The sequence below is a fragment of the Pseudomonas sp. 102515 genome (assembly GCF_031085165.1).
Taxonomy (GTDB): domain Bacteria; phylum Pseudomonadota; class Gammaproteobacteria; order Pseudomonadales; family Pseudomonadaceae; genus Chryseomonas.
This window is the reverse complement of record NZ_JAVHTY010000006.1, coordinates 1-56,554: the sequence shown is the minus strand read 5'-3', so window position 1 is coordinate 56,554 and position 56,554 is coordinate 1. Positions and strand designations below refer to the sequence as shown.

51 protein-coding genes, 1 tRNA gene and 1 other RNA gene (1 of these 53 cut by a window edge) are annotated in these 56,554 nt (G+C 63.3%); 17 read left to right on the top strand and 36 right to left on the bottom strand.

Annotated features, from left to right (window positions below):
- The 9 genes from sfnG to RCF34_RS20795 all read right to left on the bottom strand — a co-directional run.
- Positions 1-472, bottom strand: the beginning of a protein-coding gene (gene sfnG, locus RCF34_RS20835; protein WP_308709892.1) for a dimethylsulfone monooxygenase SfnG. The gene continues 620 nt to the left of window position 1, outside the view; 472 of the gene's 1,092 nt are visible here — the first part of the coding sequence; its start codon is at positions 470-472; the stop codon falls past the left edge of the window.
- A 226-nt stretch (positions 473-698) separates the two neighbouring features.
- Positions 699-1,883, bottom strand: a complete 1,185-nt coding sequence (locus tag RCF34_RS20830; RefSeq protein WP_308709891.1) for a signal peptide prediction — start codon at positions 1,881-1,883, stop codon at positions 699-701.
- The gene (locus tag RCF34_RS20825) at positions 1,880-2,869 is read right to left on the bottom strand and encodes a GTP-binding protein (protein ID WP_308709890.1); all 990 of its coding nucleotides are present in this window, start codon (positions 2,867-2,869) and stop codon (positions 1,880-1,882) included. Before RCF34_RS20825 ends, RCF34_RS20830 begins: the two co-directional genes overlap by 4 nt.
- Positions 2,866-3,165: a hypothetical protein gene (locus RCF34_RS20820; RefSeq protein ID WP_308709889.1), complete on the bottom strand. Its 300-nt coding sequence runs from the start codon at positions 3,163-3,165 to the stop codon at positions 2,866-2,868. Before RCF34_RS20820 ends, RCF34_RS20825 begins: the two co-directional genes overlap by 4 nt.
- A gap of 9 nt (positions 3,166-3,174) precedes the next feature.
- Positions 3,175-3,924, bottom strand: coding sequence for an SDR family NAD(P)-dependent oxidoreductase (locus tag RCF34_RS20815; RefSeq protein ID WP_308709887.1), 750 nt, complete (start codon positions 3,922-3,924; stop codon positions 3,175-3,177).
- Between the two features lie 10 nt (positions 3,925-3,934).
- The gene (locus tag RCF34_RS20810; protein ID WP_308709886.1) at positions 3,935-4,705 is read right to left on the bottom strand and encodes an SDR family NAD(P)-dependent oxidoreductase; all 771 of its coding nucleotides are present in this window, start codon (positions 4,703-4,705) and stop codon (positions 3,935-3,937) included.
- Between the two features lie 11 nt (positions 4,706-4,716).
- Entirely contained in the window at positions 4,717-6,075 is a 1,359-nt protein-coding gene (locus tag RCF34_RS20805; RefSeq protein ID WP_308709885.1) for an MFS transporter, read from the bottom strand.
- A 25-nt stretch (positions 6,076-6,100) separates the two neighbouring features.
- Positions 6,101-6,982, bottom strand: coding sequence for a polysaccharide deacetylase (locus RCF34_RS20800; RefSeq protein WP_308709884.1), 882 nt, complete (start codon positions 6,980-6,982; stop codon positions 6,101-6,103).
- 73 nt (positions 6,983-7,055) lie between these two features.
- The gene (locus RCF34_RS20795) at positions 7,056-8,411 is read right to left on the bottom strand and encodes an amidase (protein ID WP_308709882.1); all 1,356 of its coding nucleotides are present in this window, start codon (positions 8,409-8,411) and stop codon (positions 7,056-7,058) included.
- A gap of 284 nt (positions 8,412-8,695) precedes the next feature.
- On the opposite strand from RCF34_RS20795, the gene RCF34_RS20790 reads away from it, so the two are divergent.
- Positions 8,696-9,709, top strand: coding sequence for a GntR family transcriptional regulator (locus tag RCF34_RS20790; RefSeq protein ID WP_308709881.1), 1,014 nt, complete (start codon positions 8,696-8,698; stop codon positions 9,707-9,709).
- Positions 9,710-9,884: 175 nt separating this feature from the next.
- On the opposite strand, the gene RCF34_RS20785 is transcribed toward RCF34_RS20790, so the two are convergent.
- The 7 genes from RCF34_RS20785 to RCF34_RS20755 form a co-directional block, all read right to left on the bottom strand.
- Entirely contained in the window at positions 9,885-10,538 is a 654-nt protein-coding gene (locus RCF34_RS20785) for a methionine ABC transporter permease (protein ID WP_308709880.1), read from the bottom strand.
- The gene (locus tag RCF34_RS20780; protein ID WP_308709879.1) at positions 10,531-11,625 is read right to left on the bottom strand and encodes an ATP-binding cassette domain-containing protein; all 1,095 of its coding nucleotides are present in this window, start codon (positions 11,623-11,625) and stop codon (positions 10,531-10,533) included. The genes RCF34_RS20785 and RCF34_RS20780 overlap by 8 nt, the downstream gene beginning before the upstream one ends.
- Positions 11,622-12,464, bottom strand: coding sequence for a MetQ/NlpA family ABC transporter substrate-binding protein (locus RCF34_RS20775; RefSeq protein ID WP_308709878.1), 843 nt, complete (start codon positions 12,462-12,464; stop codon positions 11,622-11,624). The genes RCF34_RS20780 and RCF34_RS20775 overlap by 4 nt, the downstream gene beginning before the upstream one ends.
- Before the next feature lie 63 nt (positions 12,465-12,527).
- A complete protein-coding gene (locus RCF34_RS20770) occupies positions 12,528-13,556 on the bottom strand; it encodes an ABC transporter substrate-binding protein (protein ID WP_308709877.1) in 1,029 nt (342 codons plus the stop codon).
- 204 nt (positions 13,557-13,760) lie between these two features.
- Positions 13,761-14,735, bottom strand: coding sequence for an ABC transporter substrate-binding protein (locus tag RCF34_RS20765; protein WP_308709876.1), 975 nt, complete (start codon positions 14,733-14,735; stop codon positions 13,761-13,763).
- Positions 14,732-15,685: an ABC transporter substrate-binding protein gene (locus RCF34_RS20760; RefSeq protein WP_308709875.1), complete on the bottom strand. Its 954-nt coding sequence runs from the start codon at positions 15,683-15,685 to the stop codon at positions 14,732-14,734. The genes RCF34_RS20765 and RCF34_RS20760 overlap by 4 nt, the downstream gene beginning before the upstream one ends.
- Positions 15,682-16,461 (bottom strand): class II aldolase/adducin family protein, encoded by a 780-nt coding sequence (locus RCF34_RS20755; RefSeq protein WP_308709874.1) that lies wholly within the window; start codon positions 16,459-16,461, stop codon positions 15,682-15,684. The genes RCF34_RS20760 and RCF34_RS20755 overlap by 4 nt, the downstream gene beginning before the upstream one ends.
- Before the next feature lie 252 nt (positions 16,462-16,713).
- Between RCF34_RS20755 and RCF34_RS20750 the strand changes: the two genes are divergently transcribed.
- Both RCF34_RS20750 and RCF34_RS20745 read left to right on the top strand, forming a co-directional pair.
- Positions 16,714-17,316 (top strand): cysteine dioxygenase, encoded by a 603-nt coding sequence (locus RCF34_RS20750; protein WP_308709873.1) that lies wholly within the window; start codon positions 16,714-16,716, stop codon positions 17,314-17,316.
- The gene (locus RCF34_RS20745; protein ID WP_308709872.1) at positions 17,313-18,881 is read left to right on the top strand and encodes a rhodanese-related sulfurtransferase; all 1,569 of its coding nucleotides are present in this window, start codon (positions 17,313-17,315) and stop codon (positions 18,879-18,881) included. The genes RCF34_RS20750 and RCF34_RS20745 overlap by 4 nt, the downstream gene beginning before the upstream one ends.
- On the opposite strand, the gene RCF34_RS20740 is transcribed toward RCF34_RS20745, so the two are convergent.
- Positions 18,878-19,525 (bottom strand): alpha/beta family hydrolase, encoded by a 648-nt coding sequence (locus RCF34_RS20740; protein ID WP_308709870.1) that lies wholly within the window; start codon positions 19,523-19,525, stop codon positions 18,878-18,880. The genes RCF34_RS20745 and RCF34_RS20740 overlap by 4 nt on opposite strands.
- A gap of 112 nt (positions 19,526-19,637) precedes the next feature.
- Between RCF34_RS20740 and hemN the strand changes: the two genes are divergently transcribed.
- Both hemN and fnr read left to right on the top strand, forming a co-directional pair.
- Positions 19,638-21,020, top strand: coding sequence for an oxygen-independent coproporphyrinogen III oxidase (hemN, locus tag RCF34_RS20735; protein WP_308709869.1), 1,383 nt, complete (start codon positions 19,638-19,640; stop codon positions 21,018-21,020).
- Between the two features lie 63 nt (positions 21,021-21,083).
- The gene (gene fnr, locus RCF34_RS20730) at positions 21,084-21,815 is read left to right on the top strand and encodes a fumarate/nitrate reduction transcriptional regulator Fnr (RefSeq protein WP_007162251.1); all 732 of its coding nucleotides are present in this window, start codon (positions 21,084-21,086) and stop codon (positions 21,813-21,815) included.
- Positions 21,816-21,853: 38 nt separating this feature from the next.
- Here the strand turns inward: fnr and RCF34_RS20725 are convergent, their stop codons facing one another.
- The 7 genes from RCF34_RS20725 to RCF34_RS20695 form a co-directional block, all read right to left on the bottom strand.
- Positions 21,854-24,271: a TonB-dependent siderophore receptor gene (locus tag RCF34_RS20725; RefSeq protein ID WP_308709868.1), complete on the bottom strand. Its 2,418-nt coding sequence runs from the start codon at positions 24,269-24,271 to the stop codon at positions 21,854-21,856.
- Between the two features lie 77 nt (positions 24,272-24,348).
- On the bottom strand, positions 24,349-25,281 hold the full coding sequence (locus RCF34_RS20720; RefSeq protein ID WP_308709867.1) for a DUF4880 domain-containing protein: 933 nt from the start codon (positions 25,279-25,281) through the stop codon (positions 24,349-24,351).
- Positions 25,278-25,787 (bottom strand): sigma-70 family RNA polymerase sigma factor, encoded by a 510-nt coding sequence (locus RCF34_RS20715; protein WP_374941219.1) that lies wholly within the window; start codon positions 25,785-25,787, stop codon positions 25,278-25,280. Before RCF34_RS20715 ends, RCF34_RS20720 begins: the two co-directional genes overlap by 4 nt.
- 104 nt (positions 25,788-25,891) lie before the next feature.
- Complete coding sequence (recR, locus tag RCF34_RS20710; protein WP_308709865.1) at positions 25,892-26,491, bottom strand: recombination mediator RecR; 600 nt, start codon at positions 26,489-26,491, stop codon at positions 25,892-25,894.
- Between the two features lie 62 nt (positions 26,492-26,553).
- Positions 26,554-26,880: a YbaB/EbfC family nucleoid-associated protein gene (locus RCF34_RS20705; RefSeq protein ID WP_007162246.1), complete on the bottom strand. Its 327-nt coding sequence runs from the start codon at positions 26,878-26,880 to the stop codon at positions 26,554-26,556.
- Between the two features lie 33 nt (positions 26,881-26,913).
- The gene (gene dnaX, locus RCF34_RS20700) at positions 26,914-28,905 is read right to left on the bottom strand and encodes a DNA polymerase III subunit gamma/tau (protein WP_308709864.1); all 1,992 of its coding nucleotides are present in this window, start codon (positions 28,903-28,905) and stop codon (positions 26,914-26,916) included.
- Between the two features lie 176 nt (positions 28,906-29,081).
- A complete protein-coding gene (locus RCF34_RS20695; protein WP_308709863.1) occupies positions 29,082-29,363 on the bottom strand; it encodes a hypothetical protein in 282 nt (93 codons plus the stop codon).
- A gap of 400 nt (positions 29,364-29,763) precedes the next feature.
- Between RCF34_RS20695 and RCF34_RS20690 the strand changes: the two genes are divergently transcribed.
- The 6 genes from RCF34_RS20690 to RCF34_RS20665 all read left to right on the top strand — a co-directional run bounded on the left by RCF34_RS20690 (position 29,764) and on the right by RCF34_RS20665 (position 36,062).
- A complete protein-coding gene (locus tag RCF34_RS20690) occupies positions 29,764-31,050 on the top strand; it encodes a site-specific integrase (protein WP_308709862.1) in 1,287 nt (428 codons plus the stop codon).
- Positions 31,051-31,318: 268 nt separating this feature from the next.
- Positions 31,319-31,510, top strand: coding sequence for a hypothetical protein (locus RCF34_RS20685; RefSeq protein WP_068383901.1), 192 nt, complete (start codon positions 31,319-31,321; stop codon positions 31,508-31,510).
- 127 nt (positions 31,511-31,637) lie between these two features.
- Complete coding sequence (locus RCF34_RS20680) at positions 31,638-32,207, top strand: recombinase family protein (protein ID WP_308709861.1); 570 nt, start codon at positions 31,638-31,640, stop codon at positions 32,205-32,207.
- 1,805 nt (positions 32,208-34,012) lie between these two features.
- Entirely contained in the window at positions 34,013-35,074 is a 1,062-nt protein-coding gene (locus RCF34_RS20675) for a hypothetical protein (protein WP_308709860.1), read from the top strand.
- A 98-nt stretch (positions 35,075-35,172) separates the two neighbouring features.
- A complete protein-coding gene (locus RCF34_RS20670) occupies positions 35,173-35,673 on the top strand; it encodes a hypothetical protein (RefSeq protein WP_308709859.1) in 501 nt (166 codons plus the stop codon).
- Complete coding sequence (locus RCF34_RS20665; protein ID WP_308709858.1) at positions 35,670-36,062, top strand: hypothetical protein; 393 nt, start codon at positions 35,670-35,672, stop codon at positions 36,060-36,062. The genes RCF34_RS20670 and RCF34_RS20665 overlap by 4 nt, the downstream gene beginning before the upstream one ends.
- Before the next feature lie 28 nt (positions 36,063-36,090).
- Here the strand turns inward: RCF34_RS20665 and RCF34_RS20660 are convergent, their stop codons facing one another.
- Positions 36,091-36,498: a hypothetical protein gene (locus RCF34_RS20660; protein WP_308709857.1), complete on the bottom strand. Its 408-nt coding sequence runs from the start codon at positions 36,496-36,498 to the stop codon at positions 36,091-36,093.
- A 26-nt stretch (positions 36,499-36,524) separates the two neighbouring features.
- Here RCF34_RS20660 and RCF34_RS20655 point away from each other — a divergent pair, with 26 nt between their 5' ends.
- From RCF34_RS20655 to RCF34_RS20640, 4 genes are all read left to right on the top strand, one after another.
- Entirely contained in the window at positions 36,525-38,372 is a 1,848-nt protein-coding gene (locus RCF34_RS20655; protein WP_308709856.1) for a tape measure protein, read from the top strand.
- A 77-nt stretch (positions 38,373-38,449) separates the two neighbouring features.
- Positions 38,450-38,749 carry a hypothetical protein gene (locus RCF34_RS20650; protein WP_308709855.1) on the top strand — a complete coding sequence of 100 codons (300 nt, stop codon included), beginning with the start codon at positions 38,450-38,452 and terminating at the stop codon, positions 38,747-38,749.
- A 326-nt stretch (positions 38,750-39,075) separates the two neighbouring features.
- The gene (locus RCF34_RS20645; protein ID WP_308709854.1) at positions 39,076-39,420 is read left to right on the top strand and encodes a hypothetical protein; all 345 of its coding nucleotides are present in this window, start codon (positions 39,076-39,078) and stop codon (positions 39,418-39,420) included.
- Positions 39,421-39,432: 12 nt separating this feature from the next.
- Positions 39,433-39,636, top strand: coding sequence for a hypothetical protein (locus RCF34_RS20640; protein WP_308709853.1), 204 nt, complete (start codon positions 39,433-39,435; stop codon positions 39,634-39,636).
- 32 nt (positions 39,637-39,668) lie between these two features.
- On the opposite strand, the gene RCF34_RS20635 is transcribed toward RCF34_RS20640, so the two are convergent.
- The 7 genes from RCF34_RS20635 to RCF34_RS20605 form a co-directional block, all read right to left on the bottom strand.
- The gene (locus RCF34_RS20635; protein ID WP_308709852.1) at positions 39,669-40,160 is read right to left on the bottom strand and encodes a hypothetical protein; all 492 of its coding nucleotides are present in this window, start codon (positions 40,158-40,160) and stop codon (positions 39,669-39,671) included.
- Between the two features lie 5 nt (positions 40,161-40,165).
- Positions 40,166-40,762 carry a hypothetical protein gene (locus tag RCF34_RS20630; protein WP_308709851.1) on the bottom strand — a complete coding sequence of 199 codons (597 nt, stop codon included), beginning with the start codon at positions 40,760-40,762 and terminating at the stop codon, positions 40,166-40,168.
- A gap of 249 nt (positions 40,763-41,011) precedes the next feature.
- An RNA gene (gene ffs / locus RCF34_RS20625) (signal recognition particle sRNA small type) lies at positions 41,012-41,108 on the bottom strand.
- An 88-nt stretch (positions 41,109-41,196) separates the two neighbouring features.
- Complete coding sequence (locus RCF34_RS20620) at positions 41,197-42,963, bottom strand: ABC transporter ATP-binding protein (protein ID WP_308709850.1); 1,767 nt, start codon at positions 42,961-42,963, stop codon at positions 41,197-41,199.
- Complete coding sequence (locus tag RCF34_RS20615) at positions 42,960-44,081, bottom strand: beta-glucosidase (RefSeq protein ID WP_308709849.1); 1,122 nt, start codon at positions 44,079-44,081, stop codon at positions 42,960-42,962. The genes RCF34_RS20620 and RCF34_RS20615 overlap by 4 nt, the downstream gene beginning before the upstream one ends.
- 8 nt (positions 44,082-44,089) lie before the next feature.
- Positions 44,090-45,268, bottom strand: coding sequence for a UDP-galactopyranose mutase (gene glf / locus RCF34_RS20610; RefSeq protein WP_308709847.1), 1,179 nt, complete (start codon positions 45,266-45,268; stop codon positions 44,090-44,092).
- On the bottom strand, positions 45,259-46,437 hold the full coding sequence (locus RCF34_RS20605; RefSeq protein ID WP_308709846.1) for a glycosyltransferase family 1 protein: 1,179 nt from the start codon (positions 46,435-46,437) through the stop codon (positions 45,259-45,261). Before RCF34_RS20605 ends, glf begins: the two co-directional genes overlap by 10 nt.
- Before the next feature lie 359 nt (positions 46,438-46,796).
- Here RCF34_RS20605 and galE point away from each other — a divergent pair, with 359 nt between their 5' ends.
- Positions 46,797-47,885 (top strand): UDP-glucose 4-epimerase GalE, encoded by a 1,089-nt coding sequence (gene galE, locus RCF34_RS20600; RefSeq protein ID WP_308709845.1) that lies wholly within the window; start codon positions 46,797-46,799, stop codon positions 47,883-47,885.
- A 217-nt stretch (positions 47,886-48,102) separates the two neighbouring features.
- Here galE and ligA read toward each other — a convergent pair whose 3' ends face one another.
- The 3 genes from ligA to smc form a co-directional block, all read right to left on the bottom strand.
- Positions 48,103-50,487, bottom strand: a complete 2,385-nt coding sequence (gene ligA / locus RCF34_RS20595; protein WP_308709844.1) for an NAD-dependent DNA ligase LigA — start codon at positions 50,485-50,487, stop codon at positions 48,103-48,105.
- 114 nt (positions 50,488-50,601) lie between these two features.
- Complete coding sequence (zipA, locus tag RCF34_RS20590; RefSeq protein ID WP_308709843.1) at positions 50,602-51,501, bottom strand: cell division protein ZipA; 900 nt, start codon at positions 51,499-51,501, stop codon at positions 50,602-50,604.
- 204 nt (positions 51,502-51,705) lie between these two features.
- Positions 51,706-55,191, bottom strand: a complete 3,486-nt coding sequence (gene smc / locus RCF34_RS20585; protein ID WP_308709842.1) for a chromosome segregation protein SMC — start codon at positions 55,189-55,191, stop codon at positions 51,706-51,708.
- Between the two features lie 169 nt (positions 55,192-55,360).
- Between smc and RCF34_RS20580 the strand changes: the two genes are divergently transcribed.
- On the top strand, positions 55,361-56,356 hold the full coding sequence (locus tag RCF34_RS20580; RefSeq protein WP_308709841.1) for a sulfate ABC transporter substrate-binding protein: 996 nt from the start codon (positions 55,361-55,363) through the stop codon (positions 56,354-56,356).
- Between the two features lie 91 nt (positions 56,357-56,447).
- Here RCF34_RS20580 and RCF34_RS20575 read toward each other — a convergent pair.
- Positions 56,448-56,523 (bottom strand) — tRNA-Gly (locus tag RCF34_RS20575).
- Between the last annotated feature and the right edge of the window lie 31 nt (positions 56,524-56,554).

Below are 56,554 nucleotides of genomic sequence, written 5' to 3'. Positions count from 1 at the left end.
TGTCCTGGGTCCAGATGCCCTTGAGGGCGCGGATGAATTCCTCGGAACGCCGATAGCGTTCGTCGTGCTCCAGCCAGGGCTCACCGATGCCGTGGAATTCACCCTTGAACCAGCCGGAGACCAGGTTGATGGCGACCCGGCCGTTGGTGAGCTGGTCGATGGTCGCCAGCTGCTTGGCCGCCAGCGCCGGATTCCAGGGGCCGGGCAGGATGGCGGCGATCACCTTGAGCCGCTCGGTGGCGGCCAGCAGCGCATGGCTGAAGGCCACCGATTCATGCTGGTATTCGGCGCCGTAGCCGGCGGTGAAACGGATCTGCGTCAGGGCGTAGTCGAAGCCGGCCCGCTCGGCGAGCTGGGCCAGCGTGCGGTTGTAGTCGATGCCCCAGTGGGTGCGCTGCTCGATGGTGCTGACCACCAGGCCGCCGCTGACGTTGGGGACCCAATAGGCGAATTTGACGGGGTTCTGCGACATGCAAAGGCTCTCCGGGTTGGGCTCGCCGCGAGGACGAGCGAAACAGTGACCCTGAGCCCTTAATCAAGAACCGAACCAAGTTAAAAAAGCGTTTTTAATCAATGACTTGCGATAAAACGTAAGACGATTTCTGTTGTAGCGCCAAGGGCAGCTGTCCAGTCGCTGTCGCCTGGGCAACAGCGCAGCAACGCGTCTGGCACGCCTTTCTCGCCGGAACGCTGTCGCCTCAGGCCGCCGTGGTGCGCAGGAATTCGCTCCAGCGCCGCACCAGGTAGTTGTGCTCGTCCATCACCGAATTCCACACCCCGATATGGCTCATGCGCTGGGCGTAGGAACCGCCTTCGCGACGCTGGCCCACCTCGATCAGCGGAAGGCCGTCGCTGCCGGCGAGTTCTTCACGGGCCGGCAGGCCGCCGTACCAGAAGTCCCACTCGGCAGCGCTCAGGTGATCCCGCGCCCGCACCGGATTGGCAATGTAGAACCCCTGGCGCGCCATCACCGCCCCGGGCCAGCCGGCCAGCCACCAGTTGAGGTAGGCATAGGCGGCGTCGCGCACCCGCCCCTCCGCGCAGCGCGACAGCGACAGGCCGCCGAACCAGGCGCGGTAGCCCTCGCGCGGGACCGCCACCCGATAATCCACCCCTGCCCGGTGCAGGGCCATGAGCATGGGCGACCAGAGACTCTGGATGTCCACCCCGGCGGCCAGGGTCAGCTCGCCGGCGCTGCGGTCGTCGGACCAGAACGCCGCGAAGTGCCGATGGCGCTGGCGCTCCACCAGCAACTCGGCCAGGCGGTCGATCTCCTCCAGGCGCAGATTGCCGATATCGTCGAAACGGGCGAGGCCGGCGGCCTGGATCGCCAGGGCGGCGTCCAGCGCGCCGATGGCGGCGTCGCTCTGCAGGGCGCTGTGGCCGCACCAGCCTTCGTCGATCAGCCAGGCCCAGCTTTCCTGCTGACCCGCCAGGGCCATAGGCAGGCTTTCCGGACGATAGGCGAAGCTGTCGGCGTTGTGGGTCAGCGGCAGCATGCTGATGCGTTCGCTGGGCTGGCCGCCGAGGCTGCCGTCGTGCTGCACATAGAGACGGTCGCACGGCCGGCAGCCGGGCGCCAGGCGATCCGTGGCATGCAGCCGGCCGCGCTTGGGCAGGTCGTTGATCTCTTCCCAGAGCGCGATGCGGCGGATGTCTATGGGCTGGATCGCCCGCGCCGGCCAGACGAAGTCGACGTTGTGGAACCACTGGTCATAGAGATCGTAGCTGCCCGGCTCCAGCACAGCGATACGCTGGGCGGTCTGGACGTCGTGGATCTGGTAGACCAGGCGGATGCCCAGCTCCGCCTCCGCCCGCTGGCGGATGGGTTCGAGCAGGGTCACCGAGGTGCCCAGCACCCTCAGCGTCAGCGGCGTGCTCATGCGGCCCGGCCCAGGCCGCCCATGAAGGCGGCGAAGGAGCGCCTGAGCAGCGCGGTGTCCAGGTCACGGACGATGAACACCAGGCGCGAGCGGCGTTCGCCCGCCGGCCAGGCCGGCAGATGCACCGGTGGATGCAGGCTGTGCTGCACGCCGTGGATGACGATGGGTTGGCTGGCGTCGATCACGTCGAGGATGCCCTTGACTCGCAGGATGCGTTGCCCGTGGCATCTTAGCAGCATCGACAGCCACACCCCGAAGGCCATCCAGTCCAGCGGCCGGTCGAACTCCAGGCAGCAGACCTCGGCGCTGCCGTGGCGGCCTTCGGCGACCGCGGCGAACAGCCGCCAACGGTCGACCTCGGCCGCCGGATCGGCGGCGCGCAGGCCCTCGCCCAGCAGCAGGTCATCGCCGCTGGCCACGGAAGCCGCCAGAGCCCGGGTGGCGGTGGGATTGAGCCGGGCCAGCTGCCGGTCCAGCCGCTCCAGCACGGCAGGCGCGACCCGGTCGGCCTTGCTCAGCAACAGCCGGTCGGCCGCGGTGACCTGGTTGAGCCACTCCGGGTGCAGCCCTTCCTGCAAGGCGGCGTGCTCGGCGTCCACCACGGTCACCAGCAAGCCCAGGTGGAAGCGGCCGCGCAACTGGGGATCGAGATTGAGGGTGGCCAGGATCGGCCCCGGATCGGCCAGGCCGGTGGTCTCCAGCAGGACCCGGCGAAAGGCCGGAATCTCGCCGCGGGTGCGCCGACCGTGCAGGGTCAGCAGCGCCGCCTTGAGATCGCCGCGCACCGAGCAGCAGACGCAGCCGCTGGGCAGCAGCACGGTGTCCGGGGCCACCTCTTCCACCAGCAGGTGGTCGATGCCGACCTCGCCGAATTCATTGATCAGCAGCGCCGTCTCGCCCAGGGCCTCCTGGGCCAGCAGGCGCCGCAGCAGGGTGGTCTTGCCGCTGCCGAGAAAACCGGTGATGACATTGACGGCAAGGCTCATGGCGCCAACTCCAGCGGCGCCAGCACCCGCGGATCCAGGGGATCGAGCGGTCGTCCCAGCACCGCCTCCGCCTGGCGCCAGAGATCGTCCAGCCCCTCGGCCAGGGCCTGGCGTCCAGTTGGTCCCTGGATCAGGTAGGAGGCGCCCTGGACGTCGCTCACCGTCAGCCGGAATGGCGCCACCACCCGGTTGATGGCGGCGACCCGGCGCAGGCGCTCGCGCCGCCGGGGCAGGTCGTCGTCCAGCGGATCGCTCCAGTGGAGATCCGGGCCGAGCAGGCCGCACAGTCCGCACATGGCTACCTCCTAGGGCATGACGTCGCCGGAATTGGGGCCCAGGGTCTGGCCGACGAAGAGGTTGCCCCCCGGGTCGCTGGCCAGCAGCAGCGCCACCGGCGCCACCTCCTCCGCCCGGCCGAAGCGGCCCAGCGGCAATTCGCGGGCCTTGGCCGCCTTCCAGTCGGCGCTGATGCCATCCACCAGCGGGGTCTCGATGGGTCCGGGGGCGATGGCGTTGACCAGCACGTTGTCGCGGCCCACCTCCAGCGCCAGCGACTTGGTGAAGCCGATCACCCCGGCCTTGGCCGCCGCATAGTGGCAGAGCTCGGCGCCACCCTTGATGCCGAGCTGGGAGGCGACGTTGATGATGCGGCCCCAGCGCTGCGCCTGCATGTGCGGCAGGGCGCGCTGGCTGGCGAGAAAGACGCTGGTGAGGTCCACCCGCAGCATGTCGTTCCACTGTTCCAGCGTCAGGTCGACGCAAGGCGCCTGGGTCAGCATCCCGGCATTGTTGACCAGGATGTCGATGCCGCCGTAAGCCGCCACGCAGGCGTCCACTCCGGCCCAGGCGCCCTCCGGCTGGCCGACGTCGGCGACGGTCTCGGTCACCATGGCCCCCAGGGCACGGCATTCCGCGGCCACCCGCGCCAGTCGCTCGGCGTCGCGATCGGCCAGCACCAGGCGCGCGCCCGCGCCGGCGTAGCTGCGGGCGATGGCGGCGCCGATCCCGCTGGCCGCGCCGGTCACCAGGGCGCGGCGGTCTGTCAGCTCGAACATGTCCTTCTCCTCAATCCGGCCAGCGGACGGTGAGACCGCCGTCGACGATCAGACTCTGGCCGGTGATGTAGCTGGCCTCGGTACTGGTCAGGAAACGCACCAGCGCCGCCACCTCGTCGGGCCTGCCGACTCGCCCCAGGGGAATGCTGCGGGCGGCCTTGGCCAGCCCTTCTGGACCCAGGGAGTTCTTGGCGTCCAGCGACTGGGGGGTCTCGATCAGGCCCGGAATCACCGCGTTGCAACGAATGCCACGCGGCGCCAGTTCGACGGCCAGTGAGCGGCACAGTCCCGGCACCCCGGCCTTGGCGGCAGCATAGTGGGCATGGTCCTGCCAGCCGTAGACGCCGCCGGCGATGGAGGAGATGGCCACCAGGGCACCGCCCTCCTCCAGGTGCCGCGCGGCGGCGCGAAAGGTGCGCATGACGCCGGTGAGGTCGACATCGAGCATCTCGTGCCAGCGCGCGTCGCTCATTTCCAGCAGCGGCGCGGCGCGCAGGAGCCCGGCGTTGGCCACGGCATAGTCGAGGCGGCCGAAGTGCGCCAGGGCGGCATCGGCCAGGGCATCCACCGAGGCGCTGTCGCTGACGTCCAGGGGTTCGAGCAGGCACTCGCCACCCGCGGCGGCCACCAGCCGCCGCGTGTCTTCGGGGTCATGGGGATCGCCGGGGTAGTAGCCGCCGACCACCCGCACGCCCTGCTGGGCATAGGCCACGGCCAGGGCCTGGCCGATGCCGCTGGCAGCACCGGTGATCAGGGCGACGGGAGAGGTATGAGCTGTCATGTGGGCTCCTGTCATTTGAGACTGGTGGGTTCGACGTGGCGGGCGGCCCACATCACCAGGCCGGAGAGAAAGCACGGCAGGGCCCCGAACCAGAGCGCGGCGCTGTGCCACTGGCCACCGCTGCCGAGCACGCTGGTGATGCCGAGGCCGGCGAGGATGGCGCCGATCGGTCCCATGGCGTGGACGATGGCGCCACCGGTGGCGCGAATGCTGGTGGGAAAGCTTTCGCCCATGAAGAACAACATGGCCGAATAGGGCCCGGTGAGAAAGAACAGCCCCAGGCTGTAGAGCGCCACCACCGGCACCAGCTGGCTGGGCGCCTGCAGCATGGCGAAGAAGGCCAGGCCGCCGCACATCCAGCCGAGGGCCACGGTATTGCGCCGGCCGATGCGATCGCCCAGCCAGCCATGGAACAGGTAGCCGATGAAGCCAACGGCGTTGGACAGCACCAGGATCCACAGCGAGTTCTCGAAACTGAGCTTGTGCACGCTGACGATCACCGAGGTCCCCAGCACGCTGAACACCTGGATCGCCGACCAGTTGAGCAGGATGGCCAGGCTCAGCACCAGGGTCGGGCGCAGGGCCTGGCCCTTGAAGGCCATGGCCACGCCGGCCTTGGCGTGCTCTTCGTAGTCCACGCCATATTCCCGGGCCAGGCTGCGGGCGTCCTGCTCCTGGCCTTCGCGACGCAGGCGCTGGATCCGCGCATGGACCTGGAATTGCGGGCTTTCCTTGAGCTTGCGCGCCAGCACGGCGATGACGAAGGCCGGCACGGCGGCGAACACGAAGCAGCCCTGCCAGCCGATGTGCGGCAGCAGCAAGGCGGTGAGACCTGCGGCGATCAGCGCACCGATCGGCCAGCCACTCTGTACCAGGCTGTAGATGAAGCCCCGGCGGCGGATCAGCCGCGGATCGTCGGAGGCGGCATAGACCTCGGTCAGGTAGGTGGCGTTGACCCCCTCCTCCGCATACCCCAGGCCGGCCACCGAACGTACCAGCACCAGCGGCACCTTGCCCATGCCGGCGCACAGTGCGGTCAGCGCCGAGCACACGGCCGTGCCACCAATGGTGACGATGATGCCGCCGCGGCGACCGATCCGGTCCACCAGCGGGCCGATGGCGAAGGCGATGATGGCTCCGCCCAGGGCTACCCAGGTGGCAAGTTCGGCCTGCTCGGCTTCGCTCCAGTTGAAGTGCCCACCCATCACCGGCAGCAGGGTGCCGAACAGGATGAAGTCGTAGACGGCGAACACCCAGGCGAAGAAGGCGATCCAGGTGGCGTAGCGGACATCACCGGAAGACAGCGGCTGCGGTTTCCAGGCTGCCGTGGGGGTTTCCGGGTGGAGCGAAGGGGCGGCAGGGAGGGTCATGGTCCTGTACCTGTGGGCTGGGCGCTTAGCGCTGGCGCGGCTGGCGCCGCAGGAAGTCGTCGGCGATCTCGTCCATGGTGGCGAAACGCACCCCGGCGTGACCCTGGATATGCTCGATCAAGCGCTCGAGCATCAGCAGCACCTGCGGCCGCCCCGAGACATCGGGGTGGATGGTGATGGGGAAGACGGCGTAGTCCATCTCGCGATAGACCCAGTCGAACTGGTCGCGCCACATCTCTTCCAGATGGCGCGGATTGACGAAGCCATGGCTGTTGGGCGCCTTCTTGATGAACATCATCGGTGGCAGGTCGTCGAGGTACCAGTTGGCCGGGATCTCCACCAGATCGGTTTCCTGGCCGCGCACCAGCGGCTTCATCCAGCTCTCGGGCTGCTGGCTGTAGTCGATCTTGGTCCAGCTGTCGCCGACCCGCACGTAGTAGGGAGAGAAGTCGTTGTGCATCAGGCTGTGGTCGTACTTGATGCCCTTCTTCAGCAGCAGCTCGTTGGTCACCCGGCTGAATTCCCACCAGGGCGCGACGTAGCCGGTGGGCCGCTTGCCGGCCAGGGCGGTGATCAGCTCGATGGACCGGTCCAGCACCGCCTCCTCCTGCTCGGGGGTCATGGCGATGGGATTCTCGTGGCTGTAGCCGTGGATGCCGATCTCGTGGCCTGCCGCGGCCACCGCCTGCATCTGCTCGGGAAAGGTCTCCACCGAATGGCCCGGGATGAACCAGGTGGTCTTGAGGCCGTAGCGCTCGAACAGCTTGAGCAGCCGGGGCGACCCCACCTCGCCGGCGAACAGGCCGCGGGAAATGTCATCGGGCGAATCCTCGCCGCCGTAGGAACCGAGCCAGCCCGCCACCGCGTCGACGTCGACGCCGATGGAAACGAAAATTTCTTTGGCCATCGTTGCACTCTCCAGTACCCGGAAGAAACCCAGGTCGATGACGGAGCCGGGCCCCCGCCACCGCCGCTTGAAATCAGGCGCTCACCAGGGCTTCCACGGCCGTGGCGGCATCGAGCAGGCGCTCGTCCGCGGCGGCGGGAGCCACCAGCAACAGGCCGGTGGGCAGGCCCTGGGCATCGCGACCGCTGGGTAGCGAGACACCCGGCGCGCCGAGCAGGCTGCCGGCCATGGTCAGGCGCAGCAGTTCCAGATTGGTGGCCGCGAAGAGGTCTGTGTCGGCTTCCAGAGGAGCCAGCAGCGGTGCCACGCGGCTCACCGTCGGCACCAACAGCAGCGCCTCGGCGAATTCGGCGGCAAAGCGCTCCCGCAGCTGATCGCGGCGTTCATGCAGAACGGCCAGTTGGCCATCGGGCAAGGCCCGTGCCCGCTCCAGGCGCTGCCGTACCCGTGGGTCCAGGCGTGCGGCCGCGGGACCGTCGAGCACCTCGCGGTGCAGGGCGAAGGCTTCCAGGGCCCCTGGCCAACCTTCTGCGGCGAGAAATTCCAGGGCCTCGGCTAAGACCGTGCGGGCGCGGCGCTCCACGCTCACCCCGGCGCGGGTCAGCCGCTCGGCGGCGGCCAGCAGATTGGCCCGCACCGCCGGCTCCACCCGGGCGTCGTCCAGCACGCTCAGGTCCAGCACCACGCGCAGCGCCGTCAGCGCCGGCAGCGGTCGGGCGGCAGCGCCTGTCAGCAGGCGATCCAGGCACTGCACATCGCGCAGGCTGCGCGCCAGCGGACCTGGCACGTCATAGGATGCGGCCAACGGAAAGATGCCGGTCGCCGGATAGCGCCCCAGGCTGGGGCGATAACCCACCAGCCCATTGAGCGCGGCCGGCAGGCGCACCGAACCGGCGGTGTCGGTACCGAGGGCCAGGGGCACGATGCCGGCGGCGACAGCCACCGCCGACCCCGAGGAGGAGCCGCCGGGTATGCGCACCTCACCCTGCGCCCGGGGATTGGCAGGCGTGCCGAAATGGGGATTCGATCCCACGCCGGAATAGGCGAACTCACTGAGATTGACCTTGCCCAGGCTGACCAGGCCGGCCCGGCTCAGGCGCTGCACCAGCTCGGCGTCGGTGGCCGCCGGTGGCGCCAGGCGGCGCAGCTCGGCGCCGCAGGTGGTGACCTCGCCTTGCAGGTCGAACAGATCCTTCCAGGCCAGCGGCACGCCATCCAGCGGCGAACGCGGCTGCCCGGTCTGCCAGCGCCCGCGCGCGGCCAGGGCTTCGGCGCGTCCACGCGCGGCGGTAAGGCTGATGAATACGGCCGAGGATGCCTGGGCGCGTGCCAGCGCCGCCTCGAAGACCGCGACCGGATCGAGGGTACCGGCGGCATAGGCCTCGCCGAGACCGACCGCATCCAGGGACAGGGCGTGGGCGGAATCCATGGCTGCTCCTTAAACGTACATTTTATAATTTGATACGTTTGATAGAGCAGGCTTTGTGCCAGCTTGAGAAAAAGGCTGCTACTTAATCGCAAAGCCAGCGCCTAGAGGTCGCTAGATCCTTTCTTCACCAGCGGCCAATAAATGTACTTAAATTAAACAGATCCATCTTTGTGCAGAACCGTAACGCCTGCCCCGTTACCGTGCGCGCACCTGACCCCGGTAGTAACGCGCGAAAGGTCGCAGGCCTGTGCCACAATTCTCATCTCGTTTCCGGAAGGCCCCCGATGTCGGCAGCAGTCCCCGCCCCCCTCGATGACAGTCGTACTGCCGCGCGCTACGCGATGATCCGCAATGCGCTGCGCGAAGCCATCCTGGCCGGTCGCGCGGTGCCGGGGCTGGTCCTGGTAGAAGCGCCGCTGGCACAGCTGTTCGGCACCAGTCGGGTACCGGTGCGCCAGGCGCTGACGCTGTTGCAGGAGGAAGGCCTGATCCGCCGTTTCGAGGGGCGTGGCTATCTGATCGATCCGGCCGGGACTGCAGGCGAGCCGCAGCGCCAGCCGCTGACCCGCCAGTTGCTCGGGCTGGACAGCAGCGACGAACTGATCGATACGCGCTCCCTGGGCGAGCGGGTCGGCGACGAGATCGCCGCCTGTGTCAGCCACGCTCTGCTCTTCGGCCATTTCCGCCTGGACGAGCAGCAGGCGGCCGACCACCTGGGCGTCAGTCGCGCCGTGGTACGCGAAGCCCTGATGCGGCTGCGCGACCGCGGCCTGGTGGAAAAGGAACCCTATGGCCAGTGGCTAGCCGGTCCGCTCACCGCCCAGGCCATCCGTGATGACTACGAGATCCGCGCCCTGCTGGAACCCGAGGCGCTGTTGCAGACCGCGACGGGCCTGGCACGCAGCGAGCTGCTGGCGATGCTCGAGCGGCTGGAACAACTGGCCGCCCACCCTGCCCCGACCTCCTGGACGGCGGTGGAGCGCATCGAGGCGGACCTGCATGGGCGTTGCCTGGCCGGCCTGCGCAATCGCAAGCTGGCTCAGCTGATCGCCCACAGCCAGAGTCCGCTGAACGTGTCGCGCATCTTCCACCAGTCGCTCGGCACGCCGCTGGACGAGGCGGTGCTGGTGGAACACCGCCTCGTGCTGGAATCCCTGCTGGTGGGCAGTCCGGACTCGGCCGCCAGCCAGTTGCGCAATCACCTCCTGCGCGGCCGTGATCGCACCCTGCAGCGGCTCAAGGTGCTCTCGGTGCTGCCCGACCCGGAATTGCCGGCCTATCTGGAGCGCCTCAGCTAGTGTGGCGTTTCAGCAGTTATCTACACAATGTTGGCGCCGCTTTTTCGGCCCCGGCGGCGTTGCCACTTCTCGCCATAGCCCTGCCATGACTCGTCGCGGTGCCTAGCCAGGTGGGAGCGCCGAACCGCCAAAGGATGACTCGCCAACTCTTTGCGGGAACGTCTGAAACACCCCGCTAGCGCGCCTGCAGATGCCGCACGTAGCGGTCGCCGATGAACTGGATGCCGCACACCAGCACCACCAGGATGGCGATCACCACGGCCATCACCTGGGTGTCGTAGCGCTGGTAGCCATAGCGGATCGCCAGGTCGCCGAGCCCCCCTGCGCCGATGGCGCCGGCCATGGCCGAGGCGCCGATCATGGCCACCAGGGTCACGGTGAAGCCGCCGATGATGCCAGGCAGCGCCTCCGGCAGGAGCACATTGAAGACGATGTGCCGCCGTTCGCAGCCCAGCGCCTGGGCCGCTTCTATCACCCCACCGCCGACCTCGCGCAGGCTGACCTCGGCGATGCGGGCAAAGAACGGCGTGGCGCTGAGGGTGATGGGTACCACTGCCGCCCAGACGCCGATGGTGGTCCCGGTGATCAGCCGCGTCAGCGGGATCAGGGCCACCAGCAGGATGATGAAGGGCGTGGCGCGAAAGGCGTTGATCAGGGTGCCCAGCACCCGGTTGAGGGTGGGCGCGGCGAAGATGGCGCCACGCCCGGTGGTGACCAGCACCACCGCCAGGGCGATGCCGGCGAACCAGACGATGGCCGCCGACACGCTGACCATGGTCAGGGTATCGAGAAAGGCCTTCCACAGCGCCTTGAGCATGAAGTCAGACATAGCCCAGCACCTCCGCCCGGGCGAACAACCCGGCCTGGGTCAGGAAGCTGGCCAGCCGTCGCTCCGACGCCGCGGTCGCTACCAGCAGGCGGCCCAGGGCATGGCCCTGGATGCGGTCGATACCGCCGTGCAGCAGTTCGACCGGTGCCCCCAGGGCCTGGCCCAGCGCCTGGAAGTCGGGCTCCGCACCCTGGCCGTCGTAGCTGAGTTCCAGCACGGCCCGGGCGCCCGGTTGCCGAGTAGCGCCGAGCCGCCTGGCCAGATCCGCCGGCAGCTGGGCCGCCAGGGGGGCCAGCAGCGCCCGGGTGGCTTCTGCCTGGGGCGCGCCGAACAGCTGCCACACCGGGCCCTGTTCGACGATACGGCCGTGCTCCAGCACCACCACCCGGTCGCAGATCTGGCGGATCACCGCCATCTCGTGGGTGATGAGCACGATGGTCAGCCCCAGGCGGCGGTTGATGTCCTGCAACAACGCCAGGATCGACTGGGTGGTCTCCGGGTCCAGCGCCGAGGTGGCCTCGTCGCAGAGCAGCAGTTCGGGCCTCAGCATCAGCGCGCGGGCGATACCCACCCGCTGCTTCTGGCCCCCGGACAGCCGCGAGGGATAGACCTGCTCCTTGCCCTGCAGCCCGACCAGCTCGAGCAATTCCCGGGCCCGGGCTTCGATCTCGTCGCGGCGAAAGCCCGCGGCCTTGAGCGGCAAGGCCAGATTCTCCAGCACCGTCTGCGAGGCCAGCAGATTGAAGTGCTGGAAGATCATGCCGATGCGCCGTCGCAGCGCCACCAGCCGGTCGCCCTGCAGGGTGCCGAGGTCGACGCCATCGACCAGCACCTGGCCGGCGCTGACGTCTTCCAGGCGATTGAGGGTGCGAATCAGGCTGGACTTGCCGGCGCCACTGCGACCGATGATGCCGAAGATCTCGCCACGGGCGATGCTGAGGTCGATGTCCGCCAGGGCGGTGACCGGCAGCGCACCGCCGGTGTAGATCTTGTGCACCCCGCTCAGGCGCAGATGCTCGCGGGCCGGGGCGGCCTGGGGTTCGCCGGCCGGCTGCGCCGGTGCGGTTCTAAGCAGCGCATTGCTCATCGGGCGGCCTCCTGCCGGTTAAGCCAGGCGAGGCTGTAGAGCTGCGGATTGCCATAGGCCTTGGCGATGGCCTCGCGCACCCGCGGATCGTTCTGGAACACCTGGATGAAGGTGCGGATCGCCGGGTCGTCGGCCTTGTCCGGCTTGGTCACGAACCTCAGGGCATAGAGGTGACCGCTGGCCTCGTCGTCGCTGAACAGCAGCGCACTGTCGGGATCCGTGGTGCCGGCGGCGAGGATGTGCGAGGGATAGCTTTGCGCCAGGGTCACGTCGTCCAGCACCCGCGCCAGTTGCGGACCGGGCAGTTCGATGAATTTCAGATGGCGGGGATTGGCGACGATGTCCTGCAGGCTGGCCTTGGGCCCGGTACCGGGCTTGAGCTGGATCAGGCCGGCACGGGCATAGAGGTGCAGCCCGCGCCCCTGGTTGACCGGATCGTCGGCCACCGCCACGGTGGCGCCGTCCGGCACCTCGGCGAAACGCTTCACCCGTTTGGAATAGAGGCCGACCTTGTTTTCCACGCCGTAGGCGATGGGCACCAGGCCGTAGCCGTTCTGGGCGTTGGCGTTTTCCAGGAAGGGTTGATGCTGGAAGTAGTTGACGTCGATGTCGCCGTGGGCGAGCGCCAGATTCGGGGTGTTCCAGTCACTGAAGGCGACGATCTCCACCTCCACGCCCCTTTCCCGCGCCACCTCGGCGGCGCGCTCCAGGGCGGCGTTCTGCGGACTGTCGTTGATGCCGAGGCGAATCTTCAGCGGCTCGGCGGCCTGGGCGGACAGCACCAGGGTGGTGCTCGCCAGGAGCAGCCCGAGGCGCTGGAAGATCGGAGGAATAGCCATGGGAGACCTCGAGATGTCGAGGGCTCGTCCGGTGGTCCGGTGGAACCCGTAAGGGAAAAGGGATCAGCTGCCCTTCTGCTCGGGCGCGTCGACGAAGAAATAGTCCTGCCAGCTGCTGGGCTGATTGCGGATGGCCCCGATGCGGTACATGAACTCCGCCAGCTTCAGGGTGTTCTGCGGCGCCGTGTCGAAGTTGACCTCGGGGCTTTCGATGATCCGCTGGATCAGCGCCGGATCGAGGCGGGAATTCTCGACCTTCACATAGGTACGGGCGGCGGCGGCCTTGTCCTTCTCGATGATCTGCCCGGCCTCGACCAGGGCCTCACGGAAGGCCTTGTAGGTCTTGGGATTGTCCCGGCGGAATTTCTCGGTGACGAACACCAGGTTGGGCGAGACGGCCCCGCCGAGCACGTCATAGGAACTGAGTACCTTGTGCACCTTGCCGCTGGCCAGTTCCTGCTCCTGGAACGGCGGGTTGGCGAAGTGGCTGTTGATCTCGGTACCGCCGGAGATCACCGCGGCGGTGGCATCCGGATGGGGCACCGCCACGGTCAGGGGATCCAGGCGATTCCAGTTCTTCTCGCCGAAGGCCTGGGCAGCGGCGTACTGCAGGAAGCGCGATTGCACCGAGACGTTGACCGCCGGCACGGCGATGCGGTCCTTGGCGGTGAAGTCGGCCAGGGTCTTCACCTGCGGGTTGTTGGTGACCAGGTAGTTGGGAAAGGCGCCCAGGCTGGCCACGGCCTTAACGTTCTGGCGACCATGGGTGCGGTCCCAGAGTGTGAACAGCGGTCCGAGCCCGGCGGAGCCTACGTCCACCGCCCCCGACAGCACCGCCTCGTTGACGGCCGCGCCACCGGACAGCTTTATCCAGTCGACCTTGATGTCGACGCCCTCTTCCTTGCCGTGCTTCTCGATCAGCTGCTGGTCACGCAGCACATGGAGGATCACGTAGGACACGCCGAATTGTTCGGAGATGCGCAGGGTACCCTCGGCCTGGGCTGCCTGGGGTGCGGCGGCCAACCCGGTGAGCAGGCTGACGGTGAGCGCCAGGGCCAGGGGGCGACGAGTGAAGGGAAAACGTAAGGGCATCGTGGCGCGCTCATCCATGGAATTGGCTTATAGCCTACTCAAGCTGTTCAGCGTTTTTGAAATAAGGATGGGTTATATGGATAGGTCGAGAGCAGGTGTGCCTTTCCCCTCACCCAGCCCTCTCCCCCCGGGAAAGGGGGCGCCCGTCAGTAGGTTGGCGCTGAGCAACGCGAAGCCCAACACGGCCCACGCGCACCTACCGCGCTACTCCCGCGCCGCCTGCCGCGGCTCGTCCGACTTGGCGACCCGGAACCCCGCGGCGAAGGTCGCCTGCGCATCCAACCGCTGCGGAATCAGACCACTGCGGTGGTAGAAATCCGCTGCCGCCTGCTGGTCGGCCACCACCTGCTGGTCGATGGGCTCCCAGTGCAGCTGGCGGCGGTCGAATTGCAGCCGGGCCACCGCCTCGGGAAAGCCGATGATCTGCGCCAGGGTCCTGGCATAGCTGTCGAGGTGGGCATAGCCCCAGCGCTGGGCGGCGCCCAGGCGGTCGAGGTAGTCCTGCAGCGCCGCGCGCCGGGCCGGATCGGCCAGGGCCGTGTCGGTGGCGGCCAGGAAGCTGTTACCCGCCCAGAGTCCGCGACCACTGACCAAAACCCGCGCACCGTCGACCTGTTCGGCCTGGGCGGTGTACGGCTCCCAGGTGGCCCAGGCATCCACCGAGCCATTGGCCAGGGCCATCTTGGCGTCCACCGGACCAAGGAAGCGAAAGCTCACGTCCTGGGCGGTCAGGCCCACGGAGTCCAGCGCCTTCAGGGCGATGTAATGGCCGATGGAGCCACGGCCGGTGGCAATGCGCTTGCCCTTGAGATCGGCCGCCGAGCGCAGCGGCGAGGCGTGCGGCACGATCACCGCCGTACCATAGGGATCGGACTTGTCCACGGCGATGGCCTTGACCGGGGCGCCAGCGGCCAGGGCGAACAGCAGCGGGCCATCGCCGATGATGCCGGCATCCACCGCCCCGGCATTGAGCGCCTCGGCCAGGGGCGCGGCAGCGGGAAACTCCGCCCACTGGATACGATAGCCCGGCAGGTCGCGCAGCCCGTCGGCCGCCTCCAGCTGGGCGCGCATGTTGCCTTTCTGGTCGGCGATGCGCAGGGTCAGGGTCTCGGCGGCCAGGGCCGCGCTGGCGGCGAGCAGCACCGGCAGTGCCAGTAGGAGGTGGCGGAAGGACGTCATGGCGTGGGTTCCTGGGTGAAGACGGAGGGATCGGCCAGGGCGGCTACCACCACCGGCTTGGGCAGCACCTGCAGTTCGCTGAAGAGATCGGCCACCTTCTGCACCGCGGCTACGTCCGCCGGCTGTACCGGGCGCAGGCCTCGGGAGGTGCGGGTGGAGATGGCCTCCGCGGCCCCTTCCGGCAGCCGGGTCAGCTCGGCGTAGACCCGGGCATAGTCCTGTGGATGGGCGACCGCCCAGGCCCGCGCCTGGGCCAGGCGTCCGGCGAAATCGGCGATGGCGGCACGCTTGCCCGGATCCTCCAGCGACGCCGGGGTGGCGGTGAGAAAGCCCAGGGCGGTGGTCAGCCCCTGGCCATCGCGCAGCAGCCGGGCGCCGTGCTGCTCGGCGATGCCGAGATAGGGATCGAAGGTCGCCCAGGCGTCGATCTGCCCGGCATTGAAGGCGGCGCTGGCGTCGGTGGGCAGCACGAACTTGACCGTGACGTCCTCACGCTTGAGGCCGGCCTCTTCCAGCGCGGCATAGAGCAGGTGCTGGGAAATGCTCCCCTTGGCCGAGGACACCACCACGGTGCGACCTTTGAGATCCTTCACCGCGCGGATCGGCGAATCGGCCTGCACCAACAGGCCATTGGCCTGGGGAAAGCCGACATTGGTGGCGATGAGCTTGAGCGGCACGCCGCCGGACGCGGCCATCAGCACCGGTAGGTCCCCGGCATAGGAGGTATCCACCGCGCCGACGCGCTGGGCCTCGAACAACGGCGCGGCACCCTGGAAGTTGGCCCAGCGATAGTTGTAGGGCGCGCCTTCGAGGGTACCGGCGGCTTCCATCATGGCGCGCAGACCGCGGGCCTGGTCACCCAGCACCAGGGTCACCCCGGAAAGATCCGGCGCCGCCTGGGCCTGCCCCAGCAGCAGCGCCAGACCCAGCGTGGCGAGCAATCGCTTCATTGCGCGTACTCCCGGCCCTCGTGGCGCTCCAGTTGGCGCACCGCCGCTTCCCAGTGACGGACATGGGCGCCGCGCGCCAGGTTGCCGGGGATGAGCTCGCTGACCTTCTGCGCGACGGCGTCCGCGGCGATCACCAGCTCGGCAGCGCCGCTCTGGGCCGCCAGTTGCGCCGCGCAGGCGCGCTCCAGGTAATAGAGGTGCCAGAAGGCCTCCTCCAGACTCGCACCCACAGTCAGCAACCCATGGTTGCAGAGGATCATCGCCGGGTGCGTTCCGAGGTCGGCCACCAGCCGGCTCTGCTCATCCAGATCCAGGGCCACGCCCTCGTAGCCGTGATAGGCCAGGCGGCCGAAGAACCTCATGGCGTGCTGGGAAAGCATCAGCAGTCCGCCGCGCTGGGCGGAGACGCCGATGCCCGCGGCCGTGTGGGTGTGCAGCACCGCATGGAGCTCCGGCTGGGCACGATGGATGGCGCTGTGGATCACGTAGCCGGCCGGGTTGATGCCGAGCCCGGTGGGGTCGAGGACGATCTCGCCATCGATGTCCACCTTCACCAGCGAAGAGGCGGTGATCTCGTCGAAAGTCTGGCCGAAGGGATTGATCAGGAAGTGCGCTTCCGGCCCCGGCACCCGCAGCGAAAAGTGGGTGTAGATATGGTCGGTCCAGCGTTCGCGGGCGGCGAGGCGATAGGCGGCGGCGAGCTTGACTCGCGCCTCCCATTCGGCGGCGGACACCTGGGCGCGGACGCTGGCGAGGGCGTTGTGGAAGGCGGTCATGCAGGGGGCTCCGAAAGCAGAAGAGGCGCCAGGGCGACGGGCGTTGCCCTGGTCTGCTTAGAACCTAACGTTGTGAGCCGCCGAGACGGAAATATCGATTGCGCATAACCTAATATGCACCTCACGGATAACCTAAATAGGTAATTATGCGACTCTTGGTTTTCAGCACAGAACCAATCGATATAACGTCCTGGGCCTCAGCCTTGCTTTAATGGCCGTCATTGCCCACCCGCCTTACCCGTGGAGCCCTCCATGACCCTTAGGCTCGACCGCCTGCGCCTGTTCCTGCATGACCTCGCCACCCTGGTCGACGAATACCCTGCCGAACCGCAGCTGCTGCAGCGAGGCGCCGCCCTTCTCGGCGAGCTGGTCCGCCAGGATGACTGGCTGCCCGAGGACTGCGCCCTGCCCCGCCCCGAGCGCTACAGCCAGTACCTGCTCCATGCCGATGCCCGCCAGCGCTTCTCGGTGGTGAGTTTCGTCTGGGGTCCGGGCCAGGCCACGCCGGTGCATGACCACCGCACCTGGGGTCTGATCGGCATGCTGCGCGGCGCCGAGACCGCCCAGGGCTTCGCCCGCGACCCCGCCGGCCGCCTGCTGCCGGAAGGCGCTCCCGTGCGCCTGGAGCCGGGCCAGGTGGAAGCGGTCTCGCCGCGGGTGGGCGACATCCACCAGGTCAGCAACGCCTATGCCGACCGCACCTCCATCAGCATCCACGTCTATGGCGGCAACATCGGCGCCGTGCGCCGCGCCGTCTATGCCGCGGATGGCCAGGAAAAGCCCTTCATCTCCGGCTACACCAATCGCCAGCTGCCCAACCTGTGGGACCTTTCCCAGGAGACCGCCACGCCATGACCGCCATCCGCACCGCCGAGGACATCCGCCAGGCCCTGCTCGCCGGCACCGAGGTCGCCCTGCTCGACGTCCGCGAGGAAGACCCCTTTGCCGCCGGCCATCCGCTGTGGGCCGCCAATCTGCCGCTGTCGCGCCTGGAGCTGGAAGCCTGGTCACGGCTGCCGCGGCGCGACGTGGCCATCACCCTCTATGACGCGGGCGAGGGCCTGGCGGAACGCGCGGCCGAACGCCTGCACGCCCTCGGCTACACCGACGTGGCCTTGCTCGAGGGTGGCCTGGCGGGCTGGTGCGCCAGCGGCGGCGAACTCTTCATCGACGTCAACGTGCCGAGCAAGGCCTTTGGCGAACTGGTGGAAGCCCGCCGCCATACCCCCTCGCTGCCCGCCGAGGAGGTCCAGGCGCTGCTGGATCAGCAGGCCGATCTGGTGATCCTCGACGCCCGCCGCTTCGAGGAATACCAGACGATGAGCATTCCCGGCGGAGTCAGCGTGCCGGGTGCCGAACTGGTACTGCGGGTGGCCGAGCTGGCACCCGATCCGCGGACCCGGGTCATCGTCAACTGCGCCGGCCGTACCCGCAGCCTGATCGGCGCCCAGTCGCTGATCAACGCCGGCATTCCCAATCCGGTGGCCGCCCTGCGCAACGGTACCATCGGCTGGACCCTGGCCGGCCAGACCCTGGAACGCGGCCAGCAACGCCGCTTCGGTGCGGTAAGGCCGGCGACCCAGGCGACCGCCGCGAGCCGCGCGCGTCAGGTCGCCGATCGCGCCGGGGTCGCCCGCCTTGCCTTCAGCGAACTGGAGGCCTGGTGCAGCGAGGCGCGGCGGACGAACTACCTGATCGATGTCCGCACCCCCGAGGAATTCGCCGCCGGCCACCTGTCCGGTGCCCGTTCGACGCCAGGTGGCCAGCTGGTCCAGGAGACCGATCACAGCGCCCCGGTACGCGGTGCCCGCCTGGCCCTGGTGGACGACGACGGCGTGCGCGCCAACATGAGCGCCTCCTGGCTGGCGCAGATGGGCTGGGACGTGGCGGTGGTCGACGCCATCCCGGCAGACGCCCTGAGCGCCACCGGTCCCTGGCAGCCGCCAGCCCCCGTACCCGGGCCGGTGGAGCGCATCTCGGTAACGCGCCTGCAGGAATTGCTGGCGGAGCCCGGCACCCTGGTGGTGGATGTCACCGCCAGCGCCAACTATGTCCAGAGGCACATCCCGGGCGCCGCCTGGGTGCTGCGCGCCGATCTGCCGGCAGCGCTGCCACCGGCCGAGCGCTATGTCTTCACCTGCGGCAGTGGCCAACTGGCCGCCTTCGCCGCCGTCGACGTCCAGGCCATTACCAACCGGCCGGTCCTGCTGCTTGAAGGCGGCACCGCGGCCTGGCTGGCTGCGGGTCTGCCGGTGGAAGGCGGCGAGACGCGACTGCTGTCGACCCGGCGCGATCGCTATCGGCGCCCTTACGAAGGCACCGATGCCCCGCGCGAGGCCATGCAAGCCTACCTGGACTGGGAATTCGGCCTGGTCGAGCAGCTGCGGCGCGATGGCACCAGTGGCTTCCGGGTTATCTAGCCGCTGGTCCGCACGAAGGCCGCCACCCAGGCCGCCGTCTCCATCAGCGCCTGGGTCTGGCTCAGGCCGCTGCTCTTGAGCGGCTTGAGATCGTGGTCGCCGGTGGCGATCCACTGCACCTCGATGGTCGGCGCCAGGGCATAACCGGCCACCTCCGCACGGGTGCCCAGGGCATCCCGCTCGCCCTGGACGATCAGCGTCGGCGTGGCCAGGGTCGCCAGGTGTTCGGTGCGCAGCCGCTCGGGCTTGCCGGCCGGATGGAAGGGATAGCCCAGGCAGACGAGGCCCACCGCGCCCAGTTCATCGGCCAGCAGACTGGCCATCCGCCCGCCCATGGACTTGCCCGCCAGCCACAGCGGCCCACTTTCTGCCGCGCGCCAGGTGGCGACCATGGCCCGCCAGTGCTCCAGCAGGACCGGCGCCGGATTCGGCGGGCGCCGTTTGCCTTCGGCGCGGGCCCGCGCCATGTAGGGAAAGTCGAATCTCAGGGTGCGGATCTCACGCCCGGCCAGCTCCTCGGCCAGCTGCTGCATGAAGGGGCTGTCCATCCCCGCCCCCGCCCCATGGGCCAGCAACAGGGTCGCCAGCGGCGGACCCGCGGGTCGGCATTCGCGGAAGCTGTCGAGGTACAACTCGTCTGCCATGGGCTACTCCTCGTCCAAACGCCAAAGCTTAACCGGCTATCCATTGATCTGGATCAATAAAGCGCGGGCCGTGCGCCTCACACTGGGCACCTCGAAACCATTGGAGCCCGGCATGACAGCCGCCCTCGCCTGGGACGCCGACCTCATCGCCCGCTACGATCGCGCCGGCCCCCGCTACACCTCCTACCCCACCGCCGTGCAATTCCACGACGGCATCGGCCCCTTCGACCAGCTCGGCGCCCTGCGCCTGAGTCGCCAGGCCGGACGACCGCTGTCGCTCTACCTGCACGTACCCTTCTGCGCCAACATCTGCTACTACTGCGCCTGCAACAAGGTCATCACCAAGGACCGCAGCCGCAGCGCCGCCTACCTCCACGCCCTGCGCCAGGAGATGATCCTCACCAGCCGGCACCTGGATGGCGGGCAGCGGGTGGAACAGCTGCACCTCGGCGGCGGCACCCCGACCTTTCTCAATCCCATGCAGCTGCGCGAGCTGATGGCCGACCTGCGCCGTCACTTCACCCTGGCCGACGACGACCGTGGTGACTACTCCATCGAGATCGATCCGCGCGAAGCCGACTGGAGCACCATGGGCCTGTTGCGCGAGCTGGGCTTCAACCGCGTCAGCTTCGGCGTCCAGGACCTGGACCTGCAGGTGCAGTTGGCGATCAATCGCCTGCAGCCCTTCGACGACACCCGCACCCTGGTGGAGGCCGCCCGCGCCCTCGACTATCGCTCCATCAACCTGGACCTCATCTACGGCCTGCCACGGCAGACCCCGGCCAGCTTCGCCCACACCGTGGAGCGGGTACTGGACTTGCAGCCCCATCGCCTGTCGGTGTTCAACTACGCCCATCTGCCGCAGCGCTTTGCGCCGCAGCGGCGCATCGAAGCCAGCGAACTGCCGGACCCCGCGGCCAAGCTGGAGATGCTGCAGCGCACAGTGGAACAGCTGCTGGCCGCCGGCTATCGCTACATCGGCATGGACCACTTCGCCCTGCCCGACGACGACCTGGCCATCGCCCAGGAGGACGGCACCCTGCAGCGCAACTTCCAGGGCTACACCACTCACGGCCACTGTGACCTGCTGGGCCTGGGCGTCTCCGCCATCAGCCAGGTGGGCGAGGTGCTCTGCCAGAACACCCCCGATCTCGCCCGCTACCAGGAACGCCTGGGCCAGGGCGAATTGGCGGTGGCCCGCGGCCTGCGTCGCTCGCGGGACGACCGCATCCGCGGCGCGGTGATCGCCCAGCTGGTCTGCCACTTCCAGCTGGATTTCGCCGCCATCGAGCGCAGCTGCGAACTGGATTTCCGCCAGTACTTCGCCGATGCCTGGCCGCACCTCGACGCCATGGCCGCCGACGGCCTGATCCGTCTCGATGCGCGCGGCTTAAAGGTGCTGGCGCCGGGCCGCCTGCTGATCCGCGCCCTGTGCATGCTGTTCGACCGCTATCTGGCGGACCATGACAATCAGCGCTTTTCCCGGGTGATATGACCCATGCCTGCCACGACTGCTAAAGTTAGACCTTTGGAACCAGACGAGAAGCGATCTTCCCCCATGACCGAGCCCCTCAAGCTGCGCAACGCCCAGGCCCATTGCAAGGATTGCAGCCTCGCCTCGCTGTGCCTGCCGCTGTCGCTCGATCTGAAAGACCTGGACGCCCTCGACCAGATCGTCAAGCGTGGCCGGCCGCTGGCCAAGGGTGACCACCTGTTCCGCCAGGGCGATACCTTCGGCTCGGTCTATGCGGTGCGCTCCGGCGCCCTGCGCACCAGCAGCCTGAGCGATGCCGGCGAGGAGCAGATCACCGGCTTCCACCTGCCCAGCGAACTGGTCGGCCTGTCGGGCATGGACACCGAGCGCTATCCGGTCTCGGCCCGGGCGCTGGAGACCACCACCGTCTGCGAGATCCCCTTCGAGCGCCTGGACGAACTCTCCGAGCAGCTGCCGCAATTGCGCCGCCAGCTGCTGCGGGTGATGAGCCGGGAGATCCGCGACGACCAGCAGATGATGGTGCTCTTGTCGAAGAAGAGCGCCGACGAGCGCATCGCCACCTTCCTGGTCAATCTCTCCGCGCGCTTCCATGCCCGCGGCTTTTCCGCCCAGCAATTCCGCCTGAGCATGTCGCGCAACGAGATCGGCAACTTCCTCGGCCTGGCGGTGGAAACCGTATCGCGCGTCTTCACCCGCTTCCAGCAGAGCGGCGTGCTGGCGGCGGAAGGCAAGGAGGTGCGCATCCTCGATTCCGCCCGCCTCTGCGCCCTCGCGGGCGGCCAACTGGAAGGTTGAGGCCAGGGTCCTGCCCCGAGTGGCAGGACCCTGGGCGGCTAGAAGCTGTAGCTGACCGTCGCGGTCACGTTGCGCTCCTCCCCGAAATAGCAGAAGTCCAGGCTGTAGCAGGACGCCACATAGTCCTTGCCCAGCAGGTTGTTGGCATTGACCCGCGCGTTCAGCCCCGGCAGCCCCAGGCGGGTGAAGTCATAGGCGAGCATGGCGTCCACCAGGGTGTAGGCCGGTACCTTGCGGGTGTTGGCCTTGTCCGCCCAGCTGGTGCCCACGTAGCGTGCGCCGGCGCCGACGCTGAAGCCCGCCAGGGGCCCCGTCAGCTCGTATTGCCCCCACAGCGACGCCTGGTGCCGAGGCGCCTGGTTCGGCGTATTGCCCTGGGTGCCGTCCAGCGCCTGGGTGTACTCGATATCGGTGAAGGTGTAGCTACCCAGCAGCTTGAGCCGCTCGGCCAGTTGCAGATGGCCCTCCAGCTCCAGGCCACGGGAGCGGATCTCGCCCACCGAGGAATAGAAGTCTTCCTGGGGCAACTTGGTCGCCACGTTTTCCTGGGTGATGTGGAACAGCGAGGCGGTATAGAAGCTGGCGCTGCCCGGCGGCTGGTATTTCAGGCCCAGCTCCCACTGCTTGCCCTCGGTGGGCTCCAGGGGATTGCCCGCGGCGTCGTTGTAGGCATTGGGGTTGAAGGACGTGGAATAACTCAGGTAGGGCGCCAGGCCATTGTCGAACAGATAGAGCGCTCCGGCGCGCCCGCTGGCCTGGCCGCGACGCGCGCTGCTGCGGGTACCCGCCTGGCGATCCTCGATGCCGATCTCCACCCAGTCCTGACGCAGGCCGAGCGAAAGGCGCCAGCGATCCAGTTCGATCAGATCCTGCAGGTAGACACCGGTCTGCTCCAGCTCACGGCGATACTCGCTGCCGGGAGAGATCGCCACCCCGCCGCCATAGCTCGGCTCGAAGGCATCCAGCGGATCCGCCGTGCCACTGGGCCAATCGACGTGGGTCCAGCGGCGCTGGTAGTCCAGGCCGGCCAGCAGCGTATGGCGGCTGCCCGCCCAGTCGAAGTCCGCCTGCACCAGGTTGTCCAGGGTATAGGCGTGCAGGTTTTCCCGGCCGCCGGAGTAGTAGCGATTGAGCAGGTCGCCGTTGCCGACATAGCCGTAGCCATAGACCTGCTCAAGCTCGACCCGCGACTTGGCATAGCGGAAATTCTGCCGCGCGCTCCAGACGTCGTTGAACCTGTGCTCGAACTGATAGCCGACCATCTGCTGGGTCCGCTCGAATTTGTCGTGGTCGGGTTCGCCGTCGAAGAAGTGGTTGCTGATGTAGCGGCCATTGCGGCGATAGAGGCTGCCTTCGGCTGGGACACCACTGTGGTAGCCGCCATCCGGGTCCTTTTGCAGATAGGCCTGCAGGGTCAGGGTGGTGTCGTCGCTCAGGTCGATGGCCAGGCTGGGCGCCAGGGCATAGCGCTCTTCCTCCACATGATCGAACTGGGTGTCGCTGTGCTGCGCCAGACCCACCAGGCGATAGGCGATGCGCCCCTCCCCGTCCAGCGGTCCGCCGAAATCGAAGCCGGCGCCATGCTGGCCAAGATTACCCAGGGTGGCCTGGACCTGGTGATAGGGCTGGTACAGCGGCTTCTTGCTGGTCAGGGCCACCAGACCGCCCGGCAGGCTGCGGCCATAGAGCACCGAGGCCGGTCCCTTCACCACGTCGATGCGTTCGAGGAAATAGGGATCGACCTGCAGCGAGCTGAAGGTGCCGCTGTCGCCCATGGTCTTGAGGCCGTCGAGAAAGACATTGTCGACGCTGTTGTCGGCGAAGCCGCGCATCACCACGTAGTCGTAGCGATTGGAGGCGCCGATCTGGCCGGTGAAGATGCCCGGGGTGTATTTCATGGCCTGCTGCACGGTCTTGGCGCCCTGGTCATCGATCTGTTCGCGGGTCACCACCGAGACCGACTGGGAGGTTTCCAGCAACCCCTTGCTGGTCTTGGTGGCCACGTCGCTGTGGGTGGCGAGATAGCCGTCGGTCTCGCCCAGGGCGTTGCCCAGGGCGAAGCCGGTCACCGTGGTCTCGCTGAGGGCGGTCACCCCGCTCGTGGCCGCCGACTCCAGGTGGTAGCTGCCATCGGCCTGCCGCACTGCCTGCAGGCCACTGCCCTGGAGAATCTGCTGGAAACCCTCGGCCGGCGTGTAGCGGCCTTGCAGGCCCGCACTGCGCCGCCCTTCCAGCCTCTGGGCGGGCGCGGACAGCAACACGCCGCTCTGGGCGGCGAAGGTGCTCACCACCGTGGCCAGACTGCCCCCCTCGATGCGGTATTCCTGAGTCAGGGGTTCTGCCTGGACCAGGCCCTGGGACGTGGCCAGGCTGGTGATGCCCAGTGGCATGGCCAGGGCGAAGACGCGCAGGGCGCGGCGCAGCGGATGCAGTGTGAAGCGGGTATGGCGGTGCATGAGGGGCCTCGAAGTGGAGATCGTTTCCCCCAAGCCCCGCGAGCGCGCCAAAGGGGAACCGTCCGCGACACATTTTTTCAGGCGGGCACGATCTGCACCCACCAGGGCAGGCGTCGCTCCACACGTACCGGCAGGCTATCGGCCAGGGCGGCCAGCGCGCGATCGGTGTCAGCCAGGGGGTAGCTGCCCACCACCCGCAGTTGGGCGACCGTGGCGGTGCAGGTCAGCAGGCCCGGTCGATAGCGACCCAGCTCCGCCACCAGGGCCGCGAGCGACCAGTCGTCCACCACCAGCCGTCCCTGGCGCCAGAGTTGCCGCCCTGGATCGACCGGGCCTAGAGGCTGTACGGCGATAGCCGTCATCAGCGCTCGGCTCCCTTGCGCCAGGCTCTCGGGCCGGGCCTGGCGTGGCAGCAGGTGCAGAGCCCCGCTGTAGGCCGCGACCTCCAGGCCTTCGTCACGCGCGTGGACCGCGCAGCAGCCTGCCCCGAAGCGCACCCGGCCTGGCGTTGTATCCAGCACTATGGGGGCTGTCCTGCCTCGGCTTTCGAACAGCGCCTCGCCACGCAGCAAGCGCCAGTGATCCGCCGTTGCGCCGCGCGCGAGTTGGCTGTCGGTGTTGAGCCAGACGCGTACCCCGGTGGCCAGGTCGAAGCCACGGATCTCGCCGACCGCCGTGCTCAGGTCGGCGCCCTGCCCCAGACGCCAGTCGTCCGGCCGCGCCCAGCCCAGCGCCAGACCACCCAGGGCCAACCCCAGTACCTTGAGCGCCCGGCGCCGTCCCAGGGACTCGCGCCGCGCCAGGGCCATTCGCCCGGACGGAGGCAGACCGCTGAAACGCGCACTGATTTCCTCCACCCGTGCCCAGGCCACGGCGTTGCAGCTATCCGCTTGCAACCAGCGTTCCCAGGCCCGCTCGGTGACGGGGTCCACCTCGTCGGCAGCCAGTTCGGCGAACCAGTCCGCCGCTTCCTCCAGAGGTCCGCCACGACCCGGCGTCAGCGCACTCAAGACACCAGTTCCAGGCAGTGCAACATGGCCTGGGCCATGTACTTCTTGACCATCCGCTCCGACACGCCCAGGCGCTCGGCGATGACGGCATAGGTGAGGCCTTCCAGCTGCGCCAGCAGAAAAGCCTGGCGCACCCGGCCGGGCAGGCGGTCGAGCAGCGCATCGAGTTCGGTGAGGGTTTCCAGGATCAGTGCCTGGGCTTCCGGCGAAGGCTGCACGGCCTGCGGTTGCGCGGCGAGTGCGTCGAGATAGGCGCGCTCCAGCGCCTGGCGGCGCCAGTGGTTGGCCAGCAGTCCCTGGGCGACGGTCGCCAGGAAGGCGCGCGGCTCACGCAGGCGTTCCAGCTCCCCTTCCCGGGCCAGCAGCCGCACGAAGGTGTCCTGGGCCAGATCGGCCGCCTGCCCCAGGCAACCCAGCCGCCGCTGCAGCCGCTCGCGCAACCAGCCGTGATGATCCTGGTAGAGGGTCCGGATGTGTCCATACCGGTCGGACTCGAGCGTCTGCATCACCATCCTCGGAAGCCGCTGATTTCCGATAATGATAATGCTTCTCGATCACAAGATACAGCCGTGTCGCGCGCCCGGGGTGCGCAGGCAGCTTAGGTAAAGCGCTAGAGACTGATCGGTTTGCGCCCGGCGAAGGCGTGGGTCAGGGTGCCGCCGTCGACCAGATCCAGTTCGCCACCCAGGGGCACGCCATGGGCGATACGGGAGATGGTCAGCCCCTTGGGCGTCAGCAGCTGGGCGATGTAGTAGGCGGTCGCCTCGCCTTCCACCGTGGGGTTGGTGGCGATGATCATTTCCGTGAAGCCACCCTCGCTGACGCGCCGCTCGAGTTCGGGTACGCCGATGGCGTCCGGACCCAGGCCGTCGATGGGCGACAGGTGCCCCTTGAGCACGAAATAGCGCCCGCGATAGCCGGTCTGCTCCACGGCGAAGACGTCCATGGGCCCCTCCACCACGCAGAGCAGGCTGTCGTCACGCCGAGTATCGGCGCAGAAGCCGCAGATCTCGTCTTCGCTGAGGGTGCGGCAGCGCTGGCAGTAGCCGACCCCTTCCATGGCGGCGCTGAGGGCATTGGCCAGGCGCTGGCCACCCTGGCGTTCGCGCTCGAGCAGTTGCAGGGCCATGCGCTGGGCGGACTTCTGGCCGACGCCGGGCAGGACCCGGAGCGCATCGATCAATTGGCGAATCAAGGGACTGAAGCTCATGGACTACCGTACTGGAAGGCGGGAGAAACGGGCGCCCGATGGACACCCGCAGCTGGAGCGTCTTAGAAAGGCATCTTGAAGCCGGGCGGCAGCTGCATCCCGGAGGTCATGCCGGACATCTTGTCCTGGCTGTTCTGCTCGATCTTGCGCACGGCGTCGTTCACCGCGGCGGCGATCAGGTCCTCGAGGATTTCCTTGTCTTCCTGCATCAGGCTGTCGTCCAGGCTGACGCGCTTGACGTCGTGTCGGCCGGTCATGACGACGCTGACCAAGCCGGCGCCGGATTGACCGGTCACTTCGGCGTTCGCCAGCTCTTCCTGCATCTTCTGCATCTTTTCCTGCATCTGCTGGGCCTGCTTCATCAGGCCGGCCATGCCACCTTTCATCATGTCTGCTACCTCGAACTATGAATGGAAAACCGGTCAGGCTTGGGTGTCGACCGGCTCGATGGTACCCGCGCGCACCGTGGCGGCGAACTGTTGCATCATCTGACGGATCAACGGATCGTCCTGAATGGACTGCTCCGCCTGCCGCTGACGCTCCGCCCGGCGCCGAGCGGCGGCCTGGGCGGGCGTCTCCTGCTCGGGGGTCTGGATGGTGACCTCGAGCGTGATGGGACGTCCCTGCTGCTGATTCAGCGCATCGTTGAGCCGGCGCTGCTGGTTGGCGTTGAACAAGGCACTCTGCGCCGGATCCAGGTGCAGGTGCCAGCGATCGCCGTCCACCGCCACCAGGGTGCAGTTGGCCGCGATGCTGGCCGTCAGCCCGCCCAGCTTGAGGTCGGGGAACAGGGTCTGCCAATCGGCTGCCAGGCCCGTGGCCGGTTGCACCGCCGGCGCAGGGGCCGCGGCCACCGCTTCGGCAGTCGGCTCGCCGAGGCTGTCGAGATAGTCGTCCAGCCCCACCTCGTAGTAATCCTCGGCGGGTGGCGGCTCTTCGTCACCATCCAGATCGTCACCGGCGGTGTCCGCCGGCAGTTCGGCGATCACCGTGGCGTCCGGCGTCGTCTCGACCCGTGGCGCAGGTGCGGCGCTGGGCGCCGCCTGAGCGATGGGCGCAGCGGCCTGTGTCACCGGTGCGGGGGCTGGCACCGCTGCCGCCTTGACCTCTGCTTGTCCAGACTCCTCCCAGGGTAGATCGACCGGCACCCTTGCAGGGGTGGTATTACTTGCAGGTGACGGCTCGGGAGCATGCGCAGGGGCTGCCTGAGGCCTGGGAGCAGGCATTGAGGCCACCGGAACCGCCGCGGCCACCGGACGGGGGTTGGAGTCAGCCGTGGCCGGGCTGGCTCCCGTCGTCTTTAGTGCCGGTCGCTCGGCAACCACTGCACCGACGGGCCGAAAGGCCAGCATCCGCAGCAGGACCATCTCGAAGCCGTGGCGCGGATCCGGTGCCAGCGGCAGATCGCGCCGCCCGACCAGACCCAGTTGGTAGTAGTACTGGACATCTTCCGCCGGCAGCGTCTGCGCCAGGGTCAGCACTCGCTCGCGATCGCCCTGGCCGTTGTCCACCGCAGCGGGCAGCACCTGGGCGATGGCCACGCGGTGCAGCACATTGAGCAGCTCGGCCAGCACCCCGCCCCAGTCGGGGCCTTGCTCGGCCAGATGGCGAACCGCGTCCAGCACGGCGCGACCATCGCCTTCCAGCAAGGCCTGGAGTACGTCGTAGACCTGACCATGGTCGAGGGTTCCGAGCATGGCGCGCACGTCCGCAGCCAGCACCTTGCCCTCGCCAAAGGCGATCGCCTGGTCGGTCAGGCTCATGGCGTCGCGCATGGAGCCATCGGCCGCGCGACCCAGCAGCCAGAGGGCATCGTCCTCGAAGGGAATGCCTTCCGCGGCGAGTACGTGCTGGAGATGGGCGACGACCCGCTCCGGCGGCATGTTCTTCAGCGAGAACTGCAGGCAGCGCGAGAGGATGGTGACCGGCAGCTTCTGCGGATCGGTGGTGGCGAGCAGGAACTTGACGTGGGGTGGCGGCTCCTCCAGCGTCTTGAGCAGGGCATTGAAGCTGTGGGTGGAAAGCATGTGCACCTCGTCGATGAGGTACACCTTGTAGCGACCGCGGGACGGTGCGTACTGCACGTTCTCCAGCAGCTCCCGGGTGTCTTCCACCTTGGTGCGACTGGCGGCGTCCACCTCGATGAGGTCGACGAAGCGGCCTTCGTCGATCTCGCGGCACACCGAGCAGTTGCCACAGGGCGTCGAGCTGATACCGGTCTCGCAATTCAGGCACTTGGCCAGGATCCGCGCGATGGTGGTCTTGCCCACCCCGCGGGTGCCGGTGAACAGATAGGCGTGGTGCAGCCGCTCGTTGTCCAGCGCATTGATCAGCGCCTTGAGCACATGGGTCTGGCCGACCATTTCGCGGAATGACCGCGGGCGCCATTTGCGCGCAAGAACCTGGTAACTCATCGAGACCTGATCAGGAGAAGACGTAGGGGGCACATGCTAACGAAGAGGGGCCGCGAATGCATCCCGCGGCGTGGTATCGGGACGACGCCATGCCGGCTGCGGCTACCTCTCCAGATGGAGGCAGCCAGGCGGATTTTCAAGCGATCAGGAGGGGAAGTAGCGGCGAAAAAGCCGTTTCAGGCGCGCCGGCAGTGGTCTTCGCCGTCGGCCAGGACCACGCTGGAGACATAGGCTGCCAGGGCATCCAGCTGGCCGCGCAGGCGGGTCACGGTGGCGTTCATCTTGAAGGGATTGATCGCCTCCTCGTTGGGCAGGTCGATCCTGATCAGCAGCAGGGGCTCGGTGGGGTGGTAGATCTGAGCGACCAGCGTCGCCTCGGTGTCGCGCCGGCAGTCGACACGATAGGGATGGAGGCCATTGCTCAGGGCGCGTCCTGCGCTTTCGAGTCCGTTCTTCACGAAGAATCCTTGGACATTCGTCCAGTAGTGATGGTGCGGCGCGCATGATGGCACAAGGCCATGAACCAAAACAGTGCATTTCGTCACGAAATGCCGCGTGACATGGCGCGCGGGGCGCTGCCAGGCGACGTGGAAAAAGGACGGGAAAAGCGGGAAGAGGAAAAGCGAGGGGCAGAAATGGAGGTGGCCCCGCCAGCCACACCCCGGCACACGACATCACCGCTGCGGCTGCTCCCTTCCGGGCCTGACCGGGTATTGTGCAAGCACACTGGTTGATCATTGAACCGCTCTAGCCAGCAGGTTCTGGGGAATTTGGGATTGTACCTCCTTTCGATGCTCAACACACGATTCCTGAGGTGACGGCTTTGTCACACATTGGTGTCACACAGGCCTGTCACACATGTACGTCATTCGCAGAGGTTCGACCTACTACCTCAACGTTCGCATCGGCGATCAGCACTTACGAATCAGCCTAGGGATACAGGAGCGACGAGCAGCCATCTTCAAAGCCACGGCGATAGCTCAGCAGGTCGATGAGCATCGGTCTACGTACCCGGAAGCCACCTACAGCGAGCTACAGGCACTGTGTAGGAATATGGTGCTGACGGAGAGACTCGAACGTCTGCCCTCTCCTCCTCCCAATCGTGTCAGTCCTCCTCTACCAGTCATGGCAAACGGACCGCTGCTGAGCAGGCTTGCAAAGGAGTACGTAGCTGAAGGGAAGCAAGGAGCCTGGAGGCAAGGACAGATAGCAGACGTTGAACGCACCATCCAAGAGTTCTTTGCCTTGATGGGTGATATGGATGCGGAAGCTTTCGACCAGCAGCAAGCCAGGACACTAAAGGAAAGGCTATCCCGTTGCCCTCGGTACTACGGTCTGCGTCCTGAATTCAAAGGCAAGACGCTGCTAGAGATTGTGGAGTCTGAGCATCAGTACGAGACCATCACGCCAGTCACCATCAACAACCGGCTACGAAAGCTGACCTCCTGGATGAACTGGTGCGTCTCCAATGGATACCTGCAAGCTAACCCCCTGAGGGGAATGAAGGTAATGGAGGCATCAGCTAAGGATGCACGCCTACCCTTCGATCAACGAGACATCGCCACCCTCCTCAACCATAGCTCTCTTACTAAGGAAGCTAGGAAGAATCCCTGGAGGTATTGGCTACCCCTCTTAGCCCGAACCACAGGGGCACGCTTGGAGGAGCTAGCTCAGCTCTACCTTGAGGACATCGTGGAAGAGCAAGGCATCACCTGTATCAAGATCGATGACGCTAGGCCAGACCAGAAGCTCAAGAACCCATCCAGCCGACGAGTCATCCCTTTGCATCCCGACCTGCTGGACATAGGGTTACGTGACCACCTAGAAGACTTGAGGCAGGCAGGACAGGAAAGGCTGTGGCCTGAGCTGAAGGCTGTCCGTGGCAGGTATGGTTATGCCGTATCGAAGTGGTTTGGCGTCTACAGGCACAAGCAAGGGATCACCGATCCTCGAAAGACCTTCCATAGCTTCAGGCACTCGTTCATAGACGACATGAGAGAAGCTGGAATCGCCGATAGCCTACTCAAGGACTTGGTAGGTCATGGGGATACAGCAGTGACCTTTGCGGTGTACGGGAAGCGTCGCTTCATTGAGCAGATGCTAGCAGCAGTGAGCCAGATAAAACTGACCATAAACCCATTATAAACGTTACATTATAACAATTAGGCCCAAGGGCCATTCTGACGCTACCCAATAACCACGCACCCTGTAGCACGTCTGTGGCCCGTTTATCGTTCCCCTCCCCCTGTTTGCTAAGCACTGGCAGCTCGATTTCTACACGCGCTTCACATCCTAACGACCTCCTGAAGCTGCCTATTATCAAGCTTTACAAAGTCATTACAGTTCCCTGACGACTCTGTATTCAAACGACTGTCTGAAGGCTTGGTCCCAGCAAAATCGTGAGGAGATTGCTATGAAACGTACTACCCCTCTCTGCGAGGTCAGCACGAACAAAGACCTGCTAGAGCAGCAGCTAGCTACGCGGAAAGCCAGCCTGGAACGTGCCAAGGTGGACTTGCACCAGCGCTTCTCCGCTTATGCCAAAGAAAAGGAGTGTGTCACCGCTCTTGAACATGCTTTGGCAAAGGCACACCGGTTCCTCTAGGGATCATCAATCGACCGTTTAACGATACCGCTCATCCGATACGCTAACTGGTATCAAAAAATAGGCTAAACGACTATTTGATACGCTGATAAAGTGATCCCACCTTAATTGATACCGAGGGATCGAGATGAGCCGTACGTTCCTATATGCCCGCGTCTCCACTGCCGACCAAACCACAGACAACCAATTGCTCGAAGTACAGCAGGCAGGTTTCGCGGTCGATGCTCGCAGGGTAGTCACTGAGACAGTGTCCGGCTCTACCCAAGCCAGTGAGCGTAAAGGCTTCCAGAAGCTTTTAGAGCGCATGGAGCACGGAGATACGCTGATAGTCACCAAGCTCGACCGTCTAGGCCGTAACGCTATGGACGTACGTAGCACCATAGAGAAGCTGTCGGAGGAAGGAATCCGGGTTCACTGTCTGGCCTTGGGTGGAGTAGACCTCACCAGTGCAGCAGGCAAGATGACGATGCAGGTGCTATGTGCTGTAGCAGAGTTCGAACGTGATCTGCTGATAGAGCGCACACACGCTGGCCTGGAGCGAGCGAAGGCAGAAGGCAAGAAGCTAGGAAGGCCTGAAGCTGTAGGCACCACTGTGAAGGTACAGGCAGCTAAGACACGCGGATTGACTCAGAGCCAAGCAGCTAAAGAACTGGACGTTGGCATCGCTACCATCAAGCGCCACTGGAACAAGGGCTGAACCTTTCATCCTTATCGCAATCAGATTAGGTATGAGTGCTCCAACTCTCATATCCCCTTTAAGCCCCGCCTCAGAGCGGGGTTTCTTTTGCCTCCTACTAAGCTACCCCTCACCTCCCAGCGTTGCACTGAGAGGCGTATAGGCAGCTTGGGCAACATATTTGTAGAAGTCCAGAGAGATATAAGTGCTGCGCCAGCTTTTTACTTAACGCTGGGTCGCCCTCGACGATATTTCCCTATCTATGCATACCGACTATCGGATACTTAACGGCATTTACTTTAGCGGGGAAATGGAATTAACTAACAACACACTACCGTTGGTCGGATTGATATGCAGGGATAAACGGCTGCAACCCTTGGTATTACTGGATTTTTATATAAACACTAACATTATCCTATGCAACTAGCTATATACAATACAGAAAATCCACGTTATAATAAGCATATAGGGATAGAGAAAGTTATCGGCCCAATGGGTTTTAGATATGCACTTTATTAGTTGCAAAATAGCAACTTTTGCAGTATAATAGAGTGAAGTAACACAACTATAATCTTCTATCCTGTCTCTTATATGTACCAAAGTGTCCTATATATGGATGCAGTAATAGCATCCTCTTGATATAATTAACTTATTACATCAACAAACATCCCAGCCCAAGCGTTGGGATTTTGTGTTCCTCAGATTCAAAGAGCTGGTTGTTCTCTTCATAAACAACCCGTAGGTAGGCACTCGCCCTATCTCGCTGGAAACAGCTTACATGCTCTAGCACGCAGAAATAGCGGCAGGTTCTTTCATTCCTTGCCGGGGGCATCTTCTTGCTGCCCAGTACCTCCCTGTTTGCAATCAGATACTGTTGTTTAGAACACGTCCAGCAGGCAACGATAACGTGTGAGTTAGGCGTTGCCACCTAATACTCCTCCAGCTCTGCTATAGAGCTTTTGGCATCTTCCAGTGTGTTCAACCTGAGATGTCCTTTTATTCGTTTACCCCTGTCGGATGACTCAATCGACAGGATTCGCTCGTTCAAAAAAAATAATTTCTCGTTTGAGGATTCAGATAATGACAATAAAAACTGTAAGAGACTGTCTTTGGTGTGGGGATTCAATGGAATGCTACTCCGCCGGCAAGCTGATCTGTTCCAAATCCTGTCACGGAAAAATGCATCGCCATCGGCTGAAGCTAGGCATTAGCAATAAGGAAATGATTCAAAAACTAAAACAACAGGGTTTAGAAAATGAAACAACAGCGTAATAATAACGTTCCACTGCACCTAAGTTTGAAGAGCAGCAATCTCCAATACCTAAACCAGTTGGCAGCAGAGAACAGGCTTTCTGCATCTGACATGCTAAACCTGTAACAGGCTGCGAGATGCCGAGCTGTATGAGTTGTTGAGTAGGAGTGGTTGATTCCCGTAGGTCTGATAGACACTCCCCGTAGCTCTCACAGACACTCGGCCGTAGGTCTGACAGAGCTAGTAGTAATAATGATATAGAGATAAAGAATATAAAGATAAAGAATAAGAAAAGGAGAAACGATTTTATGACTTAACACTGAGAAGCTCAGTCCCTCTTAGCTTGGTCTGCGACCTGCGCACGAAGGCCTAATAGAGCAAGAGCAAAAACAGATATTCTTTTTAATCTTATATTCTTTCTGTGCCATCTCATGCTTGCGTGCTGGCTTTAGGAGTGTTGGCGTTCTTAGCCTTTATACATTTGTTGTTTGGTGCAGAGATCGAAGATCGATAGAAAGAATAGATTCCCCGAGTGTCTAGTAGAGCTACGGAATTAACCGAAGAGGAAACAGAAATGGAAAATACAGTGCGTATCAGGCTTGGTGAGCAAGCCACTCAAAACCTGTTCGAGATTATGAAGCTTTTGAACAAAGACAGTGCCACTCATACAGCTAACATTATTATCAATCAATACTTAAATCAACTACGTGCTCAAGAGGGCCTAAAAATGAACACTCAGCTATTCGCTAAATCAGAAAAAGAACTGTCCCCCTACTTCGCTGTCTACCGCGAGATCCTGACTGCTACTGGCTGGAAAGGGTGGGAACAAGTAAAAGTAAAAACCCCAGAAGATAAACTTGTGCCTACCGGCGAAATCGTTGAGGTTGTCTACCCTTTCTCTTGCGAAGATAAGATTCTTTGGTGTTGGATGTTGGATCGGTTCCAGTTTTTTAAGGAAGGTAAGAACGTCTGGTTTGATAACCAAGACGAGATTGCAGCCTATACCGGCATCAGCGTCTCTACCGTCAAACGATTTATTAAGAAGCTAAGTGTATCTGGTGTACTGGTCATCAAACCAAAGCCAATGGGTGGTGCTCGCGTTAGCAACTCATATGTGATCACTCAAGACCTAGCGTTAGTGCAGGCCGATAAGGCCACTCAGAAGCCCTCTGTAAGCCTCGTAGCGCAACGATCAGGAGAAAGCAACATCAGTGCTCAGCCTGACGTATACGTTGAATCTGAGGCCGCTGGAGAAGAGTGGGTAAAAGAATCGATCCCTTGTGAAGATTACGAAGGTATTCAATTTTCTATTGAAGCAGAGAGCAGCAGTTATGAGGACTGGGAGTCCTGCGAGGTAGAAACCGTAGCAGCACCAGAGAAAGTGGAAGTCTCAGATATCAAGATCGATCTCTCATCGATGCCGCTTAGTCGATGGAATCGGAATGGTCGTGAAATCAGTGATCAGCTTTTTGACTGGTTTGAGGATAACGGGTTTTACATTGAGGATTGCCGGACAGGACAAGTGCTTCATAACAGTAGTAAACGTCGCTATGTAATGAGTGGCAAAGACCTCATCCCTCTGTCTGCTAACCTTGCAAGCTTAGACGAACAAGACGAAAGTTTTCTTCCTTTCTAAATATCACCCAAAACTGAATCTCAAAAGAATTTGAACGAAAGTTCAGATAACGGGCACTCCTTTGCCCAGACAAACTAAACTTAATATCGGAGTATCAAATGATCAACACTTTTCAAAACCAATTCAACGCCGCTCTAACCACCAATGACATCAAGTTCAACCAAGGCAGTCTTGATGCGGCTATTGCCAGCCGTGTTGACCTATATAAAACAGGAATGGGATGCCAAGAAAGAATCAACGCCCAAATCCTACCTGAACTTATCACTAAGGTTTCTGAACTCCTGAACGAAGGGTGGGCCTTTACTGATTGGAAGGCTCCACATTCCGGGATGGTAGGTAGCTGCTATATCTACCTTAAGAAGTCCCCTGCCCTTCAAGCTGAAGACATTCAATTCATCGAAGACAAGCTTACCGAAGTATATGAGCAAAAAGTATTTGAGAACTATGAAGCCGAGAAAAATCGTCTAGTTCAAGCTGCCCTCCAAGAAGCTCGCCGTAAGGATGCTGAGGAGCAGGCCAAGAAGGAGCAAGATCGGATGGATAAGCTCGAAAAACAGGCTATTGCAGCTCTAGAGAAGCAGCTACAGGAGGCTAAATGATGTCCCACTTTGCAGATCGTATTATGTCGATGAAATCCCACATCGTCTTACTAACCAAACCTACTGAAGGTCTTGAGAAGAAGCCAAGCGCGAGTGACATCGCAGCGCAGAACCGTCTACTTGAACAAGCCGGAATGCTCAAGAAGGCAAAGGAATATTCAGCTCCCATCGATGCCTTCCTTGTATCGGCTGATGGCCGCATTACCACTACCAAAATTAGTATCGATACCGCACCTGTCCTTAAAGCTTATGGCGTTGTTGTAGTGCCCGCCTGTGGCATCAGTATGTTGAGCTACAAGCTTAGCCAGCAATTCAATGGCAAGGACGTCTCTTTGGCTCAGATGCTGAAATGCGCAAGCTTTAAAGAACAATACAATAACGTTAAGTAAAATGACATCGCCAAGGATGGCATATTATCTATATTCGACTAGCCCCTCCTATAACAGCGCCACCGACCATACAAGCAAGAAATGCGACAGCGGATGTCAGAAGGAAGCTCCATTTCTGATCAACTGCCAAAACAAGCACCACGTAAGGACTACTTAAAACATTTAAACAAGAATAAAAGCCTAAAATCTTTAAACCGTCCTCCCCTTCAAAGTACCTGTGGTTGGTGATGTATGTCGTAGCTGTCGTTATGACAAACAAGGGGGCACCTATAGCTACAACCATTAGAATCGCCTTCCAGCTATCCAACTCCTTAAACACCTCCAGATGGAAGACCATTGCGTAGGCTGTTCCCGGAGCTATCAGCGCCAAAATGAACATTAAATAGAAAGCTGCATCCGTAACCTTCGTATTTTTCAAGTCTTCAAAAAAACTCATCATTACCTCAAGTCAGAGTAAATCTTATGTCAGAAACAAAGATAGCAAGCTTTTATAGCGAACTAAACATCAAAGTCAACAAGACTCAACTACGTCAAGCAGAACAGGCAATACAGCGGCTCGAAGCCATGATGCTCAAGCTTAAGGAGCAGTTTGGCAAAAGTCTCGTGGTCATGCCGAAGGTTCAGTTCAACAGCCTTCAGTTTCAAAAGCAGATCCAGAAATCCTTGAACCAGGTTAGCCGGCTGACAGAATTCAAGATGGAACGGTTCAACATCGACAATGTGAAGCTCAATCGTAGCCTTGCCTCCGCGATCAAGCGTGCTGAGTGGTCAGCTCAGTCGTTGAAGATCAAGACGGTTATCGAACGCAGCCCTGTCAGTCAGGCAGTTCGGCAGGTAACCCGTAGCGCTCAAGCTGGTGGAGCGCAGTCTGTTGAGGGTGGTAGTGGTGCCGTGCTAGCTGCTGTCCCTCGCTGGCTTGCCCCTGCTGCACTCGGTTATGGGGCTTACCGGGGCACCACGGCTCTGTTCAACGCCAATGCCCAGCAGCTCTCTAACCGCAACCTGATCGCAAACGTTGTAGGTACATCCCCTAGCGTCAAGATCAATCAGAAGCGTGCAGACAATGCCAACGAGTACGTGTGGAACGAGAGTAACCGCCTTGGCCTACGTGCTACGGATCAGGTGAACGGCTATGCCTCAATGCTCGCTGGTGGTCACGCTGCTGGCTTGAAGTACGCCCAATCACAGGATGCCTGGACCCAGCTCAACGAACACGCCGTCACGATGCACCTTAGTAACGAGCGGATGAAGGGTCTCCAGACCGCTATCGTCCAAATGATTGGTAAGGGAAAGGTACAGTCTGAAGAGCTTTTCGGCCAAGCCGCCGAGCATGACCCGACAATCCCCGCCCTATTCGCCCAGGCTAATGCGGAACTGAAAAAGTCTGGCAAGACAGGCCAGGCAGCAATGGCTCAGCTTCGGAAGGATATGGAGAAAGGCATCGTAGGTACTGACGTTGTTCTGAAGGCCCTACAGATTGGTAGCAAGAACGCCCAAGCAGCCTTGGAGCGTAGCACCAGCACCTCTCAGGCTGAGCTAAACCGTACTCTGAACACCCGAGATCGGACGATTGACGAAGCCAGTCAGCAGGGCTTGGAAGAAGGCTTTCAGCGTGCTCTCAACGCGATCAACACCTTTGCCACAGACTTACAGCCAGCAGCGCTAAGCCTCATCAAAAGCTTCGGAGAGGCCTACAAGTCAACGTCTGACTTTGCCCTATGGATGCGGGGCATCGCCAAGGGAAACATCACGCCAGAAAAAACTTTGGATACGGTTAAGCAGAAAGCCCCCGAAGCCGCACAGAACTATATTGATCATCATCCAGGCATTCAAGGTATCGAATGGCTTTGGGAAAATCATCCTATCTTGAAGTATACAAAGGATAGTGCAAAAGACCTGTACAACCGCGTGATGGGGCCTGAGTGGGGGGATGTAGGTAACCGCTTTGTTCCTGACTTCCAGCCGTTCAAGCAACCAAAGCTCCAATACCAACAACCGTACAACGACTTTCAGATGCCAGCAGCCTTGCCCTGGCAACCACCAGTACAGTTCGGTCAAAACCCGATTTTTCACACTCCGGACACTGATCAAATCATGCAGCAGATGACTCAGTCTTACGCCAGTACTGACAGTCGCAGCTATGACAATCGAATTACGTTCGAGCCTGGTGCGTTCCAAATTGATGCTACAAACATGGACGTCAGCCAGCTTAGCAATGAGCTGGAATCTCGAATGATGGAGGTCTCTCGGCGGATGCAGGAAAACTCTCTATCCGACACCATGATCCAGTATCCACAGATCGGACGCTAACGTTCACCAATACCTATTACTACAATCACCACACAGCGCCCCTTGATTGGGGCGTTTTACTTTCTAAGATATAAAAAATGAATTATCTAATCATCCATAAATCATCAAATCTTATCACTGGCGCTATAACCACCAGCTTCAAACCCAAGAACAGCACCACTCACAAGCTCGTCAAAGTCTCTGATGCTGTCCTCGAAAAATACTATGCACTGAAAGATAAGCTCCCTTCCTCACAAGCTGTTGATGCTGGTGAGCTGGCGAAGATATCGCCGAGTTTCCATGAGACTCTTGGTGGTATTGGAGAGTATCAGGAATCGAACTACATCCCTCGCTCTCGCACCGCTATTGCTAAGGCTAAAGCAAGACTATCCATATAACGTCGTAGAGCGGTTTGTAACGGCTATTTAAGCCTACCCCTATGACCCCTACAGGGTATCCCTTTTTACACCTCTACAACCCGCATAAACACTGGTTTAAATCATCCTATTTTGGCAATCCCGAGGTATCAAATGCGTATATTCGTAAATTACGTAGTTCATGGCAAACGAAGTTCAATCCAACTCCCTGAAAAGCTGGTAGCAATCTTCAACAAGCAATATCCCAACAAAAGTATTGGTAGCTTCATCACTATTCTGCTTAAAAACGAGAAAGCTGCTCGTATCGGCTCAAGCTTTGTAATGTCCCGACTGGTTGAGGAGCTGCTATGAAGATCACCTTCCAGCACGTCACCACTTTCACCAACGTAGCCTTGATTGCCGCTATCTGCTGGTCAATGAGTCAAAGCACTACTTGGCAGCGAGAGTTCAAAGAAAGCATCAATCAGCTGACGCTTGAGACGCAGCGTAACCTAACCGCTATGCAAAGCAGGCTGGAAAACAAGATTAACAATCTGAATGAGAGCTTGGATCAGTACCAGATCAACACCGGTAGGAGTTTGCGGAATCTTGAACAACGTGTTGAAAGTCTTGAACGCAAGCCAACTGTTATCTTTAACGGTCAACAGGGCTTCCGCACTCAGCAACAATCACAACAGAACACCAATCAATAGAAGGATATAAAAATGTTAGATGATTTGAAGCAGCAGTTGGCAACCACAATCAAAGCTTACCAAGCGGAAGGCAAGGAAGTACCTGATGAGCTATGGCAGCAAGGATGCCTCTTATTCATGGCGGAACATGCAGTAACGGAAGGAGATGAGGAGAAGTTTCTGTTCGCTCTGAATGAGCTTTGCGGTGGCGATATAGCTACAACGATCACCGCCTGATGAGAGGGAGGCTATAGCCTCCCTTCTATTAATCATATTCCGCAGGCTTTGGTAAACTGGTCAACAGCTTTAGTTGACCCATAAGTGTCGGCTTCGCCGGTCCATTTTATGTCTGCGCTTTCAATAACAAAACCTAACAAAACCTTCGACTTGCTTTCCCTAACTTGCCCCAGCAACTTTTTAATCTTTTCTACTTCTTCTGTCCGCATAGATATAGTCTTTTCATTACGCGGATGTAGCGTGACTGAGAAAGTATTCTTCTCAGCCTTATCAACCTTTACAACAAGCTTTCCACCAACACTTCTCATACCTTCCCGCCACTTACCATCTTCAAGTAAGCTCATCGTCAGGCTTGAGCTATCGCAATCAAACACTAATCGGTGCATGCCATCTACGGCACCTACAAGCATTGCTGTTTTAGCGTCACTAATAACGTCGTCTTCGACAAAGGTTCGCCATTCTGCATTGGCAGAAATGCAGACCCCCATCAGAGCAACTACAGACATCCATTTCAAGTTCTTCATAGCCCTTATACCTTATCCCACATCGCCGAAATGTACGAGAACTCAGCATCTATCATATCTAGATACTTTTCCACTTCAGCGTCACTCAACGTAGAGATATGCAATTTAGCACGCCTCACATCGAGAACTGCTACGTCTCTTTTTTCCCCAAAAGCCTTGCTCATCAAAGCGTTATAGATATTGATATGGAGCTTGCTTAGCTGTTCATCTTTGAAATACAACTTTACCAAACAAGGCTTATCCTCTATGAGTATACCCATTTCCGGGTTTACGTTAACTTCAACATCTAGGAACTTGTAGACATAAGGCTCGGTCGAGGTCCAAGAGGGCATAAGTTTCTTATACCATCTCAAATAGCCTTTAATTGCTTTTGGATAGTTATTCTTCTTATTTATATCAGTCAGATTAACAACGAGACTTTTCAAAGACGCTTCTACGTCTCCATTTTTATGACTCCTTACCACACACTCTCTTAGCGGTTTGTAAAAGTCAAATTGTGGAGCATAGCCAGTTTTATTTTTTATCTGAGAAATCTTCGTCCGCTTTTTATCAGCAGTACGACTGATTACATCAACAACTTCAGCAAGACTGAGGCGGGGCATAGCTTTACCATCCGTAGTGAGATATCCATCACATCGGCTAGGTTAGCAGGAGCTTGAGTCGTAGCATGACCATCCAGCGGGGACGAACGGCTGTATAGGATGACTTTTGCTTGGGGAAGGCAAAGCAGATAGGATCAGCGCCAAGCGCCCTTCTATGTCACACATGAAGGTGCTAAACGGCTGTCACACAAAGGAATCTGAAGCAGAGAATGTCTAAGTAAAACAATCACTTAGCAGAAATGGAGGTGGCCCCGCCAGCCACACCCCGGCACACGACATCACCGCTGCGGCTGCTCCCTTCCGGGCCTGACCGGGTTCACGGTTGATCGTTGCGGGGGGACCGACAGAGCCACCATAACGCCTCACCCTGAGGTGAGGTGCGTCATTCTACTCGGTTGTGGCGAAGTTGCAAGCCATACAAGGACTTAGGTTCGCTAGGGTGCCGCCTGCAGCTCCCAGAGGGCGGCGAAACTGCCTTCCCCCTCGCGCAGCCGTTGCGGCGGACCGTCCTCGACGATGACGCCCTGCTCCAGCACCAGGATGCGGTCGAAGCCGGTCAGGGTAGATAGCCGGTGCGCCACCGCCACCACGGTGCGGCCTTCCATCAGCTCCAGCAGCGCCCGCTGGATGACCGTCTCGGAATGGCTGTCCAGCGCCGAGGTGGCTTCGTCGAGAATGAGGATGCGCGCATCCTTGAGAAAGGCCCGGGCGATGCCCAGACGCTGGCGCTGGCCACCGGAAAGGAGGACGCCGCGCTCCCCCACCGGAGTGTCGTAGCCCAGTGGCAACTCGCGGATGAAGTCGTCGCAATAGGCGTGGCGGGCAGCCGCCTCCACCTCGGCGTCGCTGGCCTCCGGCCGGCCATAGCGGATGTTCTCGCGGATGCTGCGATTGAACAGCGCGGTCTCCTGCGGCACCACGGCGATGCGCTGGCGCAGGCTGTCCTGACTGACCGTGCGGATGTCCTCGCCATCGATGCAGATCCGCCCCTGCTGGACATCGTCCAGGCGCTGCAACAGACCGATCAGGGTCGACTTGCCGGCGCCCGAAGGTCCCACCAGTCCGATCTTCTGCCCGGCCGGCACCTCCAATTCGAAGCCCTTGAACACCTCACGCCCATCGGGATAGCGATAGTGCACGCCAGTGAAGCTCAGGGCTCCGCGCGCCTGGGTCAGGGGTCGCTCGACATCGCTCTGGCCATGGGGCTGGATGAGGATACGCAGCGTTTCGCCGATGGCGCCCAGTTGCTGGGTGGTGTCCACCAGCGCCAGGGCCAGGTCGCGGGAGCCGTGCAGGATACGAAAGGTCAGGGCGCTGACCATGACCACGTCGCCGGCGGTGATGCTACCGCGCGTCCACAGCGCGATGGCCCAGGCCAGCATGCCACCGGCCATCAGCGACAGGCAGGTGTCGTGGAGTACCCGGGCCTGTTCCAGATGCATCCAGCTGCTGCGCTGGGCGCGCGCCTCGACGCCGATGGCCTGGGCCAGTCGCTGCACCTCGCGCTCCCGGGCGGAAAAGGCCTTGATGGTCCAGACGTTCTGCACCAGGTCCACCAGTTCGCCACCGACGAGGGCCGACTGGGCGGCGAAGCGCTGGTGCCGCGCCCGCCCACGGATGCCGAAGGCGGTGATCGCCAGAGCCACGATCAGCACGAAGGCGACCAGCGCCCCGGCCATGCGCAGGTCCACGGTGCAGAGCACCACCACCGCGCCGATGAAGTCGATGCAGGGCGGCATGATCTTCCAGGCCAGGCCGCCGTAGATGGCGCCAGCCGCTGCTCCGGTGGCCGAGATGCGATTGCCCAGCGCGCCAGCGAAATGCTGTGAAAAATAGTGCATCGGATGGCCGGTGAGATAGCGGAACAGGTCGACGCGCAAATCGGCGCAACTGGCCACCACGGTCCGACAGCCCAGCCAGCCACCGCTGCGCCAGAACAGGTTCTCCAGCACGATCAGCGAGATGAACAGCCAGAAGGGTCCCCACACCGCCACCCGGCGGGCTGGATCGGCCATGGCATCGACCAGCAGCTTCATGCCGTATTGCACCGCCACCGCACAGCTCGCCGCGCCGACCACCAGCAGCAGCAGGCCGCCGAAGTGCCAGGGTCGCAGGCGGACATAGCGCCAGAGAAAGGCGCCGACCCGTTCCGGCAAGGGCCATTGGGCACGCCGCCGCGCGCGGCGCTCCGCTGCGCTCATCGTCCCGTACCGCCTGCCAGTACCTCGCGCTGGCGCCGCAGGACCTCGGCAAGGGGCTGGTGCAGCGCACGGCGCCCTGCCCCGTCGGCCACGCCAAACAGCCCGGTGGGACAAAGGCGGTCATCGTCCCAGCCGGGATAGTCGAGCACCGGATAGAGGCAGATGCCCTGCACCGGCACCCCCTGGCGCAGGGCCCGCCCGACCTGATCGGCCACGCGTTCCAGCCAGGCGGCCCGCGCCGGGCCTTCGGCACCGGTCTCGGCGATCAGCAGCGGTCGACCGTAGCGTTGATGAACCTCGGTCAGCATGCCCTGCAGGGGTCGATGAGCCGGATCACCGACCGCCAGGGTTTCGCCACCGAGATACCACTGATTATGCGGGTAGTAGTTGAGTCCAAGGATGTCCAGATACTCCGGGCGACCACCCAGACCCGGCCACTGCCGGCCACTGAGCAGATCCCAGGCCTCGAACTGCGCCTGGCGATGGGCCTCGGCGGCCTCGCGCTGCTCGGGACGGCGCGCGACCACGTTGATAAGCGGATCGGCAAGGACGAAGCGGGCGCCGCGCAGCTCGGCGCGAATCGCGTCGATCGCCGCGATGCTGGCGCGGACCAGCTGGTGTTTGAGTTCCTGGCCGCGCCCCCGGGTCTTGGGGTTGAATAGACCCTGATCGCCCCCGGCCCAGGCCCAGAAAGAGATCTCGTTGACCGGCGCCAGGCAGGGCGCGGTCTCGCCCTCCTCTCGCAGGAGTCGTGCGAAGGCAGCGGCATAGCGAGCGAAGGCCTCGACGAAGGCCGGTCGCCAGATATCCAGGTGGTCGGGCCAGCCGTAGTGGCAGAGATCCCAGATCACCTGGACGCCAGCCTCGCGGGCGGCCCGCAGCTGGGGCAGCACACTGGACCAGTCGTAGCAACCCGCCTGGGCCTCCACCCGGTGCCAGCGGAGGCCGTCGCGTACGGTGCGCAACCCCTGCTCCGCCACCGCGCGATAGTCCTCCGCGGCCCAGCGGTCATGGGCGGTGCTGGCGAGCAGATCCAGGCGCCGGCCATCGGCGCGCCTGTGGCTGGAGCATTCGAAGCCGGCCATGAAGAAACTCTGGAAGGGCGAGTGTTCGGCCATCACGTCCCTCACGGCGCCTGCCGTGCCAGGCTTTCGTGGTGTTCGGCGCTCTCCCCCGCCGCCGGCCCGCGTTCCGCTTCCTCGATACGCTTGTAGGCGGCCAGCGCCTGACCCACCACCTGGTCCATGTTGTAGTAGCGATAGGTCCCCAGGCGGCCGATGAAGATGACGTTGGGTGTCGCCTCGGCCAGGTGCTGGTAGCGCCGGTAAAGCTCGGCGTTTTCCAGGCGCGGAATCGGGTAGTAGGGCTCGCCTTCAGCGCTGGGATATTCGTAGGTCAGGCTGGTACGCTCGTGCGTCTGACCGGTCAGGTGCTTGTACTCGGTGATGCGGGTGTAGGGCACCGCTTCGCTGGGATAGTTGACCACCGCCACCGGCTGGAAGCGCGGCGTATCGCGCGTCTCGTGCTTGAAAAGCAGGGAGCGATACGGCAGCCGGCCGAAGCGATAATCGAAGAACTCGTCGATCGGTCCGCTGTAGACCAGGTGCTCATGGGGGATCAATTCGCGGATCTCGCGGTAGTCGGTGTTCACCATCACCTTGATGTTGGGGTGATCCAGCATCCGCTCGAACATCCGGGTGAAGCCGTGCAGTGGCATCTGCTGGAAGGTGTCGCCGAAGTAGCGATCGTCGGTGGTGGTACGCGTCGGCACCCGGGCCGTCACCGAACGGTCCAGTTGCGCAGGATCCAGGCCCCATTGCTTGCGGGTGTAGCCGCGAAAGAAGGTCTCGTAGAGTTCGCGCCCGACCTGGTTGACCACCACGTCCTCCGAGGTGCGGATGTCTTCGACCGGCTCGGCGCGTGCGGCCAGGAAGGCTTCGGCGCCCTGCTCGTCCAGTTCCAGGCCGTAGAGGCGATTGAGGGTGGTCAGGTTGATCGGAATGGGCACCTGCTGACCCGCGACGTCGGCCAGGACCCGGTGCTCGTAGGGCCGCCACTCGGTGAAGCGCGACAGGTAGTCGACGATGCGCGGGGAATTGGTGTGGAAGATGTGCGGACCATAGCGATGCACCAGCACCCCGGCATCGTCATAGTGATCGTAGGCATTGCCGCCGATGTGCGGGCGCCGATCTACCACCAGCACGCGCTTGCCCAGGCCCGCGGCCAGCCGCTCCGCCAGCACGCTGCCGGCGAACCCGGCCCCCACGATCAGATAATCGAAACGCTCCAGCGCCGTTACCGCCATTGGATCTTCTCCCGCATCAGGTCACAGGTGCTGTCCCAGGACATCCCGGTCAGCAGGGCATCGGCGCGAGCCAGAAAGGCCTCGCGCTGGTCATGACTGGCCAGGGCCGCCTCGCAGGCCGCGACGAAAGCCTCGGCGCCTTCGGCGATCCAGACCACGCCGCTGTCGCCGTAGGTGCGCACCACATCGGTGACGGGCGTCGACACCACCGGGCAGCCCCCCGCCAGGTATTCGGGCGTCTTGGTGGGACTGATGAAACGCGTCGCCTCGTTCAGGGCAAAGGGCATCAGGGCCACGTCCCAACCGGCCAGGTAGGCGGGCAGTTCGTCATAGGTCTTGCCGCCCAGGTAATGCAGATTGGGCAGCTGCGGCAGGCTGGCGGGATCGATCTTGACCACCGGCCCCAGGATCACCCACTGCCAGTGCGGACGCCGCTGCGCCACCGCCTCCAGCAGGTCGAGATCCAGGCGCTCGTCGATCACGCCATAGAACCCCAGTCGAGGCTGCGCCAGACCGGCCTGGTCCGCAGGCTCCGTCAGGACCGCGCGGGCCTGGCCGAAATGCACCACGTCCACGCTACTGGGAAAGGGAAAGACCCGCGGATGGCGATCACGCTTGGCCTCGTACAGGCTGTAACCCCCGGTAAACACCAGGTCGGCGCGCTGCAGCAATTCCCGCTCCCGCTGCAGCAGGGCCGGGGGCGCGCCGCGAAAGGCCGAGAGTTCGTCCATGCAGTCATAGACCAGGGTCTGCGCCGGGATCTCGCCGGCATAGTCCAGCGCCATGGGTGTGAAATACCAGGCGACCGCCACCGGCCGCCGCAACTCCTGCAGATAGGTTTGCAGCAATTCCTGCTGGGCGCAGGCTCGCGCTTCCGCGGAAAGGCAGCGAGGCAGATGGGGTACCAATACCCGCACGCCGTTCTCTTCCACCCGCACCTCCAGATGCGAACGGCCATCCGTGGCATCCAGGGGCTCTTCGCAATAGAGCACGTTGTAGTGCTCGGCGAAGCGCACCATCTCGTGCTGCGGACGCTGGTAGACGAAGCTCCAGCGCAGATGGGCCAGGCATAGCAGGAGCGGCCTGGCGGGATCCCAGGGGCGCTCCGCAACGCTCGCGGGCTGTTTGGTCTTGCCGATCGTTTCGGTATGGGGGCCGGCCCAACTCATGGTGTGCTCCTGTGAGATCGAACGCCTGACCGAGGGCGGCGAAACAGCCGCGCCTCGGCCGGTGGCTTGGCAACTTGCAAAACGTCCAGAGACCCTCCCGAAGGTATCGGCAGTCGGAATGCGCGATATCGAGCAACGTTATCGACTTGTCCAACCGGCAAGGGTTCATAACTTTATCGATGAACTTCCGCTTCGCTAGAACCAATATCGCCATTCAACTTCAGAACAACGTCTACTCGATGAATTGGCACAACTAACGCTTCGCTCGATTAAAACCCAAGCGAAGCGTTATTTATGCCCGAGTCTGTACAAAATAATTATTTCTAATGAATGGCTACAGGTTTGGCGAGGGCGGTTGCATGTTGATGATCACGGGCGGCGCGGGCTACATAGGTTCTCATACGACGTTGGAGCTGCTCCGTGCGGGCCACGAGGTGGTGATACTGGACAACCTGGTCAACAGCCGAATGGAGGCCGTGCAGCGCATCGCCACCCTGGCTGGGCGGGCGCCCCTCTTCGTACGCGGTGATGTACGGGATCGCCCGCTCTTGGATCGACTGTTCCAGGAGCTGCCGATCACCGGAGTCCTGCATTTCGCCGGACTCAAGGCGGTCGGCGAAAGCGTGCGGCACCCCCTGCGCTATTTCGACAACAACGTCGGCGGCACCCTGGCGCTCTGCCAGGCCATGGCCGCCGCCGGGGTGCACCAGCTGGTCTTCAGCTCTTCCGCCACCGTCTACGGCCACTGCATTCCGCCGATCAGCGAAAGCTGCCCGACCGCGGAGCCGGCCAACCCCTACGGCCAGTCGAAACTCATGGCCGAGCAGGTACTGCGCGGGCTCGCCGGGGCCGATCCACGCTGGTCCGTTGCCGTGCTGCGCTACTTCAACCCCATCGGCGCCCATCCCTCCGGGCTGATCGGCGAGGACCCCCAGGGCACGCCCAACAACCTGGTGCCCTACCTCCTGCAGGTGGCCAGCGGCCGCCGGCCCTGGCTGGAGGTGTATGGCGACAACTACCCGACGCCCGATGGCACCGGCGTCCGTGACTACATCCATGTGCAGGATCTAGCCCGTGGCCACCTGGCGGCGCTAAATACCCTGGCCAGACGCCCGGGCGTCTCGACCTGGAACCTGGGTACCGGGCGCGGGCATTCGGTCAAGGAGGTGGTGGCGATCCTGGAACAGCAGCTGGGTCGCGACATCCCCTGCCGCCTCGCCCCGCGACGCGCGGGCGATGTGGCCCAGTGCTGGGCGGATCCGGAAAAGGCCTGGCAGGAACTCGGCTGGCGTGCCGAACGCAGCCTCGCCACCATGCTGGAAGATGCTTGGCGCTGGCAGTCGCTCAATCCCCAGGGTTATCGCCAGAAGACCCAGGCGATCATCATGGTGGAAGATTCTCTCCAGAAAGAACAACTGGCCCACGCGCCCGCATCTCGCTCCGCTTGAAGGGGCGCATGTGTTCCGCCCAATAAAAAGGGCTTCGCCTTAATCAAGCGAAGCCCTTTTTACTCGATAACCACGCTAGCAGCTCACGACCTGCAGCCATTAAACGAAACGCCAAATACGCCTATTTTCCTAATTACCGCTTCGTTATCGTTGAACAACAACTACGCCTATTGGCAAGACCAAGAAGATCGGCCCCTGCGGGCCTGATCTTTCCTATTCAGCGAACACCCTGAGCTGCAAGGATCTGCAGGAAGGCGTCCTCGTCCAGCACCTTGACCCCCAGCTCGTTCGCCTTGGTCAGCTTGGAGCCCGCCCCCGGGCCGGCGACCACCACGGCGGTCTTGGCCGATACCGAACCCGAGACCTTGGCGCCCAGGGCTTCCAGGCGTTCCTTGGCCTCGTCACGACTCATGGCCTCCAGCGTTCCGGTGAGCACCCAGGTCTGGCCGGCGAAAGGCAGACCCCGCACTGCCTGCCGGGTACTCTCCCAGTGCATGCCGAAGGCCTTGAGCTGGGCCTCGATGGCCAGCGCCCGGGTGACGTTGTCCGCCTTGGCGAAGTACTCGCGCAGCCCCTGCCTGGCCCGCTCATTGAGACCGGAGAGGGTCTTGAAGGTCAGCCAGTCCTGCGAGCCCTCGATCAGGGCCGCCAGGCTGGGAAAGGCGGCGGCCAGGGCCTTGGCGCCGGTCTTGCCCAGATAGGGAATGTGCAGCTGGTCGAGGAAGTCGGCGAAGGCGGCATAGCCGGAGAACTCCGCATGCACCTCGCCCTCGTCCGCCAGCGCGATACCGTTGGCCAGCAGCGCCTCCAGGACCTCGCGGTTGTGCGCGGACTGGAAAAAGTTGTGGATCTCGAAGGCCACCTCCGGCCCGATGTCCGGCAGATAGACCAGCACCTCGGGCAGCGCCTCGCGGATGCGCTGCAGACTACCCAGGGCGCGCGCCAGGCGCTTGGCGGTCTCTTCGCCCACCTCGGGGATGCCTAGGGCGAAGATGAAGCGGGCCAGCGCAGGCTGGCGGCTGGCTTCGATGGCCGCCAGCAGATTGCGGCTGGACACCTCGGCGAAGCCTTCCAGCTCGACCACCTGCTCGTAGGTCAGAATGTACAGATCGGCCGGCGATTTCACCAGGTCGCGGTCCACCAGTTGCTCGACGATGCGATCGCCGAGGCCGTCGATGTCCATGGCGCGCCGCGAGGCGAAGTGGATGATCGCCTGCTTGAGTTGCGCCTGGCAGGCCAGGCGGCCGACACAGCGATAGACCACGCCTTCGCTGACCGACTCCTTGCCCTTGCCGCGCTTGATCAGTTGGGTGCGTTCCACCGCCGAACCGCACACCGGGCACTGGGTGGGGATCGCCACCGGCCGAGCATCCGCCGGCCGCCGCTCCGGCACCACCTGCATGATCTGCGGGATGACATCGCCGGCGCGGCGCACGATCACGCTGTCGCCGATCATCACGCCCAACCGGGCGATCTCGTCCATGTTGTGCAGGGTGGCATTGGTCACGGTGACGCCTGCCACCTGCACCGGCTTGAGTCGGGCCACGGGGGTGATGGCACCGGTACGCCCCACCTGGAATTCGACATTGAGCAATTCGGTCAGCTCTTCCCGGGCGGGAAACTTGTGCGCCAACGCCCAGCGCGGTTCCCGGGCGCGGAAACCCAGCTCGCCCTGCCAGTCGAGCCGATTGACCTTGTAGACCACGCCGTCGATCTCGTAGGCCAGGGCATCGCGGCGCTGGCCGATGTCCTGGTAGTAGGCACGACAACCTTCCGCGCCCTGCACCTTGCGCAGCTCGCGACTGATGGGAATGCCCCACTTCCGGAGCTGCTGGAGAATGTCGTACTGGGTCTCCGGCAGCGTCCCGCCTTCGACGCGGCCGAAGCCATAGGCGCAGAACTCCAGCGGCCGCTGGGCGGTGATCCGCGAGTCCAGCTGGCGCAGGCTACCGGCCGCGGCGTTGCGCGGATTGGCGAAGGTCTTGCCGCCGCTCTCCATGGCCCGGGCATTGAGCGTCTCGAAACCGGCGCGGGACATGAACACCTCGCCACGCACCTCCAGCACCGCCGGCCACCCTTCGCCCTGCAGGCGCAGCGGGACGTTGCGGATGGTGCGCACATTGGTGGTGATGTCTTCGCCGGTGGTGCCGTCGCCGCGCGTGGCACCGCGGGTCAACAGGCCGTTCTCGTACAGCAGGCTGACCGCCAGGCCATCGAGCTTGGGCTCGCAGGTGTACTCGACGCCGGAATCCGGTCCGGCGAAGTCGGTCTCGCCGAATTCCTCACGCAGGCGCTTGCCGACACTGCGGTCGAAATCCTGCAGGTTCTCGTCGGCGAAGGCATTGCCCAGGCTGAGCATGGGCACCTCGTGACGAATGGTGCCAAAGGCGGCCAGGGCCGAGCCGCTGACCCGCTGGGTGGGCGAGTCGGGCGTCACCAGCTCGGGATGGTCGGCCTCCAGCGCCTTGAGTTCGCCGAACAGCCGGTCGTACTCGGCATCGGGCACGCTCGGCTCGTCCAGCACATAGTAGCGGTAGTTGTGGGCGTCGATCTCGCTGCGCAGGGCGGCGATCCGGGTGACGGCATCTTGGGCGTCGGTCATGGCGGTCTCTCACTGTCGCCACCCAGGGGTGGCCCTGGCGGCACCCCTGGCGCCGCGGTAAAACTTACAAACAAAAAGAGCAGCCGAGGCTGCTCTTGGTTCGCTCCGGCACGATCAACGCTTGAGCATCAGGCTCTTGCGTTCGAAATCGACGATGCGCTGGCGGTAGTGTTCGATGGTCTGGGCGGTCATGACGCTACGCTGCTCGTCCTTCAGCTCGCCATTGAGCTCGGACGACAGCTTGCGCGCCGCTGCCACCATCAGGTCGAAGGCCTGCTTGGGATGGCGCGGACCGGGCAGACCCAGGAAGAAGCTCACCGCCGGGGTATGGAAGTCGTCGATGGCATCCAGGTCGAAGGTGCCCGGACGCACGGCGTTGGCCATGGAGAACAGCACCTCGCCATTGCCCGACATGCTCTCGTGACGATGGAAGATATCCATGTCGCCGAAGCGCAGCCCGCTTTCCAGGATGCTCTGCAGCAGCGCCGGACCGGAAAAGCCCTTCTCGTCTCGGGAGATGACGTTGATCACCAGCACCTCGTCCACCGGCGCCATGGCGGCCTGACCGCTGCCCGGGCTGACGGGCTCGCTGACCGGCTCGCGCTCGGGCGCCTTGCTGCTCAGCGGCTTGTCCTTGCGCGGCTTGTCGCGACCACGGGTGGCGACCTCATCGGAATCGACGGCCAGGCCTGCCAGGCCTTCATCGCTGGCAGACAGGTCGAAGCTGTCGGCACTGGGTTCTTCACGGCGCTCATCGCGGCGCTTGCGCTGGTTGGAGCGCGGCGGCGTCGGCTCGCCCGGATCATCCAGGGATGGCTCCTTGGGCTCTATCACCCGTGTCGGGCCAACGATTTCCGGATCCTCGTCCTCGTGTTCCGGATGGTTGTTCAGCGACTGGTCAAGTTTGAACTTGAGCTTGCCCTTGCCGCTCATGCGACGCCAACCATCGAACAGAATACCGGCGATGACGATGACGCCGATGATGATCAGCCACTCGCGCAGACCCATATCCATGAAAAAGACATACCCCTGTGAAAATAATGGACCGACACTGTCGGGAAACTTTGGAAAGTCGACGCTTGCGAGGTCTTTCCAAAACCTCCGAAACCTACGCCAAGTCAGTGTTCTTCCTAGCTTTTTCCACTTACCGCTAGCGCGGCCATAAGCTAGCACGACTTCTGCCAACTTTACACCGCCAACCCGCGAGGCTGTGGGGCACTAGGCATCGACCATGGCCACCGCCTCTTCCACATCCACCGCCACCAGCCGTGAACAGCCCGGTTCGTGCATGGTCACACCCAGCAACTGATCGGCCAGCTCCATGGCGATCTTGTTGTGCGTGATGTAAATGAACTGCACCTTCTCCGACATGCTCTTGACCAGTCGGGCATAGCGGCCGACGTTGGCGTCATCCAGGGGCGCATCCACTTCATCGAGCATGCAGAACGGCGCCGGATTCAACTGGAAGATGGCAAAGACCAGCGCCAGTGCCGTCAGGGCCTTTTCGCCACCCGACAACAAATGAATGGTGCTGTTCTTCTTGCCCGGCGGCCGCGCCATGATCGCAACCCCGGTATCGAGTAAATCTTCCCCAGTAAGTTCCAGGTAGGCACTGCCACCCCCGAAAACTTTTGGGAACAGCGCCTGCAGGCCATGATTGATCTGGTCGAAGGTATCCTTGAAACGATTGCGGGTTTCCCGATCGATCTTGCGGATGACGCTTTCCAGCGTCTCCAGTGCCTCCACCAGATCGGCGTTCTGGGCATCCAGATAGGTCTTGCGCTCGGCCTGTTGCTGATATTCGTCGATGGCCGCCAGGTTGATCGGTCCGAGCCGGGCGATCCGCGCCGCGACGGCGTCCAGCTGCTCTTCCCAGGCGGCCTCGCTGGCCTCCGCGGGCAGGGTCGCGATCACCGTCGCCAGGTCGTAGCCATCGGCCGCCAGCTGCTCAGCGAAGCCACTGCGGCGGGTCGCCAGGCCCTGCCACTCCAGGCGCTGCTGCTCCAGCTGGCCGCGCAGCAGCGTGGCCTGCTGTTCCGCCTGCAGGCGCCGTCGCTCGAAATCACGCAACTGCCGATCGGCATCCTCCAGCGCCAGCCGCGCCGTACACATCTCCTCGTCCACCTGCAGACGCCGCTCCAGCAATTCCTCCAGGCGCAGTCGTAATTCGTCGAGGGGCTCGCCGCCTTCCTCCAGGTTGAGATTGAGCTGCTCGCAGCGCTCACCGAGGCGCGCGGTCTGCAACTCCAGCCGCTCCAGCGCCTGGAGTGTCGACTGTCGCTGGGCTCTCAGGGTGGTCAGGCGCACCGTCAATTGATGAAGTTGTTCCTGAGCCTGGCGCTGGCGCTGCCGCGCCGCTTCCACCGCCTGCCGATGACGGTCGCGCTGTTCCTGCAATTGCGCGCGCTGCTGGGTATCCACGGCCATGGCGTCCAGGGCGTCCTGCAGGCGCAACCGGCATTCGCCCAACTCTTCCTGCTCATGCGCCAGCTGCTGCTCGACATCCTTGAGTTCGGCCTCCAGCTGCCGGCGACGGATGCTCAACTGTTCGGCCCGTGCCTGCTGAGCGGACAGCTGGGCGCGCGACTCGGCCAGCCGCTGCTGCTCCTGCTGCTGGCGCCGCCGCGCCTCTTCGCGCTCGCCTTCCAGCCGCTGCTGGGCCGCGCGACGCTCTTCCAGCCGCGCTTCCTGGAGGGCGAGCGCCTCGCTCAGCTCCAGGCGCCGCGCCTGCAATTCCTCCAGTTCGCGGCCGCGGGCCAGGACACTGCCTTCGGCCGCCTGGGCCCGCCGCACGCGCAGGAAATGCCGGGAGAGCCAGTAGCCTTCCGGCGTGATCAGACTCTGCCCCGGAGCCAGGGCCGCCCGCCGCGTCAGCGCTTCGTCGTAACTGTTCGCGATCAGCACCTGACCCAGCCAGGGCGACAGGTCGCGCGGTGCCTGCACCTGCTCCAGCAGGCTGCCCACCGCCACCGCCACCGAACCGGGCAGCGCCAGGTTCAGGGCGCCACTGGCGAAGCTATCGAGACGCAGGGCCTCCAGATCATCCAGACAGACCGCCTGCAGGTCACTGCCGAGGACGGTTTCCACCGCCAGTTCCCAACCGGGAGTGACCTGGACCTCGTCCGCCAGCTGCGGCGCCGCGGCGAGTCCCTCGGCTTCGAGCCATTGAGCCGCGCCGGTATCGGGGGCCAGCGCCGCCTGCTGCAGGGCTTCCAGCGAGGCGATGCGGCCTTCCAGCCGCTGCAATTCGCCCTGACGCTGACTCTGGTCATTGGCCAGCCCCAGCAATTCTTCCCTCAGTCGCTGCAAGCCCTCGCCGACCTGCAATTCCTGTTCGGCCAGGCCTTCCAGCAGCAACTCGTCTTCGGCGATCTGCTCTTCGAGCATGACCAGCCGCTCGGACGGACCGTCCTCGCCCAGCAGGGTCCGCTCGTCGCGCAGGCGACGCTGACGGTCCACGCCGCGTTCCAGACTCTGCTCCAGAGAGCGGATGCGTGCCTGCTGCACGTCCGCGTCCCGTTGCGGCTCGATGCTCGCGGCGCTGAGCGACTCCCAGCGCTGCTGCCAGTCCGCCAGGGCCGCCTCCGCCTCTTCCAGCGCGGCACTGCCCTCCTCGCCCAGCGCCCGTGCCGCCTCTTCCTCGGGTTCGAGCATCGCCAGCTCTTCTTCGAAGGTGGCGAGCAACACCCGGTCGTGCTCCAGGTGGGACTCGGCCTCGCTGCGGGCCTGCTCGGCTTCGCGCAGGTCGTCCTGCAACTGGCGCTGGCGCTGCTGACCATGCTGGATGGTCTGCTCCAGGCGGGCGATGTCACCACCCAGGGAGTAGAAGCGACCCTGCACCAGATTGAAGGCTTCGCTGAGCTCATGATGACCGTCGCGCAGCCGCTCGATGCCGGCGTCCGCCTGGCGCTGCTCGGCGGTCAGGGCCTCGAGGGCGGTCTCCTGGTCGCGGATCACCTTTTCGCGCTGCCCGACGCGGCCATCCAGCTCGCGCCAGCGTACCGCCTGCAATTGCGCCTTGAGTTGCCGCTCCTCCTGCTTGAACGCCTGGAAGCGTTCGGCCGACTGCGCCTGGCGGTGCAACCGCTCCAGCTGGCGCTCCAGCTCCTCGCGCAGGTCGGTCAGGCGGGCGAGATTCTCCTGGGTCCGGCGAATGCGATTCTCGGTCTCGCGCCGCCGCTCCTTGTACTTGGAGATGCCTGCGGCTTCCTCGATGTAGTGTCGCAGGTCCTCCGGGCGCGCCTCGATCAGCTTGGAGATCATCCCCTGCTCGATGATCGAATAGCTGCGCGGCCCCAGGCCGGTACCGAGGAAGATGTCGGTGATGTCACGCCGGCGGCACTTGGTGCCGTTGAGGAAATAGGTGTTCTGGCCTTCGCGGGTCACCCGGCGGCGAATGGAGATTTCCGCGTAGCTGGCGTATTCGCCCACCAGGGTGTGGTCGGAGTTGTCGAAGATCAGTTCGATGGAGGCCTGGGACACCGGCTTGCGGCTGTTGGAGCCATTGAAGATGACGTCGGTCATCGACTCGCCGCGCAGATTCTTGGCCGAGCTCTCGCCCATCACCCAGCGCACGGCGTCGATGATGTTCGACTTGCCGCAACCGTTGGGGCCGACCACCGCTGCCATGTTGCTCGGGAAATTCACCGTCGTCGGATCGACGAAGGATTTGAATCCCGCCAGCTTGATCGACCTCAACCGCATATCAGGAGCCCTTGTTCACCGCGCCGTGCCCAACCGCAGGCGAAAGGGCGAAAGTCTACCATTGGCGGCAGCGACTGCCGTCGCCGCGCATGAGCTTATTTCCAGCCGTTCTGCACGTCTCCAGGGCGACAGGCTATAGTCCTGCACCCCCCACTCGCAGGATGCCCCCATGAAGATCCTTCGCCTCACCCTGCTCGCCACCGCGCTGGCGGCCAGCGCCCAGGTCCTGGCCGCCCCACCGCTGCTCAACGTCTCCTACGACGTCATGCGTGACTTCTACAAGGACTACAACCCGGCCTTCCAGGCGCACTGGAAAGCCGAACACGGCGAAACGCCGGTGATCCAGATGTCCCATGGCGGCTCCAGCAAGCAGGCGCGCGCGGTCATCGACGGCCTGCAGGCCGACGTCATCACCATGAACCAGGCCACCGATATCCAGGCCCTGGCCGATCGCGGCCTGGTGCCCAAGGACTGGGAAACCCGCCTGCCCGATCGCAGTGCGCCCTTCACCTCGGCCACGGTGCTCATCGTCCGCCAGGGCAACCCCAAGGGCATCCATGACTGGCCCGACCTGCTCAAGGATGGCGTCCAGGTGATCGTGCCCAACCCCAAGACCTCCGGGAACGGTCGCTACACCTACCTCTCCGCCTGGACCTACGCCCTGCGCCAACCGGGCGGCGACGAGCAGAAGGCCCGCACCTTCGTCGCCGAACTGTTCAAGCACGTACCCATCCTGGACACCGGCGGTCGCGCGGCTACCACCACCTTCATGAAGAACCAGCAGGGCGATGTCCTGGTGACCTTCGAGAACGAAGCCGAGATGATCGCCCGGGAATTCGGTCGCGGTGGCTTCGAGGTGGTCTATCCGAGCATCTCGGTGCAGGCCGAGCCGCCGGTGAGCGTGGTCGACAGTGTCGTCGACAAGAAGGGCACCCGCGCCGAGGCCGAGGACTACCTCAGGTATCTCTGGTCCGACCAGGGCCAGAAGATCGCCGCAGACAACTTCCTGCGTCCGCGCAATGCCCAGATCCTGGCGCAGTACGCCGATCGCTTTCCCAAGCTCGAATTGATCGATGCCCAGAAGGAATTCGGGCCCTGGAGCGGTATCCAGAAGACCCACTTCGCCGATGGCGGGGTCTTCGACCAGATCTATACGCCCCAGTGACAGGCTCGCGCCCGGCCAGGTGCCGGGCGTCTGGCGGGCGTAAAGGACACGCACACAAAAACACCGCCCCGAGGCGGTGTCTTTGTTTGTTTGGAGCGGGAAACGAGACTCGAACTCGCGACCCCGACCTTGGCAAGGTCGTGCTCTACCAACTGAGCTATTCCCGCAATATGGCGTCCCCTAGGGGACTCGAACCCC

Excerpts from the sequence above, each read along its gene's own strand:
- RCF34_RS20795 (WP_308709882.1), bottom strand. The coding sequence starts at position 8,411 with ATGGATTCCGCCCACGCCCTGTCCCTGGATGCGGTCGGTCTCGGCGAG.
- RCF34_RS20715 (WP_374941219.1), bottom strand. The coding sequence starts at position 25,787 with ATGCAGACGCTCGAGTCCGACCGGTATGGACACATCCGGACCCTCTAC.
- ligA (WP_308709844.1), bottom strand. The coding sequence starts at position 50,487 with ATGACCGACGCCCAAGATGCCGTCACCCGGATCGCCGCCCTGCGCAGC.
- RCF34_RS20745 (WP_308709872.1), top strand. The coding sequence starts at position 17,313 with ATGACCGCCATCCGCACCGCCGAGGACATCCGCCAGGCCCTGCTCGCC.
- RCF34_RS20615 (WP_308709849.1), bottom strand. The coding sequence starts at position 44,081 with ATGGCCGAACACTCGCCCTTCCAGAGTTTCTTCATGGCCGGCTTCGAA.
- RCF34_RS20605 (WP_308709846.1), bottom strand. The coding sequence starts at position 46,437 with ATGAGTTGGGCCGGCCCCCATACCGAAACGATCGGCAAGACCAAACAG.
- RCF34_RS20660 (WP_308709857.1), bottom strand. The coding sequence starts at position 36,498 with ATGAGTTTTTTTGAAGACTTGAAAAATACGAAGGTTACGGATGCAGCT.
- RCF34_RS20800 (WP_308709884.1), bottom strand. The coding sequence starts at position 6,982 with ATGGCCAAAGAAATTTTCGTTTCCATCGGCGTCGACGTCGACGCGGTG.
- dnaX (WP_308709864.1), bottom strand. The coding sequence starts at position 28,905 with ATGAGTTACCAGGTTCTTGCGCGCAAATGGCGCCCGCGGTCATTCCGC.
- RCF34_RS20655 (WP_308709856.1), top strand. The coding sequence starts at position 36,525 with ATGTCAGAAACAAAGATAGCAAGCTTTTATAGCGAACTAAACATCAAA.
- RCF34_RS20755 (WP_308709874.1), bottom strand. The coding sequence starts at position 16,461 with ATGACCGCCTTCCACAACGCCCTCGCCAGCGTCCGCGCCCAGGTGTCC.
- RCF34_RS20760 (WP_308709875.1), bottom strand. The coding sequence starts at position 15,685 with ATGAAGCGATTGCTCGCCACGCTGGGTCTGGCGCTGCTGCTGGGGCAG.
- RCF34_RS20785 (WP_308709880.1), bottom strand. The coding sequence starts at position 10,538 with ATGTCTGACTTCATGCTCAAGGCGCTGTGGAAGGCCTTTCTCGATACC.
- RCF34_RS20780 (WP_308709879.1), bottom strand. The coding sequence starts at position 11,625 with ATGAGCAATGCGCTGCTTAGAACCGCACCGGCGCAGCCGGCCGGCGAA.
- RCF34_RS20740 (WP_308709870.1), bottom strand. The coding sequence starts at position 19,525 with ATGGCAGACGAGTTGTACCTCGACAGCTTCCGCGAATGCCGACCCGCG.
- RCF34_RS20680 (WP_308709861.1), top strand. The coding sequence starts at position 31,638 with ATGAGCCGTACGTTCCTATATGCCCGCGTCTCCACTGCCGACCAAACC.
- RCF34_RS20670 (WP_308709859.1), top strand. The coding sequence starts at position 35,173 with ATGATCAACACTTTTCAAAACCAATTCAACGCCGCTCTAACCACCAAT.
- smc (WP_308709842.1), bottom strand. The coding sequence starts at position 55,191 with ATGCGGTTGAGGTCGATCAAGCTGGCGGGATTCAAATCCTTCGTCGAT.
- RCF34_RS20805 (WP_308709885.1), bottom strand. The coding sequence starts at position 6,075 with ATGACCCTCCCTGCCGCCCCTTCGCTCCACCCGGAAACCCCCACGGCA.
- recR (WP_308709865.1), bottom strand. The coding sequence starts at position 26,491 with ATGAGCTTCAGTCCCTTGATTCGCCAATTGATCGATGCGCTCCGGGTC.
- RCF34_RS20825 (WP_308709890.1), bottom strand. The coding sequence starts at position 2,869 with ATGAGCCTTGCCGTCAATGTCATCACCGGTTTTCTCGGCAGCGGCAAG.
- RCF34_RS20770 (WP_308709877.1), bottom strand. The coding sequence starts at position 13,556 with ATGCCCTTACGTTTTCCCTTCACTCGTCGCCCCCTGGCCCTGGCGCTC.
- RCF34_RS20620 (WP_308709850.1), bottom strand. The coding sequence starts at position 42,963 with ATGAGCGCAGCGGAGCGCCGCGCGCGGCGGCGTGCCCAATGGCCCTTG.
- hemN (WP_308709869.1), top strand. The coding sequence starts at position 19,638 with ATGACAGCCGCCCTCGCCTGGGACGCCGACCTCATCGCCCGCTACGAT.
- RCF34_RS20775 (WP_308709878.1), bottom strand. The coding sequence starts at position 12,464 with ATGGCTATTCCTCCGATCTTCCAGCGCCTCGGGCTGCTCCTGGCGAGC.
- RCF34_RS20765 (WP_308709876.1), bottom strand. The coding sequence starts at position 14,735 with ATGACGTCCTTCCGCCACCTCCTACTGGCACTGCCGGTGCTGCTCGCC.
- RCF34_RS20815 (WP_308709887.1), bottom strand. The coding sequence starts at position 3,924 with ATGTTCGAGCTGACAGACCGCCGCGCCCTGGTGACCGGCGCGGCCAGC.
- RCF34_RS20690 (WP_308709862.1), top strand. The coding sequence starts at position 29,764 with ATGTACGTCATTCGCAGAGGTTCGACCTACTACCTCAACGTTCGCATC.
- RCF34_RS20635 (WP_308709852.1), bottom strand. The coding sequence starts at position 40,160 with ATGAAGAACTTGAAATGGATGTCTGTAGTTGCTCTGATGGGGGTCTGC.
- fnr (WP_007162251.1), top strand. The coding sequence starts at position 21,084 with ATGACCGAGCCCCTCAAGCTGCGCAACGCCCAGGCCCATTGCAAGGAT.
- RCF34_RS20640 (WP_308709853.1), top strand. The coding sequence starts at position 39,433 with ATGTTAGATGATTTGAAGCAGCAGTTGGCAACCACAATCAAAGCTTAC.
- zipA (WP_308709843.1), bottom strand. The coding sequence starts at position 51,501 with ATGGATATGGGTCTGCGCGAGTGGCTGATCATCATCGGCGTCATCGTC.
- RCF34_RS20830 (WP_308709891.1), bottom strand. The coding sequence starts at position 1,883 with ATGAGCACGCCGCTGACGCTGAGGGTGCTGGGCACCTCGGTGACCCTG.
- RCF34_RS20705 (WP_007162246.1), bottom strand. The coding sequence starts at position 26,880 with ATGATGAAAGGTGGCATGGCCGGCCTGATGAAGCAGGCCCAGCAGATG.
- RCF34_RS20725 (WP_308709868.1), bottom strand. The coding sequence starts at position 24,271 with ATGCACCGCCATACCCGCTTCACACTGCATCCGCTGCGCCGCGCCCTG.
- RCF34_RS20580 (WP_308709841.1), top strand. The coding sequence starts at position 55,361 with ATGAAGATCCTTCGCCTCACCCTGCTCGCCACCGCGCTGGCGGCCAGC.
- RCF34_RS20810 (WP_308709886.1), bottom strand. The coding sequence starts at position 4,705 with ATGACAGCTCATACCTCTCCCGTCGCCCTGATCACCGGTGCTGCCAGC.
- RCF34_RS20630 (WP_308709851.1), bottom strand. The coding sequence starts at position 40,762 with ATGCCCCGCCTCAGTCTTGCTGAAGTTGTTGATGTAATCAGTCGTACT.
- RCF34_RS20750 (WP_308709873.1), top strand. The coding sequence starts at position 16,714 with ATGACCCTTAGGCTCGACCGCCTGCGCCTGTTCCTGCATGACCTCGCC.
- galE (WP_308709845.1), top strand. The coding sequence starts at position 46,797 with ATGTTGATGATCACGGGCGGCGCGGGCTACATAGGTTCTCATACGACG.
- RCF34_RS20820 (WP_308709889.1), bottom strand. The coding sequence starts at position 3,165 with ATGTGCGGACTGTGCGGCCTGCTCGGCCCGGATCTCCACTGGAGCGAT.
- RCF34_RS20790 (WP_308709881.1), top strand. The coding sequence starts at position 8,696 with ATGTCGGCAGCAGTCCCCGCCCCCCTCGATGACAGTCGTACTGCCGCG.
- RCF34_RS20645 (WP_308709854.1), top strand. The coding sequence starts at position 39,076 with ATGAAGATCACCTTCCAGCACGTCACCACTTTCACCAACGTAGCCTTG.
- RCF34_RS20650 (WP_308709855.1), top strand. The coding sequence starts at position 38,450 with ATGAATTATCTAATCATCCATAAATCATCAAATCTTATCACTGGCGCT.
- RCF34_RS20675 (WP_308709860.1), top strand. The coding sequence starts at position 34,013 with ATGGAAAATACAGTGCGTATCAGGCTTGGTGAGCAAGCCACTCAAAAC.
- RCF34_RS20685 (WP_068383901.1), top strand. The coding sequence starts at position 31,319 with ATGAAACGTACTACCCCTCTCTGCGAGGTCAGCACGAACAAAGACCTG.
- glf (WP_308709847.1), bottom strand. The coding sequence starts at position 45,268 with ATGGCGGTAACGGCGCTGGAGCGTTTCGATTATCTGATCGTGGGGGCC.
- RCF34_RS20665 (WP_308709858.1), top strand. The coding sequence starts at position 35,670 with ATGATGTCCCACTTTGCAGATCGTATTATGTCGATGAAATCCCACATC.